The 54,923-nt window shown below is 66.5% G+C and carries 56 protein-coding genes, 3 pseudogenes and 1 riboswitch (2 of these 60 cut by a window edge); of the genes and pseudogenes, 30 read left to right on the forward strand and 29 right to left on the reverse strand.

Annotated features, from left to right (window positions below; all coding sequences use genetic code 11):
- Positions 1 to 193 carry the final stretch of a copper homeostasis protein CutC gene (locus CSW63_RS16835; RefSeq protein WP_062093510.1) on the forward strand. It extends 545 nt beyond the left edge of the window, so only the last 193 of its 738 coding nucleotides appear in the window; its start codon lies off the left edge, out of view; it ends in the stop codon at positions 191 to 193.
- Here the strand turns inward: CSW63_RS16835 and CSW63_RS16840 are convergent.
- The 3 genes from CSW63_RS16840 to CSW63_RS16850 are packed head-to-tail and all read right to left on the reverse strand — an operon-like array spanning position 190 to position 2,808.
- Complete coding sequence (locus CSW63_RS16840; protein ID WP_062093509.1) at positions 190 to 1,353, reverse strand: glutathionylspermidine synthase family protein; 1,164 nt, start codon at positions 1,351 to 1,353, stop codon at positions 190 to 192. The genes CSW63_RS16835 and CSW63_RS16840 overlap by 4 nt on opposite strands.
- Entirely contained in the window at positions 1,353 to 2,111 is a 759-nt protein-coding gene (locus CSW63_RS16845) for a PspA/IM30 family protein (RefSeq protein ID WP_062093508.1), read from the reverse strand. Before CSW63_RS16845 ends, CSW63_RS16840 begins: the two co-directional genes overlap by 1 nt.
- A 25-nt stretch (positions 2,112 to 2,136) precedes the next feature.
- Positions 2,137 to 2,808 carry a YjfI family protein gene (locus CSW63_RS16850; RefSeq protein ID WP_062093528.1) on the reverse strand — a complete coding sequence of 224 codons (672 nt, stop codon included), beginning with the start codon at positions 2,806 to 2,808 and terminating at the stop codon, positions 2,137 to 2,139.
- A gap of 148 nt (positions 2,809 to 2,956) precedes the next feature.
- Here CSW63_RS16850 and CSW63_RS16855 point away from each other — a divergent pair, with 148 nt between their 5' ends.
- From CSW63_RS16855 to CSW63_RS16870, 4 genes are all read left to right on the forward strand, one after another.
- Positions 2,957 to 3,610: a YjfK family protein gene (locus CSW63_RS16855; protein ID WP_168193746.1), complete on the forward strand. Its 654-nt coding sequence runs from the start codon at positions 2,957 to 2,959 to the stop codon at positions 3,608 to 3,610.
- A 50-nt stretch (positions 3,611 to 3,660) separates the two neighbouring features.
- Positions 3,661 to 4,092 (forward strand): DUF350 domain-containing protein, encoded by a 432-nt coding sequence (locus CSW63_RS16860; protein WP_082749294.1) that lies wholly within the window; start codon positions 3,661 to 3,663, stop codon positions 4,090 to 4,092.
- A 10-nt stretch (positions 4,093 to 4,102) separates the two neighbouring features.
- Complete coding sequence (locus CSW63_RS16865; RefSeq protein WP_062093505.1) at positions 4,103 to 4,750, forward strand: DUF1190 domain-containing protein; 648 nt, start codon at positions 4,103 to 4,105, stop codon at positions 4,748 to 4,750.
- 146 nt (positions 4,751 to 4,896) lie between these two features.
- On the forward strand, positions 4,897 to 5,394 hold the full coding sequence (locus CSW63_RS16870; RefSeq protein WP_062093504.1) for a hypothetical protein: 498 nt from the start codon (positions 4,897 to 4,899) through the stop codon (positions 5,392 to 5,394).
- Positions 5,395 to 5,414: 20 nt separating this feature from the next.
- On the opposite strand, the gene CSW63_RS16875 is transcribed toward CSW63_RS16870, so the two are convergent.
- The 5 genes from CSW63_RS16875 to CSW63_RS16895 form a co-directional block, all read right to left on the reverse strand.
- Positions 5,415 to 5,918 (reverse strand): low molecular weight protein-tyrosine-phosphatase, encoded by a 504-nt coding sequence (locus CSW63_RS16875; protein ID WP_062093503.1) that lies wholly within the window; start codon positions 5,916 to 5,918, stop codon positions 5,415 to 5,417.
- Positions 5,903 to 9,496, reverse strand: coding sequence for a hydantoinase B/oxoprolinase family protein (locus CSW63_RS16880; protein ID WP_062093502.1), 3,594 nt, complete (start codon positions 9,494 to 9,496; stop codon positions 5,903 to 5,905). Before CSW63_RS16880 ends, CSW63_RS16875 begins: the two co-directional genes overlap by 16 nt.
- 90 nt (positions 9,497 to 9,586) lie before the next feature.
- Positions 9,587 to 10,162, reverse strand: a complete 576-nt coding sequence (locus CSW63_RS16885; RefSeq protein WP_099503226.1) for a TMEM165/GDT1 family protein — start codon at positions 10,160 to 10,162, stop codon at positions 9,587 to 9,589.
- Between the two features lie 85 nt (positions 10,163 to 10,247).
- Positions 10,248 to 10,357, reverse strand: a riboswitch (yybP-ykoY riboswitch).
- A 140-nt stretch (positions 10,358 to 10,497) separates the two neighbouring features.
- Positions 10,498 to 11,235, reverse strand: coding sequence for a DUF2793 domain-containing protein (locus tag CSW63_RS16890; RefSeq protein ID WP_062093500.1), 738 nt, complete (start codon positions 11,233 to 11,235; stop codon positions 10,498 to 10,500).
- 95 nt (positions 11,236 to 11,330) lie between these two features.
- Positions 11,331 to 12,338, reverse strand: coding sequence for a nitronate monooxygenase family protein (locus CSW63_RS16895; RefSeq protein ID WP_062093499.1), 1,008 nt, complete (start codon positions 12,336 to 12,338; stop codon positions 11,331 to 11,333).
- A 172-nt stretch (positions 12,339 to 12,510) separates the two neighbouring features.
- Between CSW63_RS16895 and CSW63_RS16900 the strand changes: the two genes are divergently transcribed.
- Together CSW63_RS16900 and scpA are read left to right on the forward strand one after the other, a co-directional pair.
- Positions 12,511 to 13,962, forward strand: coding sequence for a methylmalonyl-CoA mutase subunit beta (locus tag CSW63_RS16900; protein WP_062093527.1), 1,452 nt, complete (start codon positions 12,511 to 12,513; stop codon positions 13,960 to 13,962).
- A gap of 4 nt (positions 13,963 to 13,966) precedes the next feature.
- Positions 13,967 to 16,111: a methylmalonyl-CoA mutase gene (gene scpA / locus CSW63_RS16905; RefSeq protein ID WP_062093498.1), complete on the forward strand. Its 2,145-nt coding sequence runs from the start codon at positions 13,967 to 13,969 to the stop codon at positions 16,109 to 16,111.
- Here scpA and CSW63_RS16910 read toward each other — a convergent pair.
- Together CSW63_RS16910 and CSW63_RS16915 are read right to left on the reverse strand one after the other, a co-directional pair.
- Positions 16,108 to 16,569, reverse strand: coding sequence for a DUF4112 domain-containing protein (locus tag CSW63_RS16910; RefSeq protein WP_062093497.1), 462 nt, complete (start codon positions 16,567 to 16,569; stop codon positions 16,108 to 16,110). The two genes, scpA and CSW63_RS16910, sit on opposite strands and share 4 nt — an antisense overlap.
- A 36-nt stretch (positions 16,570 to 16,605) precedes the next feature.
- On the reverse strand, positions 16,606 to 17,070 hold the full coding sequence (locus CSW63_RS16915) for a DUF4112 domain-containing protein (RefSeq protein ID WP_082749293.1): 465 nt from the start codon (positions 17,068 to 17,070) through the stop codon (positions 16,606 to 16,608).
- Positions 17,071 to 17,252: 182 nt separating this feature from the next.
- Here CSW63_RS16915 and CSW63_RS16920 point away from each other — a divergent pair, with 182 nt between their 5' ends.
- Complete coding sequence (locus tag CSW63_RS16920; RefSeq protein WP_062093496.1) at positions 17,253 to 17,570, forward strand: YbjQ family protein; 318 nt, start codon at positions 17,253 to 17,255, stop codon at positions 17,568 to 17,570.
- A gap of 9 nt (positions 17,571 to 17,579) precedes the next feature.
- Positions 17,580 to 18,560: a methylmalonyl Co-A mutase-associated GTPase MeaB gene (meaB, locus tag CSW63_RS16925; protein WP_062093495.1), complete on the forward strand. Its 981-nt coding sequence runs from the start codon at positions 17,580 to 17,582 to the stop codon at positions 18,558 to 18,560.
- 152 nt (positions 18,561 to 18,712) lie between these two features.
- Here the strand turns inward: meaB and CSW63_RS16930 are convergent.
- Positions 18,713 to 18,932, reverse strand: a pseudogene (locus CSW63_RS16930) (hypothetical protein); the annotation flags it as partial.
- Positions 18,933 to 18,972: 40 nt separating this feature from the next.
- Complete coding sequence (locus CSW63_RS16935) at positions 18,973 to 19,602, reverse strand: glutathione S-transferase family protein (RefSeq protein WP_062093494.1); 630 nt, start codon at positions 19,600 to 19,602, stop codon at positions 18,973 to 18,975.
- A 106-nt stretch (positions 19,603 to 19,708) separates the two neighbouring features.
- On the opposite strand from CSW63_RS16935, the gene CSW63_RS16940 reads away from it, so the two are divergent.
- The 5 genes from CSW63_RS16940 to CSW63_RS16960 all read left to right on the forward strand — a co-directional run bounded on the left by CSW63_RS16940 (position 19,709) and on the right by CSW63_RS16960 (position 25,250).
- Complete coding sequence (locus CSW63_RS16940) at positions 19,709 to 21,043, forward strand: MFS transporter (RefSeq protein WP_062093493.1); 1,335 nt, start codon at positions 19,709 to 19,711, stop codon at positions 21,041 to 21,043.
- A 118-nt stretch (positions 21,044 to 21,161) separates the two neighbouring features.
- Positions 21,162 to 22,658: an MFS transporter gene (locus tag CSW63_RS16945; RefSeq protein WP_062093492.1), complete on the forward strand. Its 1,497-nt coding sequence runs from the start codon at positions 21,162 to 21,164 to the stop codon at positions 22,656 to 22,658.
- Positions 22,659 to 22,712: 54 nt separating this feature from the next.
- The gene (purB, locus tag CSW63_RS16950; RefSeq protein WP_010920345.1) at positions 22,713 to 24,023 is read left to right on the forward strand and encodes an adenylosuccinate lyase; all 1,311 of its coding nucleotides are present in this window, start codon (positions 22,713 to 22,715) and stop codon (positions 24,021 to 24,023) included.
- 2 nt (positions 24,024 to 24,025) lie between these two features.
- A complete protein-coding gene (locus CSW63_RS16955) occupies positions 24,026 to 24,769 on the forward strand; it encodes a 2OG-Fe(II) oxygenase family protein (protein WP_062093491.1) in 744 nt (247 codons plus the stop codon).
- Positions 24,756 to 25,250, forward strand: coding sequence for a DNA-deoxyinosine glycosylase (locus tag CSW63_RS16960; RefSeq protein ID WP_062093490.1), 495 nt, complete (start codon positions 24,756 to 24,758; stop codon positions 25,248 to 25,250). The genes CSW63_RS16955 and CSW63_RS16960 overlap by 14 nt, the downstream gene beginning before the upstream one ends.
- 66 nt (positions 25,251 to 25,316) lie before the next feature.
- Here CSW63_RS16960 and CSW63_RS16965 read toward each other — a convergent pair whose 3' ends face one another.
- On the reverse strand, positions 25,317 to 25,631 hold the full coding sequence (locus CSW63_RS16965; protein WP_062093489.1) for a DUF1476 domain-containing protein: 315 nt from the start codon (positions 25,629 to 25,631) through the stop codon (positions 25,317 to 25,319).
- 390 nt (positions 25,632 to 26,021) lie between these two features.
- Here CSW63_RS16965 and purC point away from each other — a divergent pair, with 390 nt between their 5' ends.
- Positions 26,022 to 26,780, forward strand: a complete 759-nt coding sequence (purC, locus tag CSW63_RS16970) for a phosphoribosylaminoimidazolesuccinocarboxamide synthase (RefSeq protein ID WP_062093488.1) — start codon at positions 26,022 to 26,024, stop codon at positions 26,778 to 26,780.
- 165 nt (positions 26,781 to 26,945) lie between these two features.
- Positions 26,946 to 27,185 carry a phosphoribosylformylglycinamidine synthase subunit PurS gene (gene purS / locus CSW63_RS16975; RefSeq protein WP_062093525.1) on the forward strand — a complete coding sequence of 80 codons (240 nt, stop codon included), beginning with the start codon at positions 26,946 to 26,948 and terminating at the stop codon, positions 27,183 to 27,185.
- A gap of 14 nt (positions 27,186 to 27,199) precedes the next feature.
- Here the strand turns inward: purS and CSW63_RS16980 are convergent, their stop codons facing one another.
- On the reverse strand, positions 27,200 to 27,847 hold the full coding sequence (locus CSW63_RS16980; RefSeq protein WP_082749297.1) for a TetR/AcrR family transcriptional regulator: 648 nt from the start codon (positions 27,845 to 27,847) through the stop codon (positions 27,200 to 27,202).
- Positions 27,848 to 27,932: 85 nt separating this feature from the next.
- On the opposite strand from CSW63_RS16980, the gene CSW63_RS16985 reads away from it, so the two are divergent.
- The 4 genes from CSW63_RS16985 (at position 27,933) to CSW63_RS17000 (ending at position 32,186) form a co-directional block, all read left to right on the forward strand.
- The gene (locus tag CSW63_RS16985; protein WP_062093487.1) at positions 27,933 to 29,207 is read left to right on the forward strand and encodes a cytochrome P450; all 1,275 of its coding nucleotides are present in this window, start codon (positions 27,933 to 27,935) and stop codon (positions 29,205 to 29,207) included.
- A 9-nt stretch (positions 29,208 to 29,216) separates the two neighbouring features.
- Positions 29,217 to 29,396 (forward strand): rubredoxin, encoded by a 180-nt coding sequence (locus tag CSW63_RS16990; RefSeq protein WP_062093486.1) that lies wholly within the window; start codon positions 29,217 to 29,219, stop codon positions 29,394 to 29,396.
- Positions 29,397 to 29,456: 60 nt separating this feature from the next.
- Positions 29,457 to 30,119, forward strand: coding sequence for a phosphoribosylformylglycinamidine synthase subunit PurQ (gene purQ, locus CSW63_RS16995; protein WP_062093485.1), 663 nt, complete (start codon positions 29,457 to 29,459; stop codon positions 30,117 to 30,119).
- A 111-nt stretch (positions 30,120 to 30,230) separates the two neighbouring features.
- Positions 30,231 to 32,186, forward strand: a complete 1,956-nt coding sequence (locus tag CSW63_RS17000; RefSeq protein WP_062093484.1) for a CocE/NonD family hydrolase — start codon at positions 30,231 to 30,233, stop codon at positions 32,184 to 32,186.
- 57 nt (positions 32,187 to 32,243) lie between these two features.
- Here CSW63_RS17000 and CSW63_RS23440 read toward each other — a convergent pair whose 3' ends face one another.
- Positions 32,244 to 32,408, reverse strand: coding sequence for a hypothetical protein (locus CSW63_RS23440; protein ID WP_168193680.1), 165 nt, complete (start codon positions 32,406 to 32,408; stop codon positions 32,244 to 32,246).
- A gap of 372 nt (positions 32,409 to 32,780) precedes the next feature.
- On the opposite strand from CSW63_RS23440, the pseudogene CSW63_RS17005 reads away from it, so the two are divergent.
- Positions 32,781 to 33,020: pseudogene (locus tag CSW63_RS17005) on the forward strand (hypothetical protein); the annotation flags it as partial.
- Between the two features lie 92 nt (positions 33,021 to 33,112).
- Entirely contained in the window at positions 33,113 to 35,320 is a 2,208-nt protein-coding gene (purL, locus tag CSW63_RS17010; protein WP_062093481.1) for a phosphoribosylformylglycinamidine synthase subunit PurL, read from the forward strand.
- Between the two features lie 28 nt (positions 35,321 to 35,348).
- Here purL and CSW63_RS17015 read toward each other — a convergent pair whose 3' ends face one another.
- Both CSW63_RS17015 and CSW63_RS17020 read right to left on the reverse strand, forming a co-directional pair.
- Positions 35,349 to 37,163, reverse strand: a complete 1,815-nt coding sequence (locus tag CSW63_RS17015; protein ID WP_082749292.1) for an ATP-binding protein — start codon at positions 37,161 to 37,163, stop codon at positions 35,349 to 35,351.
- 122 nt (positions 37,164 to 37,285) lie between these two features.
- The gene (locus CSW63_RS17020) at positions 37,286 to 38,215 is read right to left on the reverse strand and encodes a M20/M25/M40 family metallo-hydrolase (RefSeq protein ID WP_062093480.1); all 930 of its coding nucleotides are present in this window, start codon (positions 38,213 to 38,215) and stop codon (positions 37,286 to 37,288) included.
- 159 nt (positions 38,216 to 38,374) lie between these two features.
- Here CSW63_RS17020 and CSW63_RS17025 point away from each other — a divergent pair, with 159 nt between their 5' ends.
- From CSW63_RS17025 to CSW63_RS17040, 4 genes are read left to right on the forward strand one after another with little or no spacing between them, the layout of a single operon-like run.
- The gene (locus tag CSW63_RS17025; RefSeq protein ID WP_062093479.1) at positions 38,375 to 38,611 is read left to right on the forward strand and encodes a BolA/IbaG family iron-sulfur metabolism protein; all 237 of its coding nucleotides are present in this window, start codon (positions 38,375 to 38,377) and stop codon (positions 38,609 to 38,611) included.
- Positions 38,612 to 38,625: 14 nt separating this feature from the next.
- Positions 38,626 to 39,516 (forward strand): hypothetical protein, encoded by an 891-nt coding sequence (locus CSW63_RS17030; protein WP_062093478.1) that lies wholly within the window; start codon positions 38,626 to 38,628, stop codon positions 39,514 to 39,516.
- Positions 39,517 to 39,565: 49 nt separating this feature from the next.
- Positions 39,566 to 39,907: a Grx4 family monothiol glutaredoxin gene (gene grxD, locus CSW63_RS17035; protein ID WP_062093477.1), complete on the forward strand. Its 342-nt coding sequence runs from the start codon at positions 39,566 to 39,568 to the stop codon at positions 39,905 to 39,907.
- A 16-nt stretch (positions 39,908 to 39,923) separates the two neighbouring features.
- Positions 39,924 to 40,343, forward strand: a complete 420-nt coding sequence (locus tag CSW63_RS17040) for a thioesterase family protein (RefSeq protein WP_062093476.1) — start codon at positions 39,924 to 39,926, stop codon at positions 40,341 to 40,343.
- A 12-nt stretch (positions 40,344 to 40,355) separates the two neighbouring features.
- Here the strand turns inward: CSW63_RS17040 and CSW63_RS17045 are convergent, their stop codons facing one another.
- Positions 40,356 to 40,730 (reverse strand): hypothetical protein, encoded by a 375-nt coding sequence (locus CSW63_RS17045; protein WP_062093475.1) that lies wholly within the window; start codon positions 40,728 to 40,730, stop codon positions 40,356 to 40,358.
- 189 nt (positions 40,731 to 40,919) lie between these two features.
- Here CSW63_RS17045 and CSW63_RS24015 point away from each other — a divergent pair.
- Together CSW63_RS24015 and CSW63_RS17050 are read left to right on the forward strand one after the other, a co-directional pair.
- Positions 40,920 to 41,099, forward strand: a pseudogene (locus CSW63_RS24015) (serine hydrolase); the annotation flags it as partial.
- An 83-nt stretch (positions 41,100 to 41,182) separates the two neighbouring features.
- The gene (locus CSW63_RS17050; protein ID WP_255357731.1) at positions 41,183 to 41,944 is read left to right on the forward strand and encodes a serine hydrolase; all 762 of its coding nucleotides are present in this window, start codon (positions 41,183 to 41,185) and stop codon (positions 41,942 to 41,944) included.
- A 4-nt stretch (positions 41,945 to 41,948) separates the two neighbouring features.
- Here CSW63_RS17050 and htpX read toward each other — a convergent pair whose 3' ends face one another.
- From htpX to CSW63_RS17085, 7 genes are all read right to left on the reverse strand, one after another.
- Complete coding sequence (htpX, locus tag CSW63_RS17055; protein WP_062093474.1) at positions 41,949 to 42,905, reverse strand: zinc metalloprotease HtpX; 957 nt, start codon at positions 42,903 to 42,905, stop codon at positions 41,949 to 41,951.
- A 9-nt stretch (positions 42,906 to 42,914) separates the two neighbouring features.
- Entirely contained in the window at positions 42,915 to 43,232 is a 318-nt protein-coding gene (locus CSW63_RS17060; protein WP_062093473.1) for a zf-TFIIB domain-containing protein, read from the reverse strand.
- Positions 43,233 to 43,496: 264 nt separating this feature from the next.
- On the reverse strand, positions 43,497 to 44,114 hold the full coding sequence (rpsD, locus tag CSW63_RS17065; RefSeq protein ID WP_010920368.1) for a 30S ribosomal protein S4: 618 nt from the start codon (positions 44,112 to 44,114) through the stop codon (positions 43,497 to 43,499).
- A 171-nt stretch (positions 44,115 to 44,285) separates the two neighbouring features.
- Positions 44,286 to 44,666, reverse strand: coding sequence for a hypothetical protein (locus tag CSW63_RS17070; protein WP_062093472.1), 381 nt, complete (start codon positions 44,664 to 44,666; stop codon positions 44,286 to 44,288).
- Between the two features lie 79 nt (positions 44,667 to 44,745).
- A complete protein-coding gene (gene fghA, locus CSW63_RS17075; protein ID WP_062093471.1) occupies positions 44,746 to 45,579 on the reverse strand; it encodes an S-formylglutathione hydrolase in 834 nt (277 codons plus the stop codon).
- The gene (locus CSW63_RS17080; protein WP_127846992.1) at positions 45,579 to 46,178 is read right to left on the reverse strand and encodes a hypothetical protein; all 600 of its coding nucleotides are present in this window, start codon (positions 46,176 to 46,178) and stop codon (positions 45,579 to 45,581) included. The genes fghA and CSW63_RS17080 overlap by 1 nt, the downstream gene beginning before the upstream one ends.
- Positions 46,179 to 47,288 (reverse strand): S-(hydroxymethyl)glutathione dehydrogenase/class III alcohol dehydrogenase, encoded by a 1,110-nt coding sequence (locus CSW63_RS17085; protein ID WP_062093469.1) that lies wholly within the window; start codon positions 47,286 to 47,288, stop codon positions 46,179 to 46,181.
- A 116-nt stretch (positions 47,289 to 47,404) separates the two neighbouring features.
- Here CSW63_RS17085 and CSW63_RS17090 point away from each other — a divergent pair, with 116 nt between their 5' ends.
- Positions 47,405 to 48,277, forward strand: a complete 873-nt coding sequence (locus tag CSW63_RS17090; protein WP_062093468.1) for a LysR family transcriptional regulator — start codon at positions 47,405 to 47,407, stop codon at positions 48,275 to 48,277.
- Between the two features lie 51 nt (positions 48,278 to 48,328).
- Here CSW63_RS17090 and CSW63_RS17095 read toward each other — a convergent pair whose 3' ends face one another.
- The 4 genes from CSW63_RS17095 to CSW63_RS17110 all read right to left on the reverse strand — a co-directional run bounded on the left by CSW63_RS17095 (position 48,329) and on the right by CSW63_RS17110 (position 53,467).
- A complete protein-coding gene (locus CSW63_RS17095; protein ID WP_062093467.1) occupies positions 48,329 to 49,615 on the reverse strand; it encodes a DUF1254 domain-containing protein in 1,287 nt (428 codons plus the stop codon).
- An 81-nt stretch (positions 49,616 to 49,696) separates the two neighbouring features.
- The gene (locus CSW63_RS17100) at positions 49,697 to 50,113 is read right to left on the reverse strand and encodes a host attachment protein (RefSeq protein WP_062093466.1); all 417 of its coding nucleotides are present in this window, start codon (positions 50,111 to 50,113) and stop codon (positions 49,697 to 49,699) included.
- A 93-nt stretch (positions 50,114 to 50,206) separates the two neighbouring features.
- Positions 50,207 to 51,004 carry an RNA methyltransferase gene (locus CSW63_RS17105; protein WP_062093465.1) on the reverse strand — a complete coding sequence of 266 codons (798 nt, stop codon included), beginning with the start codon at positions 51,002 to 51,004 and terminating at the stop codon, positions 50,207 to 50,209.
- Between the two features lie 42 nt (positions 51,005 to 51,046).
- Positions 51,047 to 53,467, reverse strand: coding sequence for an ATP-binding protein (locus CSW63_RS17110; protein WP_231737256.1), 2,421 nt, complete (start codon positions 53,465 to 53,467; stop codon positions 51,047 to 51,049).
- Positions 53,468 to 53,736: 269 nt separating this feature from the next.
- Between CSW63_RS17110 and CSW63_RS17115 the strand changes: the two genes are divergently transcribed.
- On the forward strand, positions 53,737 to 54,923 hold the 5' portion of the coding sequence (locus CSW63_RS17115) for an NADP-dependent isocitrate dehydrogenase (protein ID WP_099503221.1). The gene runs 25 nt beyond the window's last position; only the first 1,187 of its 1,212 coding nucleotides appear in the window; its start codon is at positions 53,737 to 53,739; the stop codon falls past the right edge of the window.

The raw sequence follows: 54,923 nt of genomic DNA on the forward strand, positions 1-54,923 counted from the left end.
GGTCAGGCCTGGAAACATCGCCGAACTTGTCCGCCGCACGGGCGTTCGTGAAGTCCACGGGTCGTTCGGCGGCCCGATCCCGGGCGCCGAACCGGGTTCGAAGCTGGGCGCGATGGGCTTCGTGCCGCCCGAACTGCGCGACACCGATCAGGCGGCGGTCACGGAGGCCGTTCGGATCCTCCGCGCGCTCTAACCTTCGATGATGTGCGGAATGAACCGCGAGCGGTCGCGGGTCACGCGGCCACGATCCTCGCGCACGCCGACGCCGGCGGGCTGCTCGCCAATGACCCACGAGCCGATCACTGGATAGTTCACGCCGAACTTGGGCGGCGGCTTCAGCGCCTGACGGATCCAGCCTTCAGCGCCGTAGCCCTGGTCGAGCACCCTGCCCTTGCGGCCATCTTTCCACAGCTCGATGTTCGCGCCCTCGCGGCTAAACAGCGGCTTGCGGGCGTAGCTGGTCCCCAGACGTTCGATCTTGGGATCGTCGTCGAAATAGGTCTCCAGCAGGTTCGGGTGCCCCGGATACCGCTCCCAAAGCAGAGGCAGCATCGCCTTGTTCGACAGAACCGCCTTCCAGGGCGGCTCAAGGAACAAGGTCTTGGAGCCCGCGATATTCGCCGCGTACGGCTCTCGCAGCATGTCCTCCCAGGGATACAGCTTGAACAGCGCGCCAATGATGTAGTTGTCCTGGTCGACGAAACGGCCGTCAGCGTCGAGACCAATCGCCGTCGTCGGCACGAACTTCGGTTCAAGCCCCGCCAGCCGCCCCATGTCCTCCAGGAAGCGCACCGTCTGACGGTCCTCGACGAAGTCGGGGTCGCTGGCGAAGTGGACGAAGCCGCCGCTCGGGAAGATCGCCTTGAACTGTTCGGCGAGTTGATCGTGCAGGCTGTTGAACTGGTCAGTATCCGCAGACAGCGCGCCCTGCTGGATCATGTCCTCCAGCCACAGCCACTGAAACACCGCCGCCTCATAGATGCTGGTCGGCGTGTCTGCGTTGTACTCGTAGAGCTTGGGCGGCCCAGCCCCGTCGTAGAAGAAGTCGAACCGGCCATAGAGCGACGGATCGCGCGCCTTCCACGAAGCCGCGACCAGGTCACGTGCGGCCTCCGGGATCTGAAGGCGCGCCATCAGGGCGTCGCTTTTGACCGCGTCATCCACCAGATCCAGGCACAGCTTGTGCAGCGCCTCGGTCGCGGGCTCCAGATGCCCCTCGACCTCTTCCAGCGTGAAGGCGTAGGCCGCCCGCTCGTCCCAGTAACGACGGCCATCGGCGTGATGCCAGGTGAAGCCGACCGCCTCGGCCTTGGACTTCCAGTCCCGCCGAGGCTTGAGGGTCAGACGGCGCATCAGGCGTTCGAGCCGTCCCGACCAACCTTCTGCTTGTCCTCGATGGCCAGCATCGGCGCCGGCAGGGCCTCGTCCTTCGGAGCCATCAAGCGCGCCAGCACGTCCTCGGCGCCGCTCGCGCCCGGCAGGATGCCCGCCGCCGCGAGCTTGGCGTCCAGATCGGCGCCGGTCTTGCGGTCCTCCGACTCGCTGTGCAGCCGGAACTGCTCTTCCCGAACCGCCTGACGCTCCTTAATGCGCTTGAGGCTATCGGCAGCCGAGCCTACCACGCCGCTGGCCGAACCCGAGCGCGAGATGACGGCGGCCTGGGCCTTCTGGACGCTTTCGTTGACCTTGACGATCTCGATCTCGCGACGAAGCGCCTCGACCTTGGTGTCGGTCTGGGCGATCACCGTGCGCAGCTTTTCCTCGGCCGCGCGCAGCTCGTTCATCTGCGTCGCCTTCTGGCCCGCGTCCTTTTCAAGGTCGGCGATGCGCTGAGCAACTTCCAGAGCCAAGGCCTGGTCGCCCTTGTTCATCGCCGCGCGGGCCGAGGACTCGTACTTGCGCGACTGATCGGTCAGTTGGGCGACCTCGGTCTCCAGCGAACGGCGGCGCGCGACCAGTTTGGCCAGCTCGTCGCGGGCCTTGCCTTGGGCGGTGTCGGCGTCGCGGATCTCCTGGTCCAGGATGCGAAGGGCGTTGGCGTCCACCACGGTCTGCGCGCCGTCATGCGCCGCGCCGCGGAACAGGGCCGAGAGCTTGCTCCAGATCGACATTCGAAGTTCTCCGGTCTCTGTCGTTTTAGGCAGCCGCCACGCGGCTCTTTTCGAAGGAATCGCGCAGGTCGCTGGCGGCGGCGATGGCGTTGTCGGCCAGGGTGCGCAGCTCGATGACCAGTGTTTGCAGGGTCGTCTTGGACGAGATCTCTCCCATGAGCTCGTAGTAGTCGCGGCCCTCCACCGTGGTGATGCCGAAGTTCGACAGCGGCACGATCTTCTGGGCCTTGAGCAGGAATTCGTTGAACGCCGCGCGATCATTCTGTTCGTCGCACGCCCACAGCAAGGTCGAGACGACCAGTTGCAGCGCGCCGCCGCTGACATAGATCGGCAGATCGCCGAACTCGTGCATGACCACCATCAGCACGGGCTCCACGCCCTCGACGACCGTCACGGTCATCTCGTCCTCGCGCACGAGCGCGCTTTCCACCAGCGCATCGCGCAGGGTGTGGATCGTCCAGGCGGTGTCGATAACGGAGTCCATGTGTCTGACGCCCTTGGGGGGATGGGGATTGGTCTGCAGCGTCGGTCCGCGAACCGACTCCACGACGATGGCCTGTACGGCTGAAAGAATGTCGGGCTTGCACGCCGCCGGCGCCCAGACCTCGATTTTCACGAAGCCGGCGTTCCGACGGGCTTCACGCCACGCTCGGGTTCTTTGAGCGGCCTGAGCGCTTCTCGTCGGTTTAGCAGGCATGCGCAACATGTACGCATAACATGTACGCTTGACAACCCATCGTTGGGCGTCATCCTGCGGCCGACTTCACCCGAGAGCAAGCCCGCTTTCGGCAGCCCGGCGTCGCCCTGCAGATAAGCGACCCGGCCCAGTATTCGAGGGCTCGCGGATCGCGATGTTCGGAAAACTCTTCGGCCGCAAGGACGAGCCCTCGCGTCTCGCCCTGCCCATCATCCGCAACGTGACGATTGGCCGGACTGTGGTGCTGGACCCGCTGGCCTGGCGACGGCTGGGCGCGGAGACCAAGTTCGCCCTCGACCGCGATACGCTGGAGATCACGGCGCAAGGCCTGATCCAACTGAACGACGGGGCCTTCGTTCATCGGTTCTACACCGACGACGAGATCCTGTTCCAAGTCGTGTCGGACGACCGTGAGGGACAGAAAGCCAACGACTTCACGCTGTTCGCGCCGTGGGCCAGCGAATACCCCGCCGACCGGACGGACCATGAGCTCTGGAACCAACGCCTGCGGTCTCGCACGTTTCAACCCGAAGGCCTGCCGGCCTACACGCGCCTTTGGTTCGGCGACGACGCGGAGCAGCAGGAACCCGTGACCCTTTGGGAAGACGTTTATTACGCGCGCGATGCCGACATGCCCGACCGCCGTCTGTTCCAGACCGCTATGCTGTTCCACCGAGACCTGCTCGGGGGTGACGGGCGCGAGCTGCTGCTGGCTCTGACCCTGGAGCCCGAGGACAGCAAGGACATCAGCCACGAGACCATGATTGGCCTGCCTCTATCGGTGGGCGAGTTCCGAGCCTGAGTTTTGACAATTCACTCGTCCGGTCGCCACGCGCCGGTCGAACGGCCTTCTTGGGGAGAGCCAATCAGATGTTCGACTTCATCGGTTTCAAGGCAGGGGCGGTGGCCTTCCTGCTGGCCTTCGTGGTAGCCGGCCTGTTCACCATCGCCTTCAAGTACGTCTACCAGTGGGTGACGCCGTACAACGAGCGCGCCTTGATCCGGCAAGGCAACACCGCGGCCGCCATTGCTCTGGCCGGCGCCTTGATCGGCTATGTTTTGCCGCTGGCCTCGGCGCTGAGCCATACGGTCAGCCTGCCCGAGTTCGCAGCCTGGGCGACGCTCGCCGGTGTAATCCAGATCGCGGCCTTCACCGGCGTGCGTCTCGTCGCCCTGCCCGACGTCAAGGCGCGCATCGAGAACGGCGAGGTCTCGATCGGCGTCTATCTGGCGGGCATCTCCATCGCGGTCGGCCTGCTTAACGCCGCCTGCATGACCACCTGAGGATCTCGTCATGACCGCTCCTCGCAAGCGCTCCAACTCGCTGAAGCTCAGCACCATGCTGGCCGGCGCGGCCTCGCTGACCCTGGCGGGCTGTGACGATCCCTCGCCACAAGCAAGCTGGGATCCCAACCGCGGCGAAAAGGTGGAGGCGTTCAGCTACAAGAGCCTCGCCGAATGCCAGGTGGCCAACGAGGTCTCCGACGAGCAGTGCGAAAAGTCCTGGGCGGCGGCCCAGAAGGACGACGCCGAAAAGGCGCCGCGCTACGAAGCCCGCGCGACCTGTGAAGAGGCCTACGGGGCTGGGAACTGCGTACCCCGCACCGAGAACGGGCAGAGCTTCTTTGGGCCCATGCTCGCCGGTTTCGTCATCGGCCGCATGCTGGACGGCGGCGGCGGGTACTATCGCGGCACCGGCATGTACCGCCGGGACGATCGCGATGGCGGCGGCTACTACTCCACCTGGGGCGGACGCCTCGGGCGCGACTATGGCACCGGCAAGACGGTCATCAGCAAGACCAGCATCGACCCGCCGGATGTGATCCGCAACGCGCCGCCCAAGGTGCAGACCCGCACCTCTGTCGTCTCGCGCGGCGGCTTCGGCGGCGGGCGCAGCTACGCCAGCAGCAGCGGCGGCTTCAAGGGCGGCTTCGGCGGCTAAGTCGTAGCCATCTCGTTTTTGCGATTGACTCGCAATAGCTCAACACGTTTACTTGCGAAGCGTTCGCAGGAACGTGTCGGGCCGCTCACCGAAGTCGGTTCGCCAGGGCGGGTGTCGGCCCCCTGCCAGGCGAGGAGATTTACGGCGTGCGGCCCGACCATTTCACCGATCTCTTCTCCGACGCCGCTCTGGACCGTTGCGGCCCCGCCGGTCTGGCCGAGGGTGAGCGCGTCCTGCTCTGGATGCTGCGCCAGTGGGCTGCGGCCCGTGTGCTGCGGGAAGAACCCGGCGCGCGCCTCTCAAAGACCGCTGGAGCCCTGATCTCGCCTCGCCTGGCCAGCGCCTTCATCCTGATGATGAGCGCCATTGAGGGGCAGGTTCGTCGCCCGCTGCGCTTCTCGACGCCAGGCTGCCGCAGCTACGTTGACGACGAGCAACGCCTCATCGTGGCCTGTGGCGTCAGCCCGGCAAGCTCAGAGATGGCCGATCGCCTGATCGAAGGCCTCGTAATCGCGCCCGAAGCCGTGACCTTGATGGCCCGCTACCTGAACGCCGCCTTGGCGCAGGAAGGCATGGCCTTGCCGATGCGCCTGGACGAGCCGGTGATCGGCAGCGCGCCCCTGCGCCCAAGAACGCTGCACTAGCGCCTTCGGGACGTGGAGCGTCACTCGCTGGCCCGAGTCCAGCCCTCGTCGATCAGGCGTCGCGCCAGGGCCTGGGCGGCCATGACGACATCGTTCCAGGTCACGTCGAAGCCGGCGTCGGTCCCGTAGTAGGGATCGATGACCGCACGCCCCGCGTGGCCGTCCACCAGGTTCATCAGCAACCCCACATCGGCGGTTGCGTCAGCCGGGGCGACGTTCAGAAGGCCGCGCAGGTTGTCGTGATCCAGCGCGTAGATGTGGGCGAAGGTCCTGAAGTCGTCGGGTCGAATCTGACGGGCGCGCAGGCCGCTGATGTCGACGCCATTGCGACGCGCCACGGCGATCGCGCGCGCGTCTGGAGCCTCGCCCTTGTGCCAACCGCCGGTGCCGGCGCTGTCGGCGGTGACGTCCAGTCCCAGCCGCTCGGCCTCCGCGCGAAACGCGCCCTCGGCCAGGGGAGAACGACAGATATTGCCCATGCAAACAAAGAGAACCGCCGCCCGCGCCATCACGCCTTCCCCCAACCCCCGCCGCCCGGCGTTTCGATGACAATCACATCGCCCGGCGTCACCGCTACGAGGTCGGTTGCGCCCAGGGCTTGAACCTGACCATCGGCGCGCTCGACCCGCGCAGATCCCAGAGCCCCGGCCGCCCCACCCTGCAGCCCGAACGGCGCCACCCGGCGGCGGTTCGACAACAGGGTTGCGGTCATGGGTTCGCGGAAGCCGATCTTGCGAACCACGCCGTCACCGCCCCGGTTCGCGCCCGCCCCACCCGAGCCGCGCCGGATCGAAAAGGCCTGGACCAGCACGGGATAGCGCGCTTCCAAAACCTCGGGATCGGTCAGGCGGCTATTGGTCATGTGGGTCTGAACCGCATCGGTCCCGACGAAGTCAGGCCCTGCGCCCGAGCCGCCGCAAATGGTCTCGTAGTACTGTCGGCGATCATCGCCGAACGTGAAATTATTCATCGTGCCTTGCGCCGCCGCCATGACGCCCAGGGCGCCATAGAGGGCGTCGACCACCACCTGGCTGGTCTCGACATTGCCCGCCACCACCGCCGCCGGATAGCGCGGGCGCAGCATCGAGCCCTCGGGGATCACCAGCTCGACCGGCCGCAGGCAGCCGTCGTTCATCGGGATTTCGTCGTCGACCAGCGTGCGGAAGACATAGAGCGCCGCCGCCCGGCAGATCGAGGCCGGGGCGTTGAAGTTGGTCGGGACCTGATCGCTGGTGCCCGTAAAGTCGACGCGCGCGGTGCGGGCGGCTTGGTCGACCGTGATCGCGACCTTCACCACCGAGCCGTCATCCAGTTCATAGGCGAAGGCGCCGCTCTTCATCGTCGCCAGCACGCGGCGGACGGCCTCTTCGGCGTTGTCTTGGACATGCGCCATGTAGGCTTCAACCACGTCCATGCCGAATTCGTCGACCATCCCGGTCAGGGCCTCGGCGCCCCGCGCGCAGGCCGCGATCTGGGCCTTTAGGTCGCCGATGTTCTGATCCGGATTGCGCGCCGGCCAGCGGCCCGAAGCCAACAGCGCCCGCGTCTCGGCCTCACGGAAGCGGCCGCCTTCGACCAGCAGGAAGTTCTCGATCAGAACCCCCTCTTCCTCGACGGTGCGGCTGCTGGGCGGCATGGAGCCCGGCGTGATCCCGCCGATATCGCCCTGGTGACCGCGTGCGGCGACGTAGAAGCGGAGCGCGCCCTCCGCGCCAAACACCGGCATGACAACGGTCACATCCGGCAGGTGCGTGCCCCCATTATAGGGCGCGTTCAGCATATAGACGTCGCCGGGCAGCATGCCTCGACCATCGTCCCGCCGCGCCTCACGGATCGCCCGCACGCTGTCGCCCATCGAGCCCAGGTGCACGGGCATGTGCGGGGCGTTGGCGATCAGGTTTCCATCGCGATCGAACAGCGCGCACGAGAAGTCGAGGCGCTCCTTGATGTTCACCGAATAGGCGGTGTTCTGCAGCGCGAAACCCATCTCCTCGGCCACGGCCATGAAGAGGTTGTTGAACACCTCCAGCATCACCGGATCGGCATCCGTGCCGATGGCCTTGCGGCTCGGCAGGGCGACGACCCGCTCAAGCACCAGGTTCAGATGAGCATCGACGGTCGCGCGCCAGCCGGGTTCGACCACGGTGGTGCCCGTAGCTTCGCGGATGATCGCGGGCCCTGGGACCTCGGCGCCGACCGCCAGCGCTTCACGGTCGAACACCGGCGTCAGACGGACCTCGCCAGCCATCCGGACCTCGACCGTCGCCAGGGCCACCGGCTCGGCGCAGCGAGCCTCGCCGCCAAAGCTAGGACGCGCCCCGGAGTTCGGGTGACCGATCGCCTCTACCGACAGGGTTTCGACCACCAGTGGCGTCGTCGGCGAGGTGAAGCCAAAGCGACGCTGGTGGAGCTCTTCGAAGGTCTCGCGGACGCGGTCATCAAGCAGCGTGACCAGCGGCGTGTCCGTGCCAGCGTACTTGACCCGCAGGCTGGCCACGGTCTCCAGCGACGCCAGCGGAACATCCTGCGCGCGCAGCGCGGCTTCCGCCTCGGCGGCGAGGCGTCCGGCGCGCTCGGCCAGATCATCGGCCTCGTCCAGAGGTCGCTCAACCGTCTCCTCGCGGATCAGCCGCAGGTCCGCCAGCCCCATGCCGTAGGCCGAAAGCACCCCGGCGAAGGGGTGGATCATGACCTTGGTCATGCCCAAGGCGTCGGCCACCAGGCATGCGTGCTGCCCGCCCGCCCCACCGAAACAGGCCAGGACATAGCGGGTGACGTCATAGCCCCGCTGGATCGAGATCTGTCGCACGGCCTTGGCCATGTTCTCGACGGCGATGGTGACGAAGCCCTCGGCGACCTCCTGCGGGGTCATCACGCGGCTGGTCGCCGTAGCAATTTGCGCCGCCAGCGCCTCGAAACCGCGCGTGACAGCCTCGACGTCGAGCGGCTGGTCGGCGCTCGGCCCAAACACCTTCGGGAAGAACTCGGGCCGCAGCTTGCCCAGCATGACGTTGCAGTCGGTGACGGTCAGCGGCCCGCCCCGGCGATAGGCCGCCGGCCCCGGAACCGCGCCGGCCGAGGCCGGCCCTACCCGCAGCCGCGCGCCGTCGAAGCTGCAGATCGAACCGCCGCCCGCCGCCACGGTGTGGATGTTCATCATTGGCGCGCGCATCCGCACGCCCGCCACGACGGTCTCGAAAGCCCGCTCGTACTCGCCGGCATAGTGGCAGACATCGGTCGAGGTGCCGCCCATGTCGAAACCGATCACCCGGTCGAACCCCGCCTCGGCCGCCGTCCGCGCCATGCCGACCACGCCCCCCGCCGGTCCGGAGAGGATGGCGTCCTTGCCCCGGAAAGCCCGGGCATCGGTCAGACCACCGTTCGACTGCATGAACAGCAGCCGCGTGTCGTGGCCCAGCGCGCCCGCGACCTGGTCGACATAGCGCCGCAGGATCGGCGACAGATAGGCGTCGACCACCGTGGTGTCGCCCCGCCCGACCAGCTTCATCAGCGGGCTGACCTCGTGACTGACCGAAACCTGGGAAAAGCCGATCTCGCGCGCGATCACCGCGACCCGCGCCTCGTGATTGGTGAAGCGGAAGCCGTGCAGCAGCACGATCGCCACGGCGCGGAACCCGGCGTCGTAGGCGGCTTGCAGGTCGCGCCGCGCAGCGTCTTCGTCCAACGGACGGAGCACCTGGCCTTCGACGCTCACCCGCTCGTCGATCTGGACGACGCGGTCGTAGAGCGCCTCAGGCTTGACGATATGGCGTTCAAACAGTTTAGGCCGCGCCTGGTAACCGATCCGCAGGGCGTCCGCATGCCCCTTGGTGATGGCCAGGACCGTCGGCTCGCCTTTGCGCTCCAGGAGGGCGTTGGTGGCGACGGTCGTTCCCATCTTCACCGCGTCGATGCGCGCGCCGTCAGGCAGTAGCGCTCGGACACCCGCCACGGCGGCGTCGGCATAGTGCTCGGGATTTTCCGACAGCAGTTTGTGGGTCACCAGCGAACCATCGGGCCGACGCGCGACGATGTCGGTGAAGGTGCCGCCTCGGTCGATCCAGAACTCCCAGCCGCGCGCGGTTTGGTCGGTGGCGGTCATGAGATGGCTGGACTCCCTTCGTGCTCCTCCCTTACCCGCCATCCTTCATCTCGTCATCCCGGCCGCCCGGGATGACGAGGTTGTAGGCGCCTACTTCAAGACCCCCAGCAACTCCGCCGCCTGCCACAGGCCCAGCAGCAGGAAGATCACCGCCGCACCGATGCGGACATACTTCAGCGGCACCACCTTGGTCGCCGCCTCGCCGAGATATACGGCTGGGACGTTAGCCAGCATCATGCCCAGGGTGGTGCCGGCGGCTACCCAGCCGATCGAATGGAACTTGGCCCCCAGGGCGACGGTGGCGATCTGAGTCTTGTCGCCCATTTCGACCAGGAAGAAGGCGATCGTGGTGGTCAGGAACACGCCGTAGCGACCCGCGCTAGGCGCATCCTCGTCATCGGCCTTGTCGGGGATTAGCGCCCAGGCGGCCATGGCGATGAACGAGATGGCGATCGCCCACCTGAACCAAACTCCGCTCAGGAAGTCCGACACCCAGTAGCCCGCCGTAGCGGCCAGGGCGTGGTTGGCGAGGGTCGCCACCAGGATGCCCATGATGATCGGGATCGGCTTTTTGAACCGTGTGGCTAGGATGATGGCCAGAAGCTGGGTCTTGTCGCCGATCTCGGCGATGGCCACGACGAGGGTCGAGACGAGCAGGCTTTCCATGAAAACAATCCTCGGGCCGGGCGCATGCCAATAGCGTCGATACCCCACCCGGCCCGGATGACGATCGGCGCCATTGGTCTCGCCAAGGAAGCTGCAAGTCCGCTTCCCTTCCCCGCGCCATGATCCAGAAGACCAAGTGTGTTGACGGCGGGGCCCGCTGATAGGCGCGGGCGGCTACTCCCCAAAGGTGGGCGGCGTTTAGCGGTTGAAGAGGATCAGGTCAATCTCCCTTCCCCCTTCATGGGGGAAGGGTCGGGGATGGGGGTGATGCGGCCGGTCAGCCACATAGGCCGTAGATCACCCCCACCCTGCCCTCCCCCATCAAGGGGGAGGGTTCAGACAGAGGCCGGCGCGTCGAAGCGCAGGACGTGGATGGCCACGCGCACCTTGCCGCCGACGAAGCTTCCGCCGACCGCCGTCAGCACCACGGGCGTGTCGGCATAGTAGGCCGTCGGCCCGACGACCCCGACATTGCTGGAATTCTTGGCCACGCCCAGCGAGCCGCCGAACTTGCTGGCCTCGCCCGCGACGCCGCAGTCATAGGCGGCCGCTCCGGTGATCGCGACCGTGGTTCGCGTCGAAACGGCCAACACGATGGCGCGGTTCGGGATGGCGATGGTGGTCGGGGTCGAGGCGCCTGACAGCGTCAACTCCTCTTCCAGGAGTTCCAGCCGCGTATTGGCGAGACCGGGTGAGGCTGCGGCGACCGTGCTTCGGAACGTCGCCGACAGCGGCGTCCAGGCCGCGCCATCGAACGCGACGATCTGGTTCTCGTCCTTGACCCAGGCGAGGACACCTTCGGCAGGAGCAAGCGGCTCCCAGGCGCCGGCCTCGAAGCGCATCAGGGTTCCGGCCGGCTGCCCCGTCCATGCCGAGCCAGAGGCGGCGACGGGCAGGATCCAGACGCCGCCGGCGACAGGACTGGCAGGCTGCGCCGCGACCAGGCGGCTTTCGACCGCCAACTGAACGAGGCCGTCCAGCCTGGCGAGGCTTTCATTGATGGGGATATGCTTTTGCGCCTGGGCGGCGACCACGTAGGGCAGGCCAAGGCGGGGCGTGACATCGTCGAACATGGGCGGCTCCAAGAGCGGGGTTTAAATCCGCTCCAAGCATCGGGCCGCCGTGACGCGCGGGGACGGAGCCAGCTCCGTCCCCATGATCCACCCGCCTACTCGGCGGCGAAAGCCAAGTGTTTTCCGGCAGTAAAGGCGGTTTTCGCAGCCAACTCGGCCTTGGCTTGCTCATACTCCGCCGCGAACTTGGCGACGAGTTCGCCGGCGGTCAGGACGTTGTCGATGGCGCCGATGCCCTGGCCGCAGCCCCAGATGTCGCGCCAGGCCTTGGCTTCCTGGTTGCCGCCCGAGCCGAAGTTCATCTTCGACGGATCGCTTTCCGGCAGATTGTCGGGATCCAGGCCCGCATTGATGACCGAAGGCCGCAGGTAGTTGCCATGAACGCCGGTGAAGAGGTTCGAATACAGAATGTCGTCAGCTTTGCTGTCGACAATCATCTGCTTGTAGCCCTCGACCGCATTGGCCTCCTTCGTGGCGATGAAGGCCGAGCCGACATAGGCCAGGTCCGCGCCCATGGCCTGGGCCGCCAGGATCGAGCGGCCCGAGGCGATCGAGCCGGACAGCGCCACCGGGCCGTCGAACCACTGGCGGATCTCCTGGATCAGCGCGAACGGCGACAGCGTGCCGGCGTGGCCGCCGGCGCCGGCGGCGACGGGGATCAGGCCATCGGCCCCCTTCTCGATCGCCTTGCGGGCGAAGCGGTCGGTGATGACGTCATGCAGGGTGATGCCGCCATACGAGTGAATCGCCTGGTTCACGTCCTCGCGGGCGCCCAGCGAAGTGATGACGAGCGGGACCTTGTACTTCACGCACATGGCGATGTCGTCTTCGAGGCGGTTGTTCGTCTTGTGGACGATCTGGTTCACCGCGAACGGCGCCGACGGCATGTCGGGGTTGGCCTTGTCCCAGGCCGCCAGTTCCTCGGTGATCCGGGCCAGCCATTCGTCGAGCTGAGACAGTGGGCGCGCGTTCAGCGACGGGAACGACCCGACGATGCCCGCCTTGCACTGGGCGATCACCAGGTCCGGGTTGCTGATGATGAACAGCGGCGAGGCGATGACCGGAAGGCGCAGGCGGTCGCGCAGGATCGGCGGCAGGGCCATGAAGAAGCTCCCCTTTGGAGTTCGGCTTGAGACGCCGAATATCTGATCAGCGATCAGCTTAAACAACTGTTTGGCCCGGATGCAAGGCTTGACGGCCGTAGCGGCAGGGGCGCATCACGGTCGAAAATAGAAAAATGCTGCAGTGCAGGAGAGAGACGCTTTGACCGAGGCGATGACGCCCCTGGCCGAGGACTTCGGCGCCCAAGGCGACGCGGCGACCCGCGCGCGCTGGATGGCCCTGGTCGAGAAGACCCTGAAGGGTCAAAGCTTCGGAGACGCGCTCACCGTCAAGACGCCGGATGGCCTGACGGTCCAGCCGCTCTACACCGCCGAAGACGGCGTCGCCGTGGCGCGTGATCTTCGCGTTCGCGATACCGACCGCCCTTGGGACCTGCGGATGCGCTCGGCGCATCCCGATCCTGCGCGGGCGGCCAAGGACGTGCTGACCGACCTGGAAGGCGGTGCGGCCTCGGTTCTGCTGCAGATCGATCCGACCGGCGCGAACGGCGTTGCGGTCGGCTCGGCCGAAGACCTCGGCAAGGCCCTGTCGGGCGTTTTGCTGGACCTCGCGCCTGTCGCGCTGGACGCGGGCTTCCTGGGTCCCAAGGCCGCCGACTGGCTGGCGACCCTGGCCAAGGCTGCGCCGAACGCCCCCCTCGCCTTCCACCTTGATCCGCTGACCGCCTTCGCACAGGCCGGCGTCAGCCCCGGCCCGATCGAGAGCCATGTCTTCAACGCCGCGACGGTGGCCAGCCGCCTGTCGACGACCTACGCCAAGGCCAGCCTGTTCCTGGCCACCGGCCGCGCCGCGCACGAGGCGGGCGGTTCCAATGTCGAGGAACTGGCCCTGATGACGGCCAGCGCTCTCGCCTACGCCAAAGCGCTGGTGCGTTCGGGCCTGACGCCCCACGAGGCGTTCAGCCGCATCGTCCTAGGCGTCAGCCTGGACGGCGAATACTTCACCGGCGTCGCCAAGGTGCGCGCGGCCAAGGCCATCTGGGCGCGGCTCACCGAGTCGTGCGGCGCCACCGTCGCACCCACGATTGAGGCCCGCTCCTCGCGGCGCATGCTGGCCAAGGCCGACGCCTGGACGAACCTGCTGCGTCTAACCTCGGCCGGCTTCGCCGGCGCGGTCGGCGGCGCGGACGCCATCGTGCTGGACGCCTTCACCGACGCGATCGGCCTGCCCACCGCCTTCGCCCGCCGCCAGGCCCGCAACACCCAGCTCGTCCTGATGGAGGAGAGCCATCTGGGCCGCGTCGCCGATCCGGCCGGCGGCGCCTGGTACCTCGACAGCCTGACCGACCAGCTGGCCCGCGCGGCCTGGGCGTCGTTCCAGGCCATCGAAGCCGCCGGCGGGGTCATCAAGGCGCTAGAGAGCGGCCTCGTCTCTGACGCTGTCGCCAAGACGCGCACGGCCCAGGAGGCCGCCTACGCCGACAAGAGCCGCAAGATCCTGGGCGTCACCGTCTTCCCCAACGCCGACGACAAGCCGCCGGAGGTCGAGACGCCCGACCCGTCCGCCTTCGCCGTCCAGGGCCCTGACGTCCGCCTGCCCGGCCCCGACAGCCATTGCCCGGCCCTGACGCCCGTCCGCTTCGCCGCCGCCTTCGAGGGAGCCTGAGCTCATGAGCACGTTCCCCGACTTCACCAAGATCGATTTCGCCGAAGTCCCCGCCCCGGCCGCGCCGAAGGGCGAGGCCTGGAACACGCCCGAGGGCGTCGCCGTGGCCCCCGCCTTTGACGCGAGCGACGTCGATGGCCTCGACTTCACCGGCGGGTTCCCGGGCGTGGCGCCGTTCGTGCGCGGCCCCTACCCGACCATGTACGTGACCAACCCGTGGACGGTGCGTCAGTACGCGGGCTTCTCGACCGCCGAGGACTCCAACGCCTTCTATCGCCGCAATCTGGCGGCCGGTCAGATGGGCCTGTCGGTGGCCTTCGACCTAGCCACCCACCGCGGCTATGACAGCGACCACGAGCGGGTGAAGGGCGACGTCGGCATGGCCGGCGTGGCTATCGACTCGATCCTGGATATGCGCACGCTCTTCAGCGGCATCCCGCTCGACAAGATGAGCGTGTCGATGACCATGAACGGCGCGGTGCTGCCGATCCTGGCGCTCTACATCGTTGCAGCGGAGGAACAGGGCGTTTCCCCCGACAAGCTCTCGGGGACGATCCAGAACGACATCCTCAAAGAGTTCATGGTGCGGAACACCTACATCTATCCGCCCGCGCCCTCGATGCGGATCATCTCGGACATCTTCGCCTTCACCTCGGCGAACATGCCCAAGTTCAACTCGATCTCGATCAGCGGCTATCACATGCAGGAGGCCGGGGCGACGGCCGACCTGGAGCTGGCCTACACCCTGGCCGACGGGGTCGAATACGCCCGCGCCGGCGTGGCGGCGGGCATGAGCATCGACGCCTTCGCACCGCGCCTGTCGTTCTTCTGGGCCATCGGCATGAACTACTTCATGGAAGTGGCCAAGATGCGCGCCGCGCGCCTGCTGTGGGCCCGCCTGATGAAGCGCGAGTTCGATCCCAAGGACGACCGCTCGCTGTCTCTGCGCACCCACAGCCAGACCTCGGGCTGGTCGCTGGCCGCTCAGGACGTGTTCAACAACGTCGCCCGCACCTGCGTCGAGGCCATGGCCGCCGTGAACGGCCAGACCCAGAGCCTGCACACCAATAGTCTCGATGAAGCCCTGGCCCTGCCGACCGACTTCTCGGCCCGGATCAGCCGCAACACCCAGCTGTTCCTGCAGATGGAGAGCGGCACGACCCGCGTCGCCGACCCGTGGGGCGGCAGCTACTACGTCGAGCGCCTGACCTATGAGCTGGCCCAGAAGGCGCTCGCCCACATCGAGGAGGTCGAGGCGCTGGGCGGCATGGCCAAGGCCATCGAGCAGGGCCTGCCCAAGCTCCGCATCGAGGAGGCCGCCGCCCGCACCCAGGCCCGGATCGACAGCGGCAAGCAGAGCGTGGTCGGCGTCAATCGCTACAAGCCCGAGGTGGCCGACGATATCCCGGTTCTGAAGGTCGACAACGGCGCGGTCCGCGCCCAACAGCTGGAGAAGCTGGCCCGCCTGAAGGCCGAGCGTGATCCGGCCGCCACTGAGGCTGCGCTGAAGGCGCTGGAGGATGGCGCCCGGGGCAATGGGAACCTGCTGGCCCTGGCGGTCGACGCCGCCCGCGCCAAGGCCACGGTCGGCGAGATCAGCTATGCGCTGGAGAAGGTGTTCGGTCGCCACCGCGCCGAGATCAAGTCGATCCAGGGGGTCTATATGAAGGAGGCCGGCAACGATCCGACGACGGCCCGCGCCAAGGCCATGGTCGAAGCGTTCGAGCAAGCCGACGGCCGCCGGCCCCGCATCCTGATCGCCAAGATGGGCCAGGACGGCCACGATCGCGGCCAGAAGGTGATCGCCACGGCCTTCGCCGACCTCGGCTTCGACGTCGACATCGGCCCGCTGTTCCAGACCCCGGCCGAGGCCGCCCGCCAGGCGGTCGAGAATGACGTCCACGTGGTCGGCGCCAGCTCGCTCGCGGCGGGTCACCTGACCCTGGCCCCGGAGCTGAAGGCCGAGCTGGCCAAGCAGGGTCGCGACGATATCCTGATGGTCGTGGGCGGGGTCATTCCGCCCCAGGACTTCCAGGCTCTGCGCGACGCTGGCGCGGCGGCGATCTTCCCCCCGGGAACGGTCATCGCCGAGGCCGCGATCGAGCTGCTGGACCAGCTGAACCGGCAGCTCGGCTACACCCAGGCCTAACCGCTCTTCTTGCGGAACAGCCCGCGCTTCTTCCTGGAACGCTCCAGGGCGATGTCGTCGGGGAGGCCGTGGCGGGCCTCGATGTCCTTTTGCAGCGCCTTGGCCGCCATCAGGTGGCCGGGGAACAGCATGTCGACGACCGAGCCCGCGAACGGCACCGCATCGGTCGCGGTGTCGGCCAGGACATAGGCCAGCATCCGGGCGACGGTCGCCATCGACGCGCCCGCGGTGACGGCGTGGTAGACCAGCAACGCGCCGGCGCCGGCGCTATAGAGCGGCCCGACGCCGGGCACCCATGAGAGCACGCCGTCCAGACCCAGGCCAAACGGTCCCAGCCCGATCAGGCGATCGGACAGGCCCTTGATGCTCTCCGCCGAGCGCCAGGCGCGATGGGCCTTGGCGCGGCGATCCGCGTGACGGTCTGCGTAGTTGGCGGAAACGGAGATGTCGTCGGTCATGCTTGGCTGAACGCTCCGTCCCTGTTGTCGTTGCCGTTAGCCCAGGAAGACCACTCGCCGCTTTTCCTTGCCGGCCTGGATACGGGCCAGCAGGTCGCGATACTCCTGCGTCGCCTGGACCTCCTTGCGGGTCCCTTCAAAATAGATCGTGTCGTCCATGTGCTTGGTCAACATGTCGGCCGACCACTTGTGACCCGTGAACAGCACGTCGACCGCCTTGCCCGCCACCGGGATCGAGCCGGCGACCGTATCGATCAGGATGATGGCGCAGATTTGAATGACAATCATCGGCGCGGCCCGCGCCCGCACGGCGTCGAAGACGATCAGGCTGCCCGCCCCCAGGCTGTAGAGCTCGCCCGCCCCCGGGATCCAGGTCAGCAAGCCGTCCAGGCCGACGCCCAAGGGGCCGACGCCTACGACGTTGTCGGAGAGCTTCTTCACCCGCTCCACATTGGCGCGGATGTTGTGCAGCTCGACATGCGATTTCGCGAAGATCACCAAGGGGCTCCGGGGGCGGCAAACAGGATCAATCTGCCTTAAGCCTGGCCGCGCCGGAAGGGCCGGAGCGCCAGATTCCCGCGTTGCGCGAACAGTGTCGTCGAAAGTCTCGCGCGCGGAGGGAGCCCCTCGCGAAAGGCGGCGTTTGCGCTTAAGTTAACGCTATTGCTCGCCAGGATTCCCTGATGCTGATCACGACGACGCCCTTTGTCGAAGGCCGCCCCGTCCAGGCGTACAAAGGCGCAATCTACGCCCAGTCGATCCTGGGCGCGAATGTGGTTCTGGACCTGATGGCGGCGATCCGCGACTTCATCGGCGGTCACTCCAAGTCCTACGAACGCGTCCTGGCCCGCGCCCGCGACGACGCCATGAAGAACCTCGTGAAGGAAGCCGAGAAGCTGGGCGCCAACGCCATCCTCGCGGTCGATCTCGATTACAACACCGTCGGGCCCAATGGCTCGATGATGATGGTTTCGGTTTCCGGGACCGCCGTCGTCCTCTAATCGGGGGACGTGAACCCCGCGCTCGACATCGACACCCTGGAGCAACGCCTGGTCGCTGGCGACCGCGCAGCGCTGGCGCGCGCCATCACCCTGGTCGAGAGCCGCCGACCCGATCACCAGACCGCCGCCCGCACCCTGCTCTCGCGCCTGATGCCGCTGACCGGCCGCGCCCAGCGCATCGGGATCACCGGCGTGCCGGGCGCGGGCAAGTCGACCACGATCGAGCGGTTTGGCTGCAATCTGGTCGAGGCCGGAAACAAGGTGGCGGTGCTGGCCGTCGATCCGTCGTCGGGCCGCCACGGCGGCTCGATCCTGGGCGACAAGACCCGGATGGAGCAGCTGAGCGTCCAGCCGAACGCCTTCATCCGCCCCTCCCCCTCCGGCGGCGCCCTGGGCGGGGTGGCGCGCAAGACCCGCGAGGCGATGCTGCTGTGCGAGGCCGCCGGCTTCGACGTGGTGATCATCGAGACCGTGGGCGTGGGCCAGTCCGAGACGGTGGTGGCGGACATGGTCGACATCTTCCTGGCCGTGCTGATCCCCGGCGGCGGCGATGAGCTGCAGGGCATCAAGAAGGGCCTGATCGAGCTGGCCGACCTGCTGGTCATCAACAAGGCCGACGCCGATCCCGCCAAGGCCGAGCGCTCGGCGCGCGACTACCGCAACGCCCTGCATATCCTGACCCCCGCCCATCCGCACTGGACGCCGCCGGTGCTGACGGCTTCGGGCCTGACCGGCCAGGGACTGGATGTCCTGTGGACCCAGATTCTGCGCCATCGCGAGGTCATGACCGCCAACGGCGCCCGCGCCGCGCGCCGCGCCGACCAGGACGCCCGCTGGATGTGGGCCATGGTCCGCGACCGCCTGGAAGACGCCTTCAAGACCGCCCCTGCCGTGGCGGCGCTGGTTCCTGAGCTGGAGACGGCAGTGCGGCAAGGCGAGGTTCCCGCGTCGGCGGCGGCCGACAGGCTGCTGGCCGCCTTTGGGTTGTGAGCGATGTTTGCAAGCCCCCTTCCCCTTGATGGGGAGGGGACGTGCTTGAGCGATCTCGCGCCGTGCGGCTCGACGTGATCCCGAGAAACCCCGCCCCTCGTGCGCGCTCCTAAAGAGTAAGCCGCACGACCAGACAAAGCCTCCCGGGAGCCGAACGCGGCCCCGCTCAACCTAGCCCCGCCGCCGTGACTCCTCGCGAGAGACCGGTCTGCAAGCAGACCGTTGGGCCGGATCCAAACGCCCTCCCCCGCGACAGGGATGAGTTCAGTATGGGGCGGTTTTAGCGCCGGGGATAAGTTTGGCCGTAAAAGTGAGAAGCGATTGATTTCGTTGGGATTGGCTTCGCCAATTCCGAGCGTTCACGGCGCCCAATTCCCTCTCCCGCTGGGAGAGGGAGCTTCGAAAGGGTTCCTCACCCCGCCTGCGCCGCGCGCTCCCACGCCAGGAACTCCGGCGTCTCCAGCAATCGCTCCGAATAGGCCTGGGCCGCGCCGGCGTCGCCGTAGTCGGCCAGCTTGACGCCATAGGTTCTGAATCGCGTCGCCACGGGCGTGTAGAACGCGTCGGCGATCGACCACGCGCCCAGCAGGAATGGGCCGTGCGAACGGGCGAGCAAGGCGGTCCAGAGCGCCACGATGCGGCGGACATTCTTCTCGGCCGCCTCGGAAAGCTCAAACGCTCGCGGCGTTTCATCCAAAGCCATGGGGCATTCGCTGCGCAGCGCCTGGAAGCCTGAGTGCATCTCGGCGCACGCCGAACGGCCGAGCGCGCGCAGAGTCGGATCATCCGGCCAAAGCTTCGCGTCCGGGAACTTTTCCGCCAGGTATTCGCAGATCGCCAGCGAGTCCCAGATCACCAGATCGCCGTCGCGCAGAGCCGGCGCCAAGCGGCTGGGCGAGATACGGCCGATCTCGTCGCCCGTGGCGTCCCCGCGACGAAGCTCGATCTCGATCTCGGCGAAATCCACGCCCGCCCGTTTGAGCACGAGCCACGGGCGCAGCGACCAGGTGGACCACCGCTTGGTGCCGATCACAAGTTCCACGCCACGCTCCTCACGCCGTTTCAAAAATGCCGGATAGCGTTTTCGCTTAGCCTGCGTCTAAGCTGCCCTCAACGATTAGAACAAATGTTCGAGGGAGAGAGAGTCCATGGCGCAAGACGCCACGCCGTCGCCCGTCATCGCCCCGGTGTCGACGGCCTATCGCCGCTACGCCCTGTGGGTGCTGCTGATCATCTACACCCTGAACTTCCTGGACCGGCAGGTGGTCAACATCCTGGCCGAGCCGATCAAGCGCGATCTGGGCCTGGCCGACTGGCAGCTGGGCATGATGACGGGTCTGGCCTTCGCGATCTTCTACACGGTGCTGGGCATTCCGATCGCGCGGATCGCGGAGACCAAGAACCGGCCCTACATCATCGGGATCTCGGTCGCGGCATGGAGCGCCTTCACGGTGCTGTGCGGCTTCGCCCAGAACTTCTGGCAGCTGATCCTGGCGCGGATCGGCGTGGGCGTCGGCGAGGCCGGCTGCACTCCGCCGGCCCACTCGCTGATCACCGACTATGTGCCCAAGGAAAAGCGGGCTAGCGCCATCGCCTTCTATTCGATCGGCACGCCGTTGGGCACGCTGGCCGGCATGGCGATGGGCGGGCTGGTCGCCGACGCCTATGGCTGGCGCGTGGCGTTCATGGTGGCGGGGGCTCCGGGCATCGTCTTCGCCTTGATCGCGGCCTTCACGCTGGTTGAGCCGCGCAAGAAACTGGCCGCGGAGATGGCCGCCCGCGCAAGCTCGCAGATCAGTTTCGCTGCGGCCCTGGCGGTGCTGGCCACCAAGAAGACCTTCTGGCTGGTGGCGCTGGCCGCGTCGGTGAAGGCGTTCATCGGCTATGGCTACGCGCCGTTCATCGCCTCGTTCTTCTTCCGCGTTCACGGCGCGGACATCGCCCAGCTCGCCGGGATGTTCGGCCTGAAGTCGGCCGGCTTCCTGGGTCTGGCGCTGGGCCTGATCAACGGGACGGCCGGCGTCATCGGCGCCTGGCTGGGCGGCGTCTTGGCCGACCGCCTGGGGGCCAAGGACCTGCGCGCCTACGTCACGGTGCCGGCCATCGCCTCGGTTGTGACCATTCCGATCTTCATTACCGCCGTCAGCCTCGACGCGCCGATGACCGCCATTGGCCTTCTGTCCGTGAACGCCCTGCTGGCGACCCTGTGGTACGGACCCGTCTACGCCACCGCCCAGAGCATCGTCGATCCGGCGCTGCGGGCTACGGCGTCGGCGGTGCTGCTTTTGATCATCAACCTGATCGGGCTTGGCCTTGGCCCTGTCGCCGTCGGTCTGCTCAGCGACATCCTCGCTGGCCCGGTGGGGCTGGGCGAGGCGCAAGGCGTGCGCTGGGCCCTGATGATCTCGGCCACCCTGGGCCTTTTGGCGTTCGCGCTGTTCTGGGCCGCCCGCAAGACCATCCGCGACGAGATGGTCAGCTGATTTAGAGGCTCCCCCGTGACGCGGGGGAGCCTCTCCATTTCTCCTCTGGCGCTTTGCCTTCCGCTCGGTCACAGTCCCTCAAACAATTAGAACAAATGTTTGAAGGGAGAGAGTCAGTATGGCCGACGCGCGTGCGTCCGGCGGCGACCGGCCGCTTTACTCGAACGGCTACAAGGCCGCGGTGCTGGGGCTGCTGCTAGCCACCTACACCTTCAACTTCATCGACCGGACGATCATCGCGACCATCGGCCAGGCCATCAAGGTCGACCTGAAGCTGACCGACACCCAGCTGGGCCTGCTGGGCGGCCTCTACTTCGCCCTGCTCTACACGATCCTGGGCATTCCGATCGCCCGCCTGGCCGAGCGCTTCAACCGCGTGACGATCATCTCGGTGTCGCTGGTGATCTGGTCGGGCTTCACCGCGCTGTGCGGCGCGGCCGTCAACTTCACCCAACTGGCCCTGTTTCGCTTCGGCGTCGGGGTCGGCGAAGCCGGCTGCTCACCGCCCAGCCACTCGCTGATCAGCGACTATTACGAGCCCAAGAAACGGGCCACGGCGCTGTCGATCTATTCGTTCGGCATTCCGCTGGGCACCATGTTCGGCGCGGTGGCCGGGGGCTGGCTGGCGCAGGAGTTCAGCTGGCGCGTGGCCTTCGTCATCGTCGGCCTGCCGGGCATCCTGCTGGCCCTGATCGTCAAGCTGGTGGTGAAGGAGCCGCCGCGCGGCCATTCCGAGATCGTCGAGCGCCCGCTCGAGGCCGAGGACGTGGTAGTCGAACCCGCCAAGCCGGCGTTCTCGATGGCCAACGAGTTCAAGGAGCTGTGGGCCGTCACCAAGATCCTGTTCGGTAAGTGGCCGGTGCTGCACATGGTGCTGGGCGTGACCATCGCCTCGTTCGGCTCCTACGGTTCGGGCGCCTTCGTGCCGTCGTACTTTGTTCGCGCCTTTGACCTGGGCCTCGCGCAGGTGGGCCTGATCACCGGCCTGATCGGCGGCTTCTCGGCCGGCGTGGGCACCCTGGTCGGCGGCTTCTTGAGCGACTGGGCCGGGAAGAAGAGCGCCAAGTGGTACGCCCTGACCCCCGCCATCGGCCTGATCCTCTGCACCCCGATCTATATCGCGGCCTATCTGCAGACCGACTGGCAGACGACCGCCCTGATCCTGCTCGTTCCCGGCATCTTTCACTATGTCTATCTCGCGCCGACCTTCGGCGTGGTGCAGAACTCGGTGGAGCCACGCCGCCGGGCGACGGCGACGGCGCTGCTGTTCTTCTTCCTGAACCTGATCGCCCTGGGCGGCGGGCCGGTGTTCACCGGCTGGCTGATCGATCATCTGGCGCAGTTCCACTTCAACCATCCGGGCGGCGGCGTGATCGCCAGCGTGCTGGGCTCGTTCGGCGGCGAGGCGGGTCAGAACTTCGCCAGCGCCTGCCCGGGCGGCATCGCGCCCAAGGGCGCGTCGGCTGAACTGGCGGCCCAGTGCAAGACCACCCTGTCGGTGGCCAGCCAGCAGGGCATCATCGTCTCGTTGTGCTTTTACGCCTGGGCCGGCGTTCACTACGCCCTCGCCGCGATCGGCATGGTCAAGCACTTCGAGGACCGCAAGGCGGCGTAAGTAATAAGCCTCTTCCCTTGACTCGCGGGGCGGTCGGGCCGAAACGGCCGCCCCATGATCAGCCGCTACGCCCGCCCCGAAGCCGCCGCCATCTGGTCCAGCCAGACCAAGTACAAGATCTGGTTCGAGATCGAGGCCCACGCCGCCGACGCCATGGCCGAGCTGGGAGTCATCCCCAAGCTCGCCGCCGAGACGATCTGGGAAAAGGGTCGCGACGCGGTCTGGGACAGCGACCGCATCGACGAGATCGAGCGCGTCACCAAGCATGACGTCATCGCCTTCCTGACCCACGTGTCGGAAATCGTCGGCCCGGAAGCCCGCTTCCTGCACCAGGGCATGACCAGCTCTGACGTGCTGGACACGTGCTTCGCCGTGCAACTGTCGCGCGCCACCGACCTGCTGCTGGAAGACGTCGACCTGGTGCTGGCCGCGCTGAAGCGTCGGGCCCTCGAGCACAAGATGACCGTTTGCGTTGGCCGCAGCCACGGCATCCACGCCGAGCCGATCACCTTCGGCCTGAAGCTGGCCGGCTACTACGCCGAGTTCCAGCGCGCCAAGGAGCGCCTGGCGATGGCCAAGTTCGAGATCGCCACCTGCGCGATCTCGGGCGCCGTCGGCACCTTCGCCAATGTCGATCCGCGCGTCGAACAGCACGTGGCCGACAAGATGGGCCTGGCGGTCGAGCCGGTCTCGACCCAGGTGATTCCGCGTGACCGCCACGCGGCCTATTTCGCGGCCCTGGGCGTCGTCGCCTCGTCTGTCGAGCGCCTGGCCACCGAGATCCGCCACCTGCAGCGCACCGAGGTCCTCGAAGCCGAGGAGCCCTTCGATCCGGGCCAGAAGGGTTCGTCGGCCATGCCGCACAAGCGCAACCCGATCCTGACCGAGAACCTGACGGGCCTCGCCCGTCTGGTCCGTTCGGCCGTCGTGCCGGCGATGGAGAACGTCGCCCTCTGGCACGAGCGCGACATCAGCCACTCGTCGGTCGAGCGCGGCATCGGCCCCGACGCCACGATCCACCTCGACTTCGCCCTGCGCCGCCTGGCGGGCGTCATCGAACGCTTCAACATCTATCCCGACAACATGGCCAAGAACCTGGACAAGCTGGGGGGTCTCGTCTTCTCGCAGCGCGTCATGCTGGCCCTGACCCACAAGGACGTGAGCCGGGAGGACGCCTATGCGGCCGTCCAGGGCAACGCGATGAAGGTCTGGCGCGGCGAAGGCCGGTTCCTCGACTTCCTGAAGGCCGACCCGGTGGTGTCCAAGGCCCTGACCGAGACCGAACTCGAGGAGCTGTTCGACCTTGGCTACCACACCAAGAACGTCGACGTGATCTTCCAGCGCGTCTTCGGAGAGCAGGGCTGAGCATGAGCGAACCGCCGGTCCTGCGCCTGAATCCCGCGCTGGATCCGGCGGCGTTCGGCGACGCCTACGCTCGCGACGGCGTCGTCCGCATCCCCGAGGTGTTCGAGCCTGCGGTCGTCGAGCGTCTGGCCGGCATCCTCGAACAGACGATCGACTGGGACATCATCTGCTCCAACGAGCACGGCGGCGCCGAGGTGCTCAGCCGGACACGTCGGGCCGATCTGGGCGACCAGGCCGTGGCCGGCCGCCTGCACGCGGCCACCCTGCGGGCGCGCAGCGGTTTTGCGTATGTCTATCTCGGCTATCCGATGATCGACGCCTTCGTAGCGGGGCGAGACCCCGGCCACCCGATCCACGCCTTGACCGCCTTCCTGAACAGCCAGGGTTTTGTCGAGTTCGTCGCCGCCGTCACCGGCGAAGCCGGCGTCACCAAGATCGACGGCCAGGCCACCTGTTATCGTCCCGGCGACTTTCTCACACAGCATGACGACACCGGCGTCGGCGAACGCCTGGCCGCCTACACCCTGGGCCTGACACGTCAGTGGCGGCCAGACTGGGGCGGCCAACTGCTGTTTCACGACGAGCACGGCGACGTCACGCGCGGCTTCGCGCCGGCCTTCAACGTGCTGACCCTGTTCAAGGTGCCGCAGCAGCACTCGGTCGCCCCGGTGGCGCCCTATGCCGGCGCCCTGCGCCTGACCGTCACCGGCTGGCTGCGCAACGACCCGCCGAATGGACGCGGCTAAACGAGGCTTTCCACCGGTCGTCGACGCCCGCACCCGGGTGCTGATTCTGGGCAGCCTGCCCGGTGACGCCTCGCTGGCGGCGGGACAGTATTACGGCCATCCTCGCAACGCCTTCTGGCGCCTGATGGAGCGCGTCCTCGACGCGCCGCTCGCCACGCTGAGCTATGAGGCGCGGCTGAGCGCCCTGCTCGCGCACGGCGTCGGGCTCTGGGACGTGATCGGCGAAGCCCATCGGCAAGGCAGCCTGGACGCCGCCATCCGCGACCCGGCCGCCAACGACCTTGTCGCCCTGATCGACACCCTCCCGGCGCTGCGGCTGGTGGCCTTCAACGGCGGCGCGGCGGCCAAACTGGGGGGCCGGCTGGTCGGAGACCGGGTCGCCACACTGCCGCTTCCCTCGTCCAGCCCTGCCCACGCGGCGCGGTCCTTCGCGGACAAGGCGGCCGTCTGGCGGCGGATGCGCGAGTCGCTGACGGCCTGAGGCCAATAAAAAAGGCCGCCCCGAAGAGCGGCCCTTTCGCATGATCGTTCGCTTACGAAGAGGCGATTACTCGCCCTTGATCTGCTCGCGGGCCTGAGCCAGCAACTCGGCCATCTTCATGCGGACTTCGCCCTCGGAAATCGAGACGCCCGAGCCCTTCAGGTCCTCGAAGACCTTGCGGAACACGTCTTCGTCGCCCGGCTGTTCGAAGTCGGACTTCACCACGGCGCGCGCATATTCCTCGACCGTCGCCAGACCCATCAGGCCCGCGGCCCATTCGCCCAGCAGGCGGTTACGGCGCGCGGCCGCCTTGAATTCCAGTTCCTGGTCGTGCGCGAACTTACGTTCGAAACCCTGTTCGCGTTCGTCGAAGGTGGTCATGGAAACCCCAAAGTCGTCCGGAGCCCGAAACACCCAGATTGATCCATCTGGCCGCTACAGGCGCCAATTCAAAAACATTTAGAGCATGATGATCGCCGAAACGGGCGTTCGCTTTCGCCAATCATGCGCCTACGCGGGCTGCATATATCGTGGCGCTCGCCGCCGCAATCGGCGGATAAGCCGCAGGCGACGTTTCATGAGAGGCGTCTGCGGCGCGCCGCGCCCCAGGTTTGCGAACCCGCGCTCATTCGGGTAGGTTTGAGCCGACTTTTTAGTGAGCGGCCTTGAGTCGAACGCCGCGCGCAGCTATCCGCCGCGCGCGCTTTTCGTTTTCCGGGAGGATCCCGGCCCAGGCGGCGCGCGATTCCGGAAAGGGCCTCGACGAGAGCCATGACGACCCGTCGCAAGAAGATCTACGAAGGCAAGGCCAAGATCCTTTACGAGGGCCCCGAGCCTGGCACGCTGATCCAGTACTTCAAGGACGACGCGACCGCGTTCAACGCGCAGAAGAAGGCCATTCTGGAAGGCAAGGGCGTCATCAACAACCGCATCAGCGAGTACATCATGACTCGCCTGAACGGCATCGGCGTGCAGAACCACTTCATTCGCCGCCTGAACCTGCGCGAGCAGTTGATCAAGGAAGTCGAGATTGTCCCGCTCGAGGTGGTGGTGCGCAACATCGCCGCCGGGTCGATCGCCACGCGCCTGGGCCTGACCGAGGGCCAGCCGCTGCCGCGCTCGATCATCGAATTCTACTACAAGGACGACAAGCTCGGCGATCCGATGGTCACCGAGGAGCACATCACCGCGTTCAACTGGGCCGCCACCCAGGAGATCGACGACATGATGGCCATGGCCCTGCGGGTGAACGACTATCTGTCGGGCCTGTTCGCCGGCGTCGGCATCACCCTGGTGGACTTCAAGGTCGAGTTCGGCCGCATCTACGAGGGCGACTTCAGCCGCGTCATCCTGGCCGACGAGATCAGCCCCGACAGCTGCCGCCTGTGGGACACCGTGACGAACGAGAAGCTGGACAAGGACCGCTTCCGCCGCGACCTCGGCAATGTCATCGAAAGTTATACCGAGGTGGCCCGCCGCCTCGGGATCATGAAGGAAATGCCGACCGTCATTCAGGGCGGCGTCCACTGAAAAACCCTTCTCCCATAGGGAGAAGGCGGGGCCCGCGCTTCCCTGAAGCGTGGGAGGATGAGGGGTTTAACCCCGTCCGGACAGCCCCATAACCCCTCACCCTCCCATGCTGCGCATGGGCCCCTCCCTCTCCCTTTTGGGAGAGGGTCGCGAAAAGGTTAGATGATGAAAGCCACCGTCCACGTGTTCCTGAAGCCCGGCGTGCTCGACGTTCAGGGCAAGGCTGTCGAAAACGCCCTGCACGGCCTGGGCTGGCCGTCGGTCAAGGACGCCCGCGTCGGCCGCGTCATCGAGTTCGACCTCGACGCCAGCGACGCCGAGGCCGCCAAGGCCGAGGTCAAGACCATGTGCGAGAAGCTGCTCGCCAACACGGTCATCGAAAGCTACCGCATCGACGTGGCCTGAGGGCGGCCTTCCGCTCAGATGTAGAGCGGGATAAGGGGAGCCTTGCCAAAGCTGCTTCTGAGCGTCGACAGGCTGGTCCGCCGAATTGGCTCAAGGTCCATCGCGGGATCAATGAGCAGCTGGGTTGAAACCCCCAGCAGCAGCGAGCCCACCATCAGCGCGGCCGCGTCGGCGTCGAGGTCCTCGCGGATGACGCCCTCGGCCTGGCCGCGCAGCACCATAGCCTCCAGACGCTCCTCCGCCGCCTTGTGCGCGGCGGCGAACGGCGCGCGCACGTCGGACATGTCGCCCACCGCGCCCGCCATCATCACGAAATAGGCGCGTAGCTCCCGGTCCGCCGACAGGGTCAACAGAAACGCGTCCACAAAGCCCAGCACCGCCTCCAGACCATTCATATGGTCCAGTCTGCGGTCGTCCATCTGCGCTTCCAGACGCGCTTGCAGACGCACGATCAGCGCCTCGATCAGTCCCTGCTTGGATCCGAACCGCTGGCTGGCCAAACCCCGGCTGTATCCCGCCCGCGCGCCGATGTTCTCGAAGGTCGCGGCGGCCACGCCCTGCTCGGCGATCAGTTCGGCAGCGGCGCGTAGCAGCTCGGCTTCCGACTGCTGGCGGCGGTCGGACTGGGTGCGGCGCTCAGGGACCTTAAGGGATGACGTCATCTTGCCGAACTTAGTTATTTGTTGGACAACAAGCAAATAATTGAGATGGCCAAAGAGCCATCCTCGGGAGAACCAGGAGGCCTGCATGACGATCCCCGCCGATATCGCCAAGGACATTGTCGATCCGACCGCCTACGCCGACGGCGACCGCGTCGATCAGGCCTTCGCCTGGCTGCGCAAGGAGGCTCCGCTGGACATCGCCCAGCCCGAGGGCTTCGATCCGTTCTGGGTCGTCACGCGCCACGCCGACATCCTCGAGGTCGAGCGCCAGAACGAACTGTTCCACAACGGCGACCGCGCCACGGTGCTGACCACGATCAAGGCCGACCGCAAGGTGCGCGAGATGATGGGCGGATCCCCTCACCTAGTCCGCTCGTTGGTGCAGATGGATAACCCGGACCATTTCGCCTACCGCAAGATCACTCAAGGCTCGCTGCTGCCGCAGAACCTGCGGGCGCTGGAGGCCCGGATCCGCGAGATCGCCCGCGGCTTCGTCGACCGCATGGCCGAGCATGGCGACCGCTGCGACTTCGCCCGCGACGTGGCGTTCCTTTATCCGCTGCACGTCATCATGGAGGTGCTGGGCGTCCCGGAGAGCGACGAGCCCCGGATGCTGAAACTGACCCAGGAGCTGTTTGGCAACGCCGATCCAGACCTCAACCGTACCGGCAAGTCGGTGACCGACGCCGGTGAGGGCGTCGACAGCATCCAGTCCGTCGTCATGGACTTCATGATGTATTTCAATGCGATGACCGAGGATCGCCGGGCCAATCCGCGCAACGACCTCGCCACCCTGATCGCCAACGGCAAGATCAACGGCGAGCCGATGGGTCACCTGGAGGCCATGAGCTACTACATCATCGCCGCGACGGCCGGGCACGACACCACGTCGTCGACCACCGCCGGCGCGCTTTGGGCGCTGGCCGAGAACCCCGACCAGTTCGCCAAGGTGAAGGCCGACCCGTCGCTGATCGCAGGCCTGATCGAAGAGTCGATCCGCTGGGTCACGCCGGTGAAACACTTCATGCGCACCGCCACCGCCGACGCCGAACTGGCGGGCCGGAAGATCGCCAAGGGCGACTGGCTGTTCCTGTCCTACCCGTCCGGCAACCGCGACGAGACGGTGTTCGACGACCCGTTCAGCTTCAAGGTCGACCGCACGCCCAACAAGCACGTCGCTTTCGGCTACGGCGCTCACATCTGCCTCGGCCAGCACCTGGCGCGGATGGAGATGCGGGTGCTTTGGGAGGAGCTCTTCGCCCGCCTCGACCATGTCGAGCTGGACGGCGCGCCCACCCGCATGGTCGCCAACTTCGTCTGCGGGCCCAAGTCTGTCCCGATCCGATTCAAGATGCACTGAGGCGGAGCGATGAGCGCGGAACCCTTCAAGGTCTGGCAGTGCCGCACCTGCGGCTACATCTATGACGAGGAGCAAGGCGATCCCGCCGAGGGCCTTGCGCCCGGCACGCGCTGGGCCGCCATCCCCGGCGATTGGATCTGCCCCGCCTGCGGCACGCCTAAGTCGGATTTCGACATGATCGAGCTGTAGGCGCCTTTAAGCCGTTCGCCCCACTGACATTCCGCCCGAACGGTGCTACAGGCCCGCGCCATGAAAGCCGCCGTCGTTGTTTTTCCGGGTTCGAACTGCGATCGTGACTGCAAGGTCGCCATCGAGCGCTCCGCTGGGGCGCGCGTCGAAATGGTCTGGCACCAGGAGACGGCGCTGCCGGACGACCTGGACCTGATCGTCCTGCCCGGCGGCTTCTCGTACGGCGACTACCTGCGCTGCGGCGCCATGGCCGCGCAGAGCCCGGTGATGAAGGAAGTGGTCGCCGCCGCGAACAAGGGCGTGGCGGTCGTCGGCATCTGCAACGGCTTCCAGGTGCTGACCGAGGTTGGCCTGCTGCCCGGCGCCCTGCTGCGCAACGCCGGCCTGAAATACGTCTGCAAGCCCGTCGAGCTGGACATCGTCAACGGCCAGACCCGCTTCACGGCCGGCTACGGCGAGCAGCGCCAGGCGGTGATGACCGTCGGCAACGGCGAGGGCAACTACTTCGCCGACGAAGAGACGCTGGACCGGCTCGAAGGCGAAGGCCAGGTGGTGTTCCGCTACAAGGAAAACCCCAACGGCTCGGCCCGGGATATCGCCGGCATTATCAACGACAAGGGCAACGTCCTGGGCCTGATGCCCCACCCTGACCGCGCGTTCGACGCCGACCTGGGTTCGGAGGACGGCGCGGTGCTGTTCCGCAGCATCTTTCAGAGCGCCTGAGCGCTAGCGCGCGCGTCCTCTATGACAAAAAGTGGGCTCCGGGGCGCTGTTATACTGTAGCAGCCTGTAGATCCGAGGCCTAAGCTCCCCCTCCTCTGCAGGAGGGCCCCCATGAGTCTCATCACCACCTTGCGCGGGGGGCTGCTGGCCGCCGCCGCGCTCTGCGCCTTCGGCGCTGTCGCCCACGCCCAGGTCGCGACCCAAGTCACGCCGATGACTCCGGACATCGACGGCAAGTTCGTCCAGACCAAGGTCAACTACGACTACGACAAGCGCGTGGTGATGATCCCGATGCGCGACGGGACCAAGCTCTACACCGTCATCGTAGTTCCCAAGGGCGGCAAGAGCCTGCCCATCCTGCTGACCCGCACGCCCTACAACGCCGCCGCCCGCGCCGCCCGCGCCGACAGTTCGCGGATGGTGGCCGCCATGCCGCAGGGCGACGAGCCCTTCGTCGCCGACGGCGGCTATATCCGCGTCTTCCAGGACATCCGGGGCAAGTACGGCTCGGAGGGCGACTACGTCATGACGCGCCCCCTCAAAGGCCCGCTCAACAGCTCTGAAGTAGACCATTCGACCGACGCCTACGACACCATCGACTGGCTGGTGAAGAACGTGCCCGAGACCAACGGCAAGGTCGGGATGCTGGGCAGCTCGTACGAGGGCTTCACCGTGGTGATGGCTCTGGTCAATCCGCACCCCGCGCTGAAGGCTGCGGCGCCGATGAGCCCGATGGTCGACGGCTGGATGGGCGACGACTGGTTCCAGTACGGCGCGTTCCGCCAGATCAATTTCGACTATTTCAGCGGCCAGACGGCGGTGCGCGGCTCGGGCGGCGGCGTCCAGCGCCAGGGCTATGACGACTATTCCAACTTCCTGCGCGAAGGCTCGGCCGGCGACTACGCCAAGAACCACGGCCTGGATAAGCTTCCCTGGGTGCAGAAGCTTTTCGCCCACCCGGCCTATGACAGCTTCTGGAGCGAGCAGGCTCTGGACAAGACCATGGAAAAGACACCGCTCAAGGTGCCGACCATGTGGATCCAGGGCCTCTGGGACCAGGAGGACATCTGGGGCGCGGTTCACAGCTATCCGGCGCTGGAGTCGAAGGACACCAACAACGACAAGAACTATCTGGTGCTGGGCCCCTGGCGGCACAGCCAGGTCAATTACGACGGCTACAACCTCGGTCCGTTCAAATGGGACGGCGACACCGCCCTGCAGTTCCGCCGCGATGTCCTCAAACCCTTCTTCGATCAGCACCTGAAGGACGGCCCGAAGGCCGACACGCCGCCCGTGCTGATCTACGACCCTGGCCAGAACAAATGGAACCGCTACGCCAGCTGGCCCCAGGGGGGCGCCGACGGTGCGGGTCCCGGCAAGGTCAGCAAGAACCTCTATCTCGGCGCCAACGGCGGGCTCGGGTTCAGCGCTCCGGCCGGCGGCAAGGGCGCGGCCGCCTATGACGAGTACGTCTCCGATCCGGCCAAGCCCGTGCCCTACATTCCTCGGCCGCTACAGTTCGCGGATCGCAGCCGCTGGACGCCGTGGCTGGTGACCGACCAGCGCTCTGTCGACGGGCGCCCTGACGTGCTCACCTATGTCAGCGAGCCGTTGACGGAGCCGCTCAAGATCGCCGGCGTGCCGAAGGTGAACCTGTTCGCCTCGACCAGCGGCACGGACAGCGACTGGGTGGTCAAGCTGATCGACGTCTATCCCGATGAAGTTCCCAGCCAGCCCGAATTGGGCGGCTACGAGCTGGCGGTCGGCATGAGCATCTTCCGCGGCCGCTATCGCGAGAGCTTCAGCGAGCCCAAGGCCCTCAAGCCGAACACGCCGCTGAAGTATCAATTCATCCTGCCGACCGCGAACTACACCTTCAAACCGGGCCACCGGATCATGGTGCAGGTGCAGTCCAGCTGGTTCCCGCTCTACGACCGCAATCCACAGACCTTCGTGCCGAACATCTTCCTGGCCAAGCCCGGGGATTATGTGAAGGCGACACAGCGCGTGTTCCATGCCGGCGACACGGCCAGCTTCATCGAACTGCCCGTGGTGGACGCGAACTAGAACGAAAAAGGGCCGGCGGTCGAACCGCCGGCCCTTCTTACGCCGAGAGAGGAGCCGTCAGCGTTCGCCGCGTTGGGCTTCGTCCTGCTGGTTGTCCTGCCCGCCTGGATTGCGGCCCTGCTCGGTCTTTTGCTGACCGCCCTTCTGCTGTTGTTGCTGACCGGGCGTCTGGCGCTGCGGATCGTTCTGCTGTTGCTGAGGATTGCGGTTCTCTTCGGCCATCAGGCTTCTCCGTTGCGTGCCGCGCGCTTGAAGCGCACGAAAGACGAACGGCCTCGCGTGGACAGCGTTCCTCCGGCCAAGCTGCCTTAGTGCGGCTAAGCTTCCGTTTTTTCGAGATTTTTCACCCTCAGGCCTCGCTCGCAGCAGGATCATGGGCGCGCCCGGTAGCGAAGCCTGCCCAGCGGAATGGATCGCCTTGCTAAAGGCCTGGCGCGCGAAGATCTTCGCCTAAGGCGGGAGGGTTAAGGTTAAGCCGCACCGCTTGGGCGAGACGCCTGGAACATTTCGCCCCGATGCGCAACAGCTTGACCGTGAGCAAGAAACTGGGGGGCTGCGGCGGGAGCCTTCTCGACGCGCAGAGTTAACGAGACCATGTCCGATCCCGAGTTTCGGTTTCCCGAGACCTATGTCAGCGGCGTTCCCGTCTGGTCGCGACGCCGCAAGCGTTCCGGCCCGCATCCGCTGATCAGCACGCTGGTCGTGCTCCTGGCCCTGTTCGGTGCGGTGATGATCGGCGTCTCTCTGCGTATGGGCTCGGTCGAGAAGGGCGGCGCCGTCGTCGACGGCTGGATCGCCATGGCCAAGGCCCAGTGGGATGAGGCCGCCGGCCAGACCAAGGAAAGCCAGGCCTCTCCGAAGCGATAGGCCGGTAATCACCTGACGCCTGTGGCGGAATCTGATCGACCGGGTTAGAAGGCGCGCCCATGAGCACGCCCCAAAAGCCCATGGCCGAGATGGCCGCCGAGTTCGGCCTGAAACCCGCCGAATATGACGTTGTCCTCAAGCGCCTGGGCCGTGAGCCCAACCTGGTGGAGCTGGGCGTCTTCTCGGTGATGTGGTCCGAGCACTGCTCGTACAAGTCCTCGAAGAACCAGTTGAAGAAGTTCCCGATCGACGGGCCGCGCGTGATCTGCGGCCCGGGCGAAAACGCCGGCGTCATCGACATCGGCGACGGCGACGCGATCATCTTCAAGATGGAAAGCCACAACCACCCCTCGTACATCGAGCCCTATCAGGGCGCGGCGACGGGCGTGGGCGGCATCATGCGCGACGTCTTCACGATGGGCGCGCGGCCGATCGCGCTCTTGAACGCCCTGCGCTTCGGCGATCCCAGCCATCCGAAGACCAAGCGTCTCGTCGACGGCGTGGTCGCCGGCATCGCCGGCTACGGCAACTGCGTGGGCGTACCCACGGTCGCGGGCGAGACCAACTTCCACAAGGGCTACAACGGCAACATCCTGGTCAACGCCATGTGCGTGGGCCTGGCCAAGGCTGACAGCATCTTCTATTCGGCCGCCCCGGGTCCTGGTCTGGCGGTCGTCTATTTCGGCTCCAAGACCGGCCGCGACGGCATCCACGGCGCGACCATGTCCTCGGCCGAGTTCTCCGAGGACTCCGAGGAGAAGCGCCCCACCGTCCAGGTCGGCGACCCCTTCGCCGAGAAGCTCCTGATCGAGGCCACCCTTGAGCTGATGGCCACGGGCGCGGTCGCCGCCATCCAGGACATGGGCGCGGCGGGCCTCACCTCCTCGTCGGTCGAGATGGCCGGCAAGGGCGGCGTCGGCATCGAGCTGAACATGGACATGGTCCCGCAGCGCGAAGAGGGCATGTCGGCCTATGAGATGATGCTGTCGGAAAGTCAGGAGCGCATGCTGGCGGTCCTGAAGCCCGGCCGCGAGAAGGATGGTCACGCCATCTTCGAAAAATGGGGCCTGGACGCCGCCGTCATCGGCTACACCACCGATACCGGCCGCCTGGTGCTCAAGCATCATGGCGAGACGGTCTGCGACGTGCCGCTGGCCCCGCTGTTCGACGACGCGCCGCTGTACGACCGCCCGTGGGTGCAACCGGCGCTGCAGCCGCGCCTCGACCCGGCCGCCATCCCGGCCCCGATCGATTGGAACGAAGCGGTTCTGAAGATCATCGGCTGCCCGGACATGGCCTCCAAGCGCTGGCTGTGGGAGCAGTACGACCGCCACGTCATGGCCGATACGCTGGAAGACAGCGCCACCGGCTGCGACGCCGGCATCGTCCGCATCCACGACACCGGCAAGGCCATCGCGGTCACCAGCGACTGCACCCCGCGCTACGTCCAAGCCGACCCCTACGAGGGCGGCAAGCAGGCCGTGGCCGAAGCCTGGCGCAACCTGACGGCCGCCGGCGCCCTGCCGATCGCCATCACCGACAACCTGAACTTCGGCAGCCCCGAAAAGCCCGAGACCATGGGCCAGATCGTCCGCGCCACCGACGGCATGGCCGAGGCCTGCCGCGCGCTGGACTTCCCGGTCGTGTCGGGGAACGTGTCGCTCTACAACGAGACCAACGGCGTCGCCATTCCGCCGACCCCGACCGTCGGCGCCGTGGGCCTGCTCGAGGACTACGATCTACGCACCGGCTTCGGCAATGTGGCAGAGGGCGATACGCTGGTGCTGATCGGCGCCACGCGAGGCGAGCTCGGCGCCTCAATCTACCTGCGCGAAATCCTGGGTCGCGAGGACGGCGCCCCGCCGCCGGTCGACCTGGCTCTGGAGCGCAAGAACGGCGACTTCGTGCGCGGCCTGATCAGCTCGGGTCTGGTCGCCGGCGTCCACGACCTTTCCGACGGCGGCCTGCTGGTCGCTGCGGCCGACGTGGCCCTGGCCAGCAAGGTCGGGATTACCCTGAACGCCACCAGCCAAGCGCACGCCCACGCCTATCTGCTAGGCGAAGACCAGGCCCGCTACCTGATCGCCACGCCCGACCCGGACGCGGTGCTGGAAGCGGCCAAAGACGTTGGCGTGCACGCCAACATCGCCGGTGTCGCCGGCGGTGAGGCGTTCGCGTCGGACGGCCTGTTCAGCGTCTCGCTGGAAGTCCTCCGCACGGCGCACGAGGCCTGGCTGCCGGGCTACATGAACGCGCCGAAGGCGTAAGCATCGATTGGGGAGCACGCGGCGGCTCTTAAGCCGCGTGCGACCGCCCCGACCACCGCGCCACCGCCTCCAGCAGCTTCGTCGGGCTGATCGGCTTGCCCAGGTGGTCGTCCATGCCAGCGGCCAGGCAGCTGGCGACCTGTTCGGGCAGGACATTGGCCGTCATGGCGATGATCGGGGTGGAGACGCCGCGCGCGCCTTCCAGGGCCCGGATCTCGCGGGTTGCGGTCAGGCCGTCCATGACGGGCATCTGCACGTCCATCAGCACCAGGTCGTACTGCCCCTGGCGCATCGCCTCAACGCCGGCCACGCCGTCATTAGCGGTCTCGACGGCGACGCCGAAGGGCTCCAGCATCGCGCAGATCAGCTCGCGATTGACGACGTTGTCCTCGACGAGCAGCAACCGCACATCGGCGTCGGCGTTGAGGGGCGAGGTGTCCTGGGCCTCCTGGGTCGGCAGCTCGGCGAGTGGTCCGCGCACCTCGAACCAGAAGGTCGACCCCTCCCCTTCGACGCTATCGACGCCGATGCGGCCATCCATCCGCTCGATGATCCGCCGCGAGATCGCCAAGCCGAGGCCCGTCCCGCCGAAACGACGCGAGACGGCCGCGTCGGCCTGCGAGAAGCGGTCGAAGATGCTCTCGCGGTGTTCCGGCGCGATCCCAATGCCAGTATCGGTCACCTCGGCCCCTAGAACCGCTTCACCCCCTTCGACCGTTTGAACGAGGGCCACGGTGATGGCGCCGTTGGCGGTGAACTTCACCGCATTGGACAGGAAATTCAGCAGCACCTGGCTGAGCCTTGGCCCATCCAGGTTCATCGGCCGAAGATCGCGCGGAACCCTCACATCGACGGTCAGCCCCTTGGCCTCGGCGCGCTCGGTCACCAGGGCGGCGCAGGATGAGGCCATGGCGGCCGGGTCAAACGGCGCTGGGTCCAGCTCCAGGCCGCCGGCCTCCAGGCGCGAGAAGTCCAGCACATCATTGACGACGCTCAGCAGGGTGTTGCTGGCCTCGAGGATGTGGCCGACCTGCCGGGTGGCGGTCTTGTCGAGGTTGCGCGAGCGGCGCAGCACTTCGGCGAAGCCGATGATTGCGGTCAGCGGCGTACGCAGCTCGTGGGTCATGTTGGCCAGGAAGTCCGACTTGGCCGCCGAGGCCGCTTCGGCCATTTCCAGAGCCTTGGCGATATCCAGCTCCAGGCGCTTTCGCTCGGTGATGTCGCGCGAGGTGACCAGCAGGATTCCCGATCCGTCGCCAAGCAGGGAGTAGGTGCTTTCCAGCCAGATCACCGAGCCGTCCTTTCGGATGCTTTCGTAGTCGGTGCTGACGGGCGCGGCACCGGGAGTAAGGCCGCGAATGATGCCCTGCACGCGCTTGAAATCGGCGTCGCTGACCATGGCTTGCGGCGGCAACGCCATGAATTCTTCCAGCGTGTAGCCGCTGATGCGCGCGATGCTCGGCGAACTGTAGAGTCTTTCGCCCTTGGGGGACCACAGGGCGACGTGGTCAGTCAGGTTGTCGCCTAAAAGCCGGTAGAGCCGGTCAATCTCACGATACTTGGCGAGAGCCGCCTCGGCCTCTTCGATCGCCTTTTGCTTGGCCTCGACATTGGCCCGGAGGTCGGCATGCATGGCGTCAAGGCGCGCGCGTTGGCTGGCCAGCCAGTAGGCCAGCGGCGCGGCGATCATCAGCGAGAGAACCAGGGTGGTGACGGGCACGTAGGCCTGGGGATCGTTCAGCAGCAGGATATTGACGATGAAATCCAGCGCCATGGCGACGCCCACGATCAGGCACGCCGCAGGCGCGGCGCGAACAAGTCGGACTCTGATGGCCGGCGAGATGATCGTCAGGCTCCTGAGAACGTCTCACGCTAGAAGACGATACTCAGATTAAGGACAGGTGACGCCTTAAACCAGACCGGCGACAATCAGCCGCGCCAGGACGCCCCGCCCAAAGGCCTGCTTCAGGGACGGGCCGGCGGAGCCAGGCTATCCAGTCCGCGCTCCAACGCCAGGCTGGCCTGGACCACGGTGGCGATCGAGCGCTTGAAGAAGTCCTGAGGGATCGTCGCGAAGTCGTCGGCCGGCTTGTGATACTCGGCGTGATCCTCGACCCCGAAATAGACCCACGGCACGCCCTTCTCCGCGAAGGCGTAGTGGTCGGACTGGTTGGTCCAGTTGTTGTGCGCGCCGTCGGCGTTGGTGTCGTGGCCCAGCTTGAGCGACACCGGAGCCGTCGCCGCGACGCTCTCTAGGATGGGGCGCAGCGCGGGATTGGGCGAGGCGCCCGCCGCGTAGAGCTCATTCTTGGCGTTCTTGCTGAGCATATCGAAGTTGATGTTCAGCGCGATCGCCTCCAACGGAACAGGCGGCGCGGCGACAAAGGCCCTCGCGCCGCGCAGGCCGCTTTCTTCGGCGTCGACCACCGCCAGGATCACGTCGTGCGTCGGAGGATTGGCCTTGAAGGCTTCGGCCACCGCCAGCAGACCCGCAACGCCCGAGGCGTTGTCGTCGGCGCCGTTGTAGGTCTCGCCGTTGCGGAGCCCCAGGTGGTCGTAGTGAGCCGTGACGACCATCGCCTTGCCCGCCTTGCTGCCCTTGATCAGCGCCACGAGATTGACGCCGCGCACCGTCGAACCGTCGCGCCGGGTGAAGTCGAAACCTTGCTCGAAAGACTGCCCCGCCGGCGAGAGGCCGATCTCAGCAAACCGCGACAGGATGTAGGCCCGCGCCTTCTCCGATCCGGGCGAACCGACGCCCCGTCCCTGCATGTCGTCGGCGGACAGGATACGGACATCCTCGAGCGCCTTGTCGCCCGGGGCCGCCCAGGCGGGCGAGGCCAAGGCCATGACGGCGGCGACAAGCAGACTCAGCGGGCGGCGGGAAAGGGTCATGGCGGTTACATGCCCCGCACCACACAGGATGTTCAATTAGTTCTCGGCCCATACGACAAGTGCGCTTATGACAAGCGCTGTCAGGTCGCGACGGCGTGTATGGCCGTTCTTAAGGAATCTCGGCCACATAGGCCGCTCAAGGATCGGAGTGTCGTTCCCGTGCCCATGTCCCACGCCGAACTGGAAGCCCGCCTGACCGCGGCCTTTCCGGACGCCGAGATCGTGCTGACCGACCTCGTCGGCGACAACGATCACTGGAAAGCGCGAATCACCTCGTCGGCCTTCAAGGGCCTGCCGCGCGTGCGCCAGCACCAACTGGTCAACAAGGCCTTGGCCGACGTGCTGGGCGGAACCCTACACGCCTTGGCCCTCGAAACCGCCGCGCCCGCCGAGTAAGGAGCCGCCGCCCCTTGCGCTATCGCCCCTTCGGAGCCACGGGAATCGCGGTGTCGGCGCTGACCCTGCGCCTGGCCGACAGCTCGCGGCTGCGGGCGAGCGACTGGCGCGCGCTGGTGTTCACGGCGCTGGAAAACGGCATCAACAGCTTCCAGATCGACGGCGACGCTCCCGAAATGCTGCAAGGCGTAGGCGAGGCGTTCGCATCCGTCGAGCGCAGGCTGCTGTTCCTGACGTGGCGCGTGCGTCAGGACTCCAACCAGCTTGGCCAGCAGACCCTGGATGGCTTGCGCCGCTGGGCCTACGAAGGCCTTGGGCTGGATTATCTCGATCTGCTCCTGATCAACGATCCGCAGGCGTCGTCGCTGCCGATGAACTTCGAGGCCGGCCTCCAGGCCCTGTGGAGCGCGCGGGCCCTGGGCGGACTAGGCATCGCCAGCCGGGGCGATATCCATCCAGGCTTGCTGGCCAACGGGCTGGTGACCGCCGTGTCGTCGCCCTACAACCTGTCTTCGGGTTGGGCGGAGCGCCATCGCATCCGCCTAGCCTCGCAGAACAACTTCGCGGTGATCGGCGAGGATTTCTGGCCGCAGGCCTTGCGCGAACTCGCCGACCAGGCGCCGCGCCGCCCCTCGTTCTGGCAACGGCGCACCGACCCGCTGGCCGACGTGGGCGGCTATGAGTTCCTGAGCAAGACCCCGGGCTGGAGCGGCGAGGACATCTGCCTGGGCTACGCCCTGACCGAACCGTCTCTGGCCACCGTGCGGATCACCGCCGACACCCGCCAGGAGGTCGAGCGTCTCGCCGAGGTCGTCGAGCGCGATCTGCCCACCGGCGTCTGCGCTCAGATCGAGATGGCCCGCTTCTCGGCTCAGGAACGCGAGAAGGCGGCCCGTCGCCCTTGACCCCGGCGCGCGCGGCGCCTAGCTGACAGGCTTCGCCTAGGAACTCGCCATGACCGACGCCGCCGCCTCCCCCGCCCTGGACTTCATCGCCAAGACCGTCGCCGACCATCCGGTGGTGGTGTTCATGAAGGGCGTGCCGGACCAGCCCCGCTGCGGCTTCTCGTCGGTGGTCGTGCAGATTCTGGATCACCTGGGCGTCGAGTTCGTCGGCGTCGACGTGCTGCAGGATGACGATCTGCGCCAAGGCATCAAGACCTTCACCGACTGGCCGACCATCCCGCAGCTCTATGTAAAGGGCGAGTTCGTCGGCGGCAGCGACATCGTCCGTGAGATGTTCCAGTCGGGCGAGCTGAAGACTTTCCTGACCGAACAGGGCGTCATCGCCGCCTAAAGCCGGCCGCCTCGGCATGAGCCGCCTGTTCGTCCCGCCGTCGGACGCCTACACCCTGACCTTCACGCCCAAGGCGTCGGACATCGACGCCAACGGCCACGTCAACAACGTGGTTTATCTGGGCTGGGCGCAGGACTTGGCCATCACCCATTGGGACGCCTGGACCTCGCCCGAGGAACGCGCGCCCTGGAGCTGGGTCGCCCGTCGCCACGAGGTCGACTATCGTCGCGAACTGCTGCCCGGCGAGATCGCCACCGGCTACACCTGGGTTGGCGAACTGAAGGGCCCGCGCTTCGAGCGCTACGTCCGCATCGACGGTCCGGACGGCGAGATGTGCGCCCAGGCGCGCACCGACTGGGTGCTGATCGACATCGCCGCCAAGCGCCCGGCGCGCGTGCTGCCCTGGATGATCGAGCGCTTCACGCCGAAGGGCTGAGGCGCGCCGGCGTCAGGACTTGGACGCGATAGGGTTGGCGATGATGATCCGATCTCGCCGCGATAGACCCAGTTCCGCGTAGCTGAACTTAAGGGCGACCTCCCCCTTTGGACCTTTGCACGTCTCAAGTCGCCGACGCGCAAAGGCGACCACCGCGCGGCTCCGATCGCGGTCCACTCGGAACACGAAATCGGCCTTGCTGGCGCAGCCTTGCGACCGCACGCGCACCGTCAGGGCGTCACGACCTGGCGTGACCGAGATCAAGGGCTCCAGCTCGGGATAACGATCATCTCCCGCCAAGGTCAGCGCCGGCGTGGTCGCGCACCCGGCCAGCGCCATCGCCGCCCCGGCCAGCAAAACACCTCTGCGCGAAGCGACGCTGCTCATCACCCTCTGTACGAACCACCGTGTTGCGCCCAAGATCGCTCACCGCTGGCTTCATGGCCAGCCTTCGAGGGACGACAAGCCGTGCGCCAGGCTTTGGGCTTTTTCGCCGCCTTGGCGACCGCTGCAATGGTCGCTCCAGCTGCCGCCGCCCCGAAACAGCCTGTGCTGGACAAGGAAATCGAACGGCTGATGACGGCGGAGAAGATCCCCGGCGTCGCCGTGGCTGTCGTCGAGAAAGGCAAGGTCACCCACGTTGTCACCAAGGGCGTCCGCAACGCCGCCGGCGACCCGCTGACGCCAGACACCATCATGTACGCCGCCTCGATCACCAAGGCGGCGTTCAGCTACTACGTGCTTATGCTGGCCGATGACGGCAAGGTCGACCTTGATAGATCGGTCGCCGAGATCCTGCCCAAGCCCCTGCCCGCCTATCCCAGATACGCCGACCTGGCGTGGACGAGCGCTGGAAGACGATCACGCTGCGGCGCCTGCTCACCCACAGTTCCGGCCTCGCCGACCAGCGGTTCTATGACCCGGAAAACCGGTTTCGTTTCAATCTCGAGCCGGGGACTCGGTACGCCTACTCGAACGAGGGGATCAATCTGGCCCAGTTCATCATCGAAGAGGGTCTGGGTCTCAAGGTCGGCGACGAGATGAACCGCCGCCTGTTCCAGCCGCTGGGCATGACGAACTCGAGCATGATCTGGAGGGAGGACTTCAAGCAGAACCTCGCCGACGGTCAGCAAGCCGACGGCCGGTGGGAGGCCCACGACGATCGCTCCAGCGTGAAGGCGGCTGGATCGCTGGACACCACGATCACCGACCTGGGCAAGCTGGCGGCGGCCATGGTCTCAGGATGGGGATTGTCGGCCAAGACCCGCGCGGAACTGGACAAGGGCAGCTTTCCGATCGTCAGCCGCAGCCAGTTTCCGCCGTTTCTGATCCGCGATAATCCCGACAACGCCAGGATCGGGCTGCAAGCCGGGATCGGGGTGGTGGTGTTCGACGGGCCGAGAGGCCGCGCCTTCTACAAGGGCGGCCACAACGACATCACCGACAACCACATGACCTGTGTAACCAAAGAAAAGCGCTGCGTCGTCGTTCTGACCAATAGCGGCGTCGGTCAGCGGATCATCCCTGCGGTTGTCAAGGCGGCGCTGGGCGACATCGGTTCGCCTTGGGATTGGGAGTACGGCGCCGCGCCGAAACCCTGAGGCCTTAGCCCCAGGGACCAGCGTCATGCGACCCGCCGCTCAGCGGAACGCTGGAGGGCGCCGCTGAAACCGCCGTCGGTCGACGCGCGCCGCGCTCCACACCCAGGCGCATCAGGGCCTCGACGCGATTATGGGTCGCCGGGTGGGTCGAGAACAGGTTGTCGGCGCCCTTCCCGGCCAGCGGGTTGATGATGAACATGTGGGCGGTGGCCGGATTGCGTTCGGCCTGGACGTTCTCGTAGCCGCCGCGAGCATAGGCCTCGATCTTCTCCAGCGCGCGGGCCAGAGACTCGGAGTCGCCGGCGATCTGCGCGCCGATCCGGTCGGCCTCGTATTCGCGGGCGCGGCTGATGGCCATCTGGACCAGCATGGCCGCGATCGGGGCCAGGATGGCGATCAGGATCGCGCCGACCAGCCCGCCCAGACCACCGCCATTGCCCTCTTCGTCGCGTGAGCCACCGAAGAAGAAGGCGAAGTTGGCCAGGGCCGAGATCGCGCCGGCGATGGTCGCCGTCACGGTCATCACCAGGGTGTCGCGGTTCTTCACGTGCGCCAGCTCATGGGCCATGACGCCGCGGATCTCTTCGCGGGTCAGAAGCTGCAAGAGGCCGGTGCTGGCGGCCACGGCGGCGTGGTCAGGATCACGGCCGGTGGCGAAGGCGTTGGGCTGGGCGCTGTCGATGACCGTGATGCGGGGACGCGGCAGGCCGGCCGAGCGGGCCATCTCGACGGTGTCGATCACATAGTTGCGGATCAGCGGCTCGGGATGGGTCTCGTCGACCTCGACCGCGCCATAGGTCCGCAACACGATCTTGTCGGCGTTCCAGTACGAAAACGCGTTCATGGCCAGGGCGAAGACCAGCGCGATCATCATGCCGGTCGCGCCGCCGATCAGGAAGCCGGCGCCCATGAACAGGGCCGTCAGGCCCGCCAGCAGCATGTAGGTCTTGAAGTGGTTCATCGTCTTTCGTCAGTCGAAGATGTCGAACAGGTCGAAGCGCTTTTTCTTGTGATGGCCATAGGAGCCGTGGCGACGGTAGTCGTCATCGTCGTGACGCTTGCCGCTGTGGCCGTGGTGGCCGTGATCGTGATGATGATCGGGACGGCTGTAGGGTTTGGGCTGACCGTAGATCGCCTGGGTCTCGTCGCGCTCCATGGCCATCAGCTTCTCAAGCTCGCCCCGGTCCAGCCAGACGCCCCGGCAGCGCGGGCACATGTCGAACTCGACGCTGGCGCGTTGCACGGCCTGCATCGAGGCGTCGCAGTTGGGGCACATCAGAAGCGGCATACGGAACCTCCGGTCCAAAAAGGATGCTCGGGTGTTCTCGACGACAGGCGGCGCCTTTTGGGGAGGGGGGCTAGGCAGCCGGACCCAGACATCGAGAACACCCGATGCGGTCCGACATCACGAGCACTTGCATTGCTCGCCAGAGGGGCCCGGTCCCGCTGAACCGCAATTAGGGTCCCTCGCGACGCGGTTCAAGACCTTTGCGCAACAAAAAAGACCCCGGATTGCTCCGGGGCCTTTTCCGTATCTGTTCGGATCCGACGCTTACGAAGCGTAGAATTCGACGACGAGGTTCGGTTCCATCTTCACCGGATACGGAACTTCCGACAGTTCCGGAGCGCGGACGAAGGTGGCCGACAGGCTCTTGGCGTCGACCGAGACGTACTCGGCGAAGTCACGCTCGTTCGAGGCGACGGCTTCGAGGACCAGAGCCATGTTGCGCGACTTTTCGCGGACCTGGATCACGTCGCCGGCCTTGCAGCGGTACGACGGGATGTTCACGCGCTTGCCGTTCACGGTCACGTGGCCGTGGTTCACGAACTGGCGGGCGGCGAACACGGTCGGCACGAACTTGGCGCGATAGACGATGGCGTCCAGGCGCGACTCGAGCAGGGCGATCAGGTTCTCCGAGGTGTTGCCCTTGCGACGGGCGGCTTCCTCGTAGGTGCGCGAGAATTGCTTCTCGGTCAGGTTACCGTAGTAGCCCTTCAGCTTTTGCTTGGCGCGCAGCTGCAGACCGAAGTCCGAAACCTTGCTCTTACGACGCTGGCCGTGTTGGCCCGGGCCGTACGAACGCGAGTTGACCGGGGACTTCGGACGGCCCCACAGGTTTTCACCCATGCGGCGGTCGATCTTGTACTTGGCGCTATGGCGCTTCGACATAGTCAGTCTTTCAAAACGATCCGGGCCGGCTCCCCCGAGAGGGTGCGATTGCAACGGCGGCGTCGGGTCAATCCGTCATAAAGGTATCGCCCCGCGCGGCGAGCCGGCGGGTTGAAGCGGTGGCTTATGGGGGAGCGGCGGCGGCGAGTCAATCTCCGCCACCCTTGGGGGTTAAGGCCTCACCAGCGGATTACGCACGCGAATCTTGCCGCCGCGCTCGACGCCGAACGCATCCAGCGGATAGCGCAGCTCAACGCCGTCGGCGATCAGGGCGCGGCAGTTGTCGGGTCGCTTGCGTACGAACGAGAACCCCGTGAGCCCGTCGCGGCGCTGCGTCTCGACCGAGAAGTCCTCCTGACGGGTGCAGCCATTGGAGGTCACGCGCACCACCAGATCGGCGCCGTCGACCCGCGCGGCCATGAGGGGTTCCAGCGGCTGATTGCTTCCCTGCGCCGTGATAGACTCATGCCGAACGTCGTCGGCGTCGATGATCACACAGGCCGAGGTGCTCAGGCCCAGGGCGATGACGGCGGCAAGCGATGCGAGTTTCATGCTGGTGTCCCCTCTTGTTGGTCAGCTTGACCGTGAGAGGACCGCTCGCCGCCTGAACCCAGGATGAATTACGAAAAAGTCACAACCGAGCCGCGTGGAACGCTACGTGATCGGCGATGAAGCTCGTGATGAAGAAGTAGCTGTGGTCGTAGCTCTCTTGCCGGCGAACCGTGACCTTGCGGCCGGCCTTGGCGGCGGCGGCTTCGATCAGCTCGGGCTTCAGCTGGCTCTCCAGGAAATTGTCCGAGAGGCCCTGGTCGATCAGGATGTCGTCGAAGCTCGTCCCCTTGCCGTCCTCGATCAGGGCGCAGGCGTCGTAGGGGCGCCAGGCGGCGCGGTCCGGGCCGAGATAAGCGCTCAGCGCCTTGTCGCCCCACGGGCAGTTCAGCGGCGAGACGATCGGCGAGAACGCGCTGACCGACTTGAAGAGCTCGGGGTGCTTCAGCGCGATGGTGAGGGCGCCATGGCCGCCCATCGAGTGCCCGAAGACGCCCTTGCGCGCCCCGTCCAGCGGGAAGGCGCTCTCAACCGCCGCCAAGAGGTCGCCGGTGACGTAGGAGTGCATCATGAAATGCGGCGCCCACGGCGCCTGGGTGGCGTCGACATAGAAGCCCGCCCCCTGCCCCAAGTCATAGGCCGGATCGTCGGCGACACCTTCGCCGCGCGGTGAAGTGTCCGGCGCGACAATGGCGATCCCGTGCTGGGCGGCGTGGGCGTAGACCCCCGACTTCACCGTGAAATTGTCCTCGGTGCAGGTCAGGCCCGACAGCCAGACGAGATAAGGGAACGGCCCCTCGCCATCCGGCGTCCACACCGTGAACTTCATCGGCGTGCCGGTGCTGGTGCTGGCGTGCTTGCAGTAACGCAGCGTTCCGCCATGGACGCGGTGGGTGGAGAGGGTTTCGACGGTCATCAGTGCTTTCCAATCACCCGAACAAACTTCTGATTCCAAAAAATGTAGAGCGCCTTGAGACACTTGATGTCCAACCGCGCGAATATCTCACCTGGTCGAGGATCAAAAAAACTCACCCATTGAGAGGCATCGGAGTTTGGATAGATCAACAATGAAAGGTCCCGTGCAGCGTAGGCTTTGGAGCACTTTTCATTGATAGCTTTTTGCATCTGCCCCAGCAGGTCAGCGCGCGCCCGCTCCAAGCCGGCTTCAGAGTAATTTCCGATCGGGTGGGTACCTTCAGCCTGCTTCGCGAAGCGCTTTCCATCCTTCGATGGGCAAGCTTCCGTCACCTCCAAGAGCATTTCGCCACGCCCATCCAAGATCGTGAAATCTGGCCGATCGCCATGGATTACGCTTACCGGAAACTCCAATGCTCCAGCCTCGACGAGATTGAAAATGAGCCGTCGAGCTAAGTAGGCTTCGCTTGCGATAGTGGTCCGCCGGCCAAGGCCTGTTCGCGGACCATTGACCAAGCCCACCTCCCCAAATTGCCGTTCTAGATCAGCAGGCGAAGTAGCCGCAGTAGCCACCAACCTCGCCTGCGGATCAAACGCCACCTAGAACGTCACCACGGTCCGGATGCTCTCACCGGCATGCATGAGGTCAAACGCCTTGTTGATCTCTTCGAGCGGCAGGACGTGGGTGATCATCGGGTCGATCTGGATCTTCCCGTCCATGTACCAGTCGACGATCTTGGGCGTGTCGGTGCGGCCGCGCGCGCCGCCGAAGGCGGTGCCGCGCCACACCCGGCCGGTGACCAGTTGGAACGGGCGGGTGGAGATCTCCTTCCCCGCCTCGGCCACGCCGATGATGATGCTCTCGCCCCAGCCGCGATGACAGGCTTCCAGCGCCGTGCGCATGACGCCGGTGTTGCCGGTGGCGTCGAAGGTGTAGTCGGCGCCGCCGTCGGTCAGGGCCACCAGATGCGCGACGAGGTCGCCCGAGACATCCTTCGGGTTGACGAAGTGGGTCATGCCGAACTTGCGGCCCCATTCCTCACGGTCCGGATTGATGTCGACGCCGACAATCATGTTGGCGCCGACCAGCTTCAGACCCTGGATGACGTTCAGGCCGATGCCGCCCAAGCCAAAGACGATGCAGTTGGCGCCCGGCTCGACCTTGGCGGTGTTGGTCACCGCGCCTACGCCCGTCGTCACGCCGCAGCCGCAGTAGCAGGCGGTCTTGAACGGCGCGTCACGACGGATCTTGGCGACCGCGATCTCGGGCAGGACCGTGTAGTTCGAGAAGGTCGAGCAGCCCATGTAGTGGTAGATCGGCTGGCCCTTGTAAGAGAAGCGGCTCGTGCCGTCGGGCATGAGCCCCTTGCCCTGGGTGGCGCGGATCGCCGTGCACAGGTTGGTCTTGCCCGACAGGCAGCTTTTGCACTGGCGGCATTCAGGCGTGTAGAGCGGGATCACGTGGTCGCCGACCGCCACGCTGGTCACGCCAGCCCCGACCTCGACCACCACGCCCGCGCCCTCGTGGCCCAGGATCGAGGGGAAGATGCCTTCGCTGTCGAAGCCGTCCAGGGTGTAGGCGTCGGTATGGCAGACGCCGGTCGCCTTGATCTCGACCATCACCTCGCCGGCCTTGGGCCCTTCAAGGTCGACCTCGACGATCTCCAGCGGCTTCTTGGGTTCGAACGCGACAGCGGCGCGGGTCTTCATCGGGCATCTCCCCTGGTATCTTGAGCCGTCTTGGTACGCCCGCTCGGTCGCGCCGATAATCCCGAAGGGCGCAAAACATTGTTGCACACACGGAATAATCGGCGCATCCCCGCTATATGAGCCGCTGGGACGGGATCGACGAGTTCGTGGCGACGGCCGAGGCCGAGAGCTTCTCTCACGCCGCGCGTCGGCTGGGCCTTTCAACCTCAGGGGTAAGCCGTGCGGTCGCCACGCTTGAGGAACGACTGCAGACCCGTCTGCTCTATCGCACCACACGCAGGGTCAGCCTGACCGACGCCGGCCGCGCCTTCCTCGCACGCGCCCGTCGGTTGATCGCCGAGCGTGACGAGGCCTTGGCGTCTGTGGGCGAGGACGACGGCGAGCCGCGGGGCCTGCTGCGGATGACCTGCTCCATGGCCTACGGAGAGCGCTTCGTGGCGCCAGCGGTGAACCGCTTCATGCTGGTTCATCCCAAGCTGTCCATCGAGATCGACCTCGACGACGCGGTCCGCGACATTGTCAGCGAGGGTTTCGACCTGGCGATCCGCTTTGGCCGCCTCACCGACAGCCGCCTGATCGCCAAGCGCCTCGCCTCGCGCACCCGTCGCCTATGCGCGGCGCCGTCCTATCTCGCGCAGGCGGGAACGCCGCAGACGATCGCCGATCTCGCGCACCACGCCTGCATCCTGGGGGCGGCGGAGACCTGGCCGTTCCGGGATGGTGAGCGCGAGATCGCCTTCAAGCCGCAAGGACGCTGGCGCTGCAACAGCGGCCAGGCCGTACTGGACGCAGCCTTGCTGGGGTTCGGGGTCTGCCAGCTGCCGAACTTTTACGTCGACAGCGCCATCGCCGAGGGCCGCTTGGTCCCGCTGCTCGAACCCAACCGGCCAGCCGACGAAGGCGTATGGGCGGTCTACCCGCACTTGCGGCTTCTGCCGGCCAAGGTCCGGCTTCTGGTCGAACATCTGGAAGTCGCGCTGGGCGGCTAACGCCCTCTCCGATCTGCTTGCGCGCGTCAGATCGGAGAAGGCTGGAACACTCTAGGCCTTCACCACCGCCGGGAAGCGGAAACGCCCGTCCAGCATCTCGGGTCTTGGCAGATAGGCCCGCAGGTAAAGCGCGAAGGGGCCGGACTGGGGCGCAGGCAGCCAGTTGGCGGTCTTGTCGCCGCCCGGATCGGTGCGCCCGATCCACAGGTCCAGCGTCCCGTCGGCGTTGCGCTTGAGCCCTTGGGTGCGGTCACCGATCGTGTAGCGATGCAGCGGGTTGTCGGTGAAGAAGAACTGGCCGTCAGCAGTGGCCTCATACATCGACAGCGACCAGAACCCGTCCAGCGGCAGTTGCGCCGGCATGGTCAGGCGATACGGCCCGTCGCCCGTGAAGGTCCCCGAGCCGTCGTCGCCGGCGGCCTTCATGTACATGGCTTCGGCTACTGGCAGAGCGCCCAGCCCCTGCAGGGCGACGATGGCGCGATAGAGATAGTCCTGGCCGTAGTCGCCGAGATTGGCGCGCGGATACGACCAGCCGTTCACGAAGGTCTGCCGCCCCCGGGCGAAGATGGTGATCATGCGCGCCTGCTCGACGCCGCCGGCGGCGGCGGCTTCGTCGAACGGACCGGCGCCCAGGAAGGCGGCGGTGCGCTTCAGGATCTTCAGATCGGTCGGCGGCGCGGGGTCGCTGGCCAGCAGAGCCCGGGCGGTCGCGAAATAGTCGGCGGGCTTGGCGTCGCGCGCCGCATAGGCGGCGACAGGCCCCGGCGTCGCGCCCTTGAGCAGGAAGCCGTCCTGGGCCTTATGCGCGGCCGGCAGGTCATCGCCCCCGTCGGTCAGGGTGCGGATCAGAAGCCAGGCGTGCGGCGTGGCGATGCGCGTGGGGTTGGGCCCCGTGGACGCCTGGCCAGGGCCGACCAGGGTGAAGGTTCCGCCCTCGCCGCCGACGGTTCGCGTGCCCAGCACAACGTTGTTGTTGGTGAACATGTCCATCACCGCCACCGAATAGTAGCGCTTGCCCAAGGGCGGGATGGTCAGGGTCGCCGGCCCCTTGGTCAGGTCCAGGAAGGCCGAGGAGTACAGCGTATCGTTGTTGGGCGTGGTGACCCAGCGGGCCTTGTGGTCCGACAGGGTTCGCGTGTGAGTCAGGGTGTTGATCGCCGCGCCGGGGCTCTTGAGCAGCCGCGCGCGGGTCGTGGCCATCTCGATCAGCGGCAGGGCGTAGAGATAGGCGTCCCGCGCCGCCGTCGCGTCGCCTTCTGCGGCCTGGACCGCCGAGACGAAAGCGGGCGACAAGCCCAGCGCGCCGGCCATGGCCAGCAGTTCCCGACGGTTCATGCCGCCCTCCCCAACAGATGTTTGAGGACAGTTGAACGCGAGACGCCGCGCGGCGCAAGCACCGCGCGACGCTGATCGGGTTCAGGCGGCGTGGGCGTGACGCGCGGCGTGAACGACGCTTTCCAGCGTGATGATCGTGGCGTCCACGCGATCATGCGCGTCCGAGCCGATCACCTTCTTGGCGGCGGCGGACGACAGGGCTCCGCGAAGATGACCCAGAGCGCGCGGCGGGGCGATCAGGACCACCTGATCGACGGTGTTGTGCGCCAGCACGGCGTCGACGCGTTTGGCCAGATTCGTCAGGAACGCCTTCTCGGCGCGGTCGTGGGCGTCGCCACTGTGGGTGATGTGGCTGGGCGCGCCGTGGTCGTGGTGCTCCTTGACGTCCGAGAGCCACTCGGGGCGGTCATGCAGCGGCCCGTCGATGCGCCGCTGCTCCAGCAGGCGAGCGCGGCGGCCGTCGGCGACAACGACCAGGGTGATGGCGTCAGGGTTCATGGAAGGCTCCTTGCTGGATCACGACCATGAAGGTGCGCCGCTTTAGGCCGGCGACGGATGATCAAGGTCAAATCCGCGCGGGCCGCCGCGCCCTTAAGGAACGTCGTTCTTGACCGCCTTCTCGGCCAGCTTGGCCAGCACCCGGCCGCGCCCGCGGCTGAGCGCGGTGATCACGCCCCGGAAGGTGCGGACCTCCTGATCCGACAGGCGGGCGCGCGCCAGCGGAACCCGCAGGTTGCGCACCATCGACGGCTTCTTCTCCGGCGGATGGTAGAAGCCCGCCTTCTCCAGCTCGTCCTCGAGATGCTCGTACAGCCCCAGCAGCGCGGCCTGATCGGCGGGCTCCTCGACATTCTGCTCGAACTTCTTCCAGGGCCGATCGTCCTGGGTCATCTTCCATTCGTAGGCGTTGATCGACACCGCCTGAGCCAGGTTCAGTGACCGGAAGCGCTCGTCGATCGGGATCGACACGATGGCCTGGCAGAGCGCGATGTCGTGGGTCTCCAGCCCCGCCCGCTCGCCGCCGAACAGCAGCCCCACGGCGCGCCCCTGGGCGACCTCGTCAGCCAGGTGACCGGCGCTTTCTCGCGGCGTGTAGACCGGCAGGCGCGTCTCGCGTGGCCGGGCCGTAGTGGCGTAGACCAGCTTGAGGTCGGCGATCGCCGCTTCCAGGTTGTCGAACACCTTGGCGTCGTCCAGCGGCCAGCTGGCGCCCGAGGCGCTGGCCCAGGCCCGCTCTTGCGGCCAGCCGTCGCGCGGCCGCACCAGACGCAGGTCCGAAAGCCCGAAATTGGCCATCACCCGCGCCACCGAACCGATGTTCTCGGCCAGTTGAGGCTCGTTGAGGATCACGCAGGGCGGAATGGGCTTGAAGTCGGCGGCGTCGGTCATCCGCGTCCTTTGCCGCCGACCGGCGGCAGGATGCAAGCGGTTCTAGCGCCGCGCCCGCGCCAGGGCCTCCAGCAACCGCGCCGGATGCAGCGGCTTGGCCAGGTGCAGATCCGCTCCTGCGGCGTGGGCGGCGGCCACGTGCTCCTCCATGGCGTTGGCCGTCAGCATCACGACCAGGATGGGCTCGGACGCCGCCGCCTTCTCCCGCGCCCGGATCGCCCGCGTCGCCGACAGGCCGTCCATCACCGGCATCTGCATGTCCATCAGCACTGCGTCGAAACGACCGGGCTCGAAGGCGTCCAGCGCCGCCTTACCGTCCTCGACCACGGTCAGATCCACACCAAAAGGTTCGAGCACGATCTCGACCACCTTGCGGTTGGTGGGATGGTCCTCGGCCACCAGCACCCGCAGCCCCTCCAGCGAAATCTCGCGGGGCTCCTCGGCGACCGCGTCGGCGACCCGTTCGCAGCGGGGCAGCGGAAGGCGCACCTCGAACCGCGCGCCTTGCCCCGGTGTCGCCTCGGCCGTGATCGATCCCTGCATCATCTCCGCCAGGGCCGCACAGATGGACAACCCAAGGCCCGTACCGCCGAACTGACGGGTAATCGACTGGTCGGCCTGCACGAAGCGCTTGAACAGGCGGTCACGAACCTCCTGGTCGAAGCCGACGCCGGTGTCGCGGACGACGAAGCACAGGGCCTCGCCCCGGCGATCCACATCCAGGGAGACCTCGCCCTGGTGCGTGAACTTCACTGCGTTGGCCAGAAGATTGGAGAGGATCTGGCTGATGCGGCCGGCGTCACCGTCATAGGTCCCCTCAGCCTCGGACGAGACCGACCAGCGCAGGCTCAGATTCTTGGCCTCGGCCGCCGCGGCGTGCAACTCGGCCATCCCCCGCACCAGTTGGACCAGATCGAACGGTGCTGGATTGAGCTGGAACTGGCCGGCCTCGATCTTGGACACATCGAGAATGTCGCCCAGCACCTGCTCCAGCAGCCGCCCGGACGAAGTCACCAGCGCCGCCAGTTCGCGGCGCCGCTGAGGATCCTGCTCCTCGGCCAGACGGTCGCCGAGGGCGATCACACCGTTCAGCGGCGTGCGCAGTTCGTGGGACATGTTGGCCAGAAAGACCGACTTGGCCTGGTTGGCGCGCTCAAGTTCGGCCGTGCGCGCCGCCACCCGCTGCTCGAGCGAGCGCAGCAGTTCCTCGTTGCGTTCGCGCTGGCGGCGCAAGGCGCGGGCCAGGGAGCCGATCTCGTCCGGCCGCGCCTCGAACGGTAGAGCCGCCTCCGGATCGCCCTGCTGCTGGGCCTCGGCCAACGCTTCCAGCGGCGCGCCAACCATCTGATGGGTCAGGCGGCGCAGGAGCAGCACCTGCAGCAATACCCCCAGGAACCCGAACAGCAGGACCCAGGACGCCGTCTTCAGCGAAGACCAGACGAGATCGCTTGAGGGAAAGCTCATCAGGAACCACCAGTCGGGCTCCACCAGGCGGCCATACGCCACCAGCCGCTGACCATCGGGAGACAGCACGACGCCGACGTCGCGCCTTTCAGCCCGAATTCGGCCAACCAAAGCCTTCAGCGCATTGTTGCGCTCGAACCGGTAGAGGGCGTCCACATCCACGACGCCGTTGCGCGCCAGACCTTGTGCGACCACGAGTTCGCCATCGCTGGAGACAATCATGTTGGAACCGCCCGGCAAAGCTTCGGCGACCGCGCGCAGCAGGTAAGAGTCCAGCGACAGGCTTGTGCCGAAGGCCCCCATGAACCGCCCCTTGTAGTAGAAGGGCGTCATGCAGGCGGCGTTCAGGCCTCGACCGGTGGGGTCGGAGATCAGACGCCTGAGCTTGGTGCATTTCATCACCCGGTCCGGATTGTTCTCCGGAAGTGTCAGGGTGACCATCTCTTCGTTCGAGATGTCCAGCGTGTTGGGCGCATCCCGCCGATAATAGAGCAGCTTGTCGGAACGCTTGGGGCCGTACATCACCAGGCGGGTCTGCGGCGTGAAGAAGTAAAAGTTGTCGTAGTGCCGGATCTGCGCCTCGCCGGTCGCCGCGACCACATCGGCTGCCGCCACAAACAGGGTCTGTTCGGCGCGGCTCATGGCGTCGGCGTCGCGAAGATAGCCGCCCAGCCCATGGACGTAGCGGCTGCCCACCCGCACGCCGTCGAACAACGCCGGCGCCGACCGCCGCGTGCCGTCGCTCGATTTGGGATAGAGCCGTTCGAATTCGGCGAGGTCGCCCGCGCCCCCCGCGAGATCCAGGCGGCGAGTCAACGCCTCCGCCGCCGCATCATGGACCCTCACGAGGTCGGAAAATAGTCGGTCCTCGGTTTTCACCCGTTCGCCCACATACTCGGCGAGATGTCGCTTCTGCGTGTCCGCCGCGCTTTCCCGCACGAAGATGAAGGCCGCCGCCGTGGCCACGCTGGTCACGACGATCGACAGGATCGCGACCATCGTCAAAAGCCGGCGCGCCAGTGGCGCGGTCACTCCAGCAGTGGCCCCCGATCCGTTGTCCAAGCCTGCTCCCTGGCCCGTCCGTTAGGCCCCTCTTTGGGGCCATTCACCCAAAACCGCACACTCGAACGCTGAAGTTACAGTCGGCGCCGTACCGATCGGCTTTTCCCCCGCGACGCAACAGTCTATAGCCTCCCGGTCCGCGCCGCGTGCTGGCCCTGTGCGCCAGAACGCCGCAGGCGCGCCACCGCCAGAGGAACATCCCCGCAATGGCCAAGATCAAAGTCGCCAATCCCGTCGTCGACATGGACGGCGATGAAATGACCCGCATCATCTGGAAGCTCATCAAGGACAAGCTGATCTTCCCGTACCTCGACCTGGAACTCGACTACTACGACCTGTCGGTCGAGAACCGTGACGCCACCGACGACCAAGTGACGATCGACGCGGCCAACGCGACCAAGAAGCACGGCGTCGCCGTCAAGTGCGCCACCATCACGCCGGACGAAGCCCGCGTCGAAGAATTCAAGCTCAAGAAGATGTGGAAGTCGCCGAACGGCACGATCCGCAACATCCTGGGCGGCGTGATCTTCCGCGAGCCGATCATCTGCCAGAACGTGCCGCGGCTGGTGCCGGGCTGGACCCAGCCGATCATCGTCGGCCGCCACGCCTTCGGCGACCAGTACCGCGCGACCGACTTCAAGTTCCCGGGCAAGGGCACGCTGTCGATCAAGTTCGTCGGCGAAGACGGCCAGACCATCGAGCACGAAGTGTTCAAGGCGCCGGACGCCGGCGTCGCCATGGCGATGTACAACCTCGACGAGTCGATCCGCGACTTCGCGCACGCATCGTTCGCCTACGGCTTGAACCGCGGCTATCCGGTCTACCTCTCCACGAAGAACACGATCCTCAAGGCCTATGACGGCCGCTTCAAGGACATCTTCCAGGAGACCTACGACGCCGAGTACGCCGAGAAGTTCAAGGCCGCCGGCATCCACTACGAGCACCGTCTGATCGATGACATGGTGGCGTCGGCCCTGAAGTGGTCGGGCGGCTATGTCTGGGCCTGTAAGAACTACGACGGCGACGTGCAGTCGGACATCGTCGCCCAGGGCTTCGGGTCGCTCGGCCTGATGACCTCGGTGCTGATGACGCCGGACGGCAAGACCGTGGAAGCCGAAGCCGCCCACGGCACCGTGACCCGCCACTACCGCCAGCACCAGAAGGGCGAGAGCACGTCGACCAACTCGATCGCCTCGATCTTCGCCTGGACCCGTGGTTTGGCCCACCGCGCCAAGCTGGACGACAACCAAGAGCTGGCCAACTTCGCCGCCACCCTGGAAAAGGTCTGCATCGACACCGTCGAGAGCGGCTACATGACCAAGGACCTGGCCCTGCTGGTCGGCGACAAGCAAGGCTGGCTGACGACCGAAGGCTTCCTCGACAAGATCGACGA

Origin of the sequence: Caulobacter sp. FWC26 (assembly GCF_002742645.2) — a bacterium.
Taxonomy (GTDB): Bacteria; Pseudomonadota; Alphaproteobacteria; order Caulobacterales; family Caulobacteraceae; genus Caulobacter.

Bases quoted from the DNA above. Each gene is read 5' to 3' on its own strand.
- CSW63_RS17085 (WP_062093469.1), bottom strand. From the start codon at position 47,288: ATGAAGACCCGCGCCGCTGTCGCGTTCGAACCCAAGAAGCCGCTGGAG.
- CSW63_RS16955 (WP_062093491.1), top strand. From the start codon at position 24,026: ATGAGCGAACCGCCGGTCCTGCGCCTGAATCCCGCGCTGGATCCGGCG.
- CSW63_RS16850 (WP_062093528.1), bottom strand. From the start codon at position 2,808: ATGCCTGCTAAACCGACGAGAAGCGCTCAGGCCGCTCAAAGAACCCGA.
- CSW63_RS16880 (WP_062093502.1), bottom strand. From the start codon at position 9,496: ATGACCGCCACCGACCAAACCGCGCGCGGCTGGGAGTTCTGGATCGAC.
- CSW63_RS17090 (WP_062093468.1), top strand. From the start codon at position 47,405: ATGAGCCGCTGGGACGGGATCGACGAGTTCGTGGCGACGGCCGAGGCC.
- CSW63_RS16840 (WP_062093509.1), bottom strand. From the start codon at position 1,353: ATGCGCCGTCTGACCCTCAAGCCTCGGCGGGACTGGAAGTCCAAGGCC.
- CSW63_RS16940 (WP_062093493.1), top strand. From the start codon at position 19,709: ATGGCGCAAGACGCCACGCCGTCGCCCGTCATCGCCCCGGTGTCGACG.
- CSW63_RS16980 (WP_082749297.1), bottom strand. From the start codon at position 27,847: ATGACGTCATCCCTTAAGGTCCCTGAGCGCCGCACCCAGTCCGACCGC.
- purB (WP_010920345.1), top strand. From the start codon at position 22,713: ATGATCAGCCGCTACGCCCGCCCCGAAGCCGCCGCCATCTGGTCCAGC.
- rpsD (WP_010920368.1), bottom strand. From the start codon at position 44,114: ATGTCGAAGCGCCATAGCGCCAAGTACAAGATCGACCGCCGCATGGGT.
- CSW63_RS16985 (WP_062093487.1), top strand. From the start codon at position 27,933: ATGACGATCCCCGCCGATATCGCCAAGGACATTGTCGATCCGACCGCC.
- CSW63_RS17100 (WP_062093466.1), bottom strand. From the start codon at position 50,113: ATGAACCCTGACGCCATCACCCTGGTCGTTGTCGCCGACGGCCGCCGC.
- CSW63_RS17000 (WP_062093484.1), top strand. From the start codon at position 30,231: ATGAGTCTCATCACCACCTTGCGCGGGGGGCTGCTGGCCGCCGCCGCG.
- CSW63_RS16895 (WP_062093499.1), bottom strand. From the start codon at position 12,338: ATGGCCCTGCCGCCGATCCTGCGCGACCGCCTGCGCCTTCCGGTCATC.
- purL (WP_062093481.1), top strand. From the start codon at position 33,113: ATGAGCACGCCCCAAAAGCCCATGGCCGAGATGGCCGCCGAGTTCGGC.
- CSW63_RS23440 (WP_168193680.1), bottom strand. From the start codon at position 32,408: ATGGCCGAAGAGAACCGCAATCCTCAGCAACAGCAGAACGATCCGCAG.
- CSW63_RS16885 (WP_099503226.1), bottom strand. From the start codon at position 10,162: ATGGAAAGCCTGCTCGTCTCGACCCTCGTCGTGGCCATCGCCGAGATC.
- CSW63_RS17020 (WP_062093480.1), bottom strand. From the start codon at position 38,215: ATGACCCTTTCCCGCCGCCCGCTGAGTCTGCTTGTCGCCGCCGTCATG.
- CSW63_RS17070 (WP_062093472.1), bottom strand. From the start codon at position 44,666: ATGAAACTCGCATCGCTTGCCGCCGTCATCGCCCTGGGCCTGAGCACC.
- CSW63_RS17060 (WP_062093473.1), bottom strand. From the start codon at position 43,232: ATGCCGCTTCTGATGTGCCCCAACTGCGACGCCTCGATGCAGGCCGTG.
- CSW63_RS16945 (WP_062093492.1), top strand. From the start codon at position 21,162: ATGGCCGACGCGCGTGCGTCCGGCGGCGACCGGCCGCTTTACTCGAAC.
- CSW63_RS16960 (WP_062093490.1), top strand. From the start codon at position 24,756: ATGGACGCGGCTAAACGAGGCTTTCCACCGGTCGTCGACGCCCGCACC.
- CSW63_RS17040 (WP_062093476.1), top strand. From the start codon at position 39,924: ATGAGCCGCCTGTTCGTCCCGCCGTCGGACGCCTACACCCTGACCTTC.
- CSW63_RS16890 (WP_062093500.1), bottom strand. From the start codon at position 11,235: ATGTTCGACGATGTCACGCCCCGCCTTGGCCTGCCCTACGTGGTCGCC.
- CSW63_RS16900 (WP_062093527.1), top strand. From the start codon at position 12,511: ATGACGCCCCTGGCCGAGGACTTCGGCGCCCAAGGCGACGCGGCGACC.
- CSW63_RS16965 (WP_062093489.1), bottom strand. From the start codon at position 25,631: ATGACCACCTTCGACGAACGCGAACAGGGTTTCGAACGTAAGTTCGCG.
- purC (WP_062093488.1), top strand. From the start codon at position 26,022: ATGACGACCCGTCGCAAGAAGATCTACGAAGGCAAGGCCAAGATCCTT.
- CSW63_RS17105 (WP_062093465.1), bottom strand. From the start codon at position 51,004: ATGACCGACGCCGCCGACTTCAAGCCCATTCCGCCCTGCGTGATCCTC.
- purQ (WP_062093485.1), top strand. From the start codon at position 29,457: ATGAAAGCCGCCGTCGTTGTTTTTCCGGGTTCGAACTGCGATCGTGAC.
- scpA (WP_062093498.1), top strand. From the start codon at position 13,967: ATGAGCACGTTCCCCGACTTCACCAAGATCGATTTCGCCGAAGTCCCC.
- CSW63_RS17095 (WP_062093467.1), bottom strand. From the start codon at position 49,615: ATGAACCGTCGGGAACTGCTGGCCATGGCCGGCGCGCTGGGCTTGTCG.
- CSW63_RS16845 (WP_062093508.1), bottom strand. From the start codon at position 2,111: ATGTCGATCTGGAGCAAGCTCTCGGCCCTGTTCCGCGGCGCGGCGCAT.
- htpX (WP_062093474.1), bottom strand. From the start codon at position 42,905: ATGAACCACTTCAAGACCTACATGCTGCTGGCGGGCCTGACGGCCCTG.
- grxD (WP_062093477.1), top strand. From the start codon at position 39,566: ATGACCGACGCCGCCGCCTCCCCCGCCCTGGACTTCATCGCCAAGACC.
- CSW63_RS16910 (WP_062093497.1), bottom strand. From the start codon at position 16,569: ATGACCGACGACATCTCCGTTTCCGCCAACTACGCAGACCGTCACGCG.
- CSW63_RS16865 (WP_062093505.1), top strand. From the start codon at position 4,103: ATGACCGCTCCTCGCAAGCGCTCCAACTCGCTGAAGCTCAGCACCATG.
- CSW63_RS16920 (WP_062093496.1), top strand. From the start codon at position 17,253: ATGCTGATCACGACGACGCCCTTTGTCGAAGGCCGCCCCGTCCAGGCG.
- purS (WP_062093525.1), top strand. From the start codon at position 26,946: ATGAAAGCCACCGTCCACGTGTTCCTGAAGCCCGGCGTGCTCGACGTT.
- CSW63_RS17045 (WP_062093475.1), bottom strand. From the start codon at position 40,730: ATGAGCAGCGTCGCTTCGCGCAGAGGTGTTTTGCTGGCCGGGGCGGCG.
- fghA (WP_062093471.1), bottom strand. From the start codon at position 45,579: ATGACCGTCGAAACCCTCTCCACCCACCGCGTCCATGGCGGAACGCTG.
- CSW63_RS16990 (WP_062093486.1), top strand. From the start codon at position 29,217: ATGAGCGCGGAACCCTTCAAGGTCTGGCAGTGCCGCACCTGCGGCTAC.
- CSW63_RS17110 (WP_231737256.1), bottom strand. From the start codon at position 53,467: ATGGTCGCGATCCTGTCGATCGTCGTGACCAGCGTGGCCACGGCGGCG.